The sequence below is a fragment of the Bradyrhizobium sp. IC4060 genome, from assembly GCF_020193715.1.
In the GTDB taxonomy this organism is placed as follows: Bacteria; Pseudomonadota; Alphaproteobacteria; order Rhizobiales; family Xanthobacteraceae; genus Bradyrhizobium; species Bradyrhizobium yuanmingense.
The window spans coordinates 56,271-112,256 of record NZ_JADYVJ010000011.1 but is presented as its reverse complement, the minus strand read 5'-3'; the positions used below and the strand labels follow the sequence as shown (position 1 = coordinate 112,256).

Genomic DNA, 55,986 nt, shown 5'->3' with positions numbered 1-55,986 from the left:
TTATCTGGCTTTCTCTCGGACTATAATTCCGACGAGAAAGGCTCATTGATGCCACCCCACCTCACCGTCTACTACAACACCCGCTGCCCCGTCTGCGACGCCGGCATTGACTGGCAGCGCAACAAGCTGCTGGCGCTGGTGCGCGCGGGCACCGTCGAGTTCAGGGACATCAACGAGCAGCCTGATGCACTGGCGCACTTTGGCGCTTCGCTCGACGACATCAGGCGGCGCCTACACGCGACGGATGAGGCCGGGCGGCTCGTCGTCGGCGCTGATGTCGCGATTGCGCTGTGGCGGTTGACGCCGGGGCAGGGGTGGCTTGCGGTGCTATCAGGCAATCGCGTGGCGCTGCCGATCACGCGGTTTGCCTATGACCGGTTTGCCGATCTGCTATTTGCCTGGAATAAATGGAGCGGGCGCTGGTGAACGCCCCGCTGTGCCCGCCTACTTCTTCTTCGCTCCCACCCGCTCGATCCGCTTGATCTCCAGCGCCGGGCGGCCGCTCTTTTCCGCGATCTCGCGGTCCTGTTCCATGATGAAGTTGCGGGCGGGTTCGTCGCCGTCGAGGCCGCCGAGCAGTTCGGAAGGGACGCGGCGGTTGGAGCGTTGGGAATCGTCTTCGTAGACGACGTTGAAGAAGGCGAATTCGCCTTTGGGGTTGGTTCCGGGTTTTTTGGCCATGGCGGCTTGTCCTCGATCAGGACGCCGCAGTCAAATGACTTTCGGGATTGTGACCTTCGCGATCGTCGCCACGCCCTTCAATAAACGGCGGGCCGAAGCCCGCCGTTTATCTTTTCAGCGTCGCCCGGGGCTGGCAGGGCGACAACCTAAAATAGAAGGCTATAGAAGGCGCGCCGCGATGGCAAGGTAAATCGTCGCGCGACGATGTCGCAGCAGGCGCGTCAGATATGCAGCTGATGGATATCGCGATTTCCCACAATTTCGAAAATCAGATGCTTTGGATCCTCGAAGTACTTTGTTCATCTTGCTGCGCTCTCGGAAGGCAACGAGAGCGCGCGGGCATCAGCGTATGGAGTCTTGCGATGTTGGCACCATACCACTGTTTTGCCCGACGGTCAACGTTGATTCGGAAAAATCGTAAAGATCACATCAAGACTTCTACTGTGCATGGGGTTGTTTTTGCGGTTTTGTTTCGGCGCCGACGCGCACGCTTCGCGCTGCGCGCCTCAATCTCGCCGGCGGTGCACCACCTCCTGCACGGCGAGCCGCGATCCCCGTCCGCCGCCTTTGTCGCCAGGCTCTTTGCGTCCCTGCGCCATGATCGCGCTGCCCATCGCGGCCGAGCCGAAGGTGATGAGGAAGGAAGCGAGCAGCAGCACGAGCGCAATGCCAGGTGCGCGGTCGGCGAAGATCAATTCGCGCAGACGCCCGGGATTGAGCCAGAGCAGGCCGCCACCAATAGCATTGCGGCGCAGGCGCCGATCGCGAGATTGATGGCGAGCAGGCGAAATAGCGGGATGCGGAGGAGCGAGCGGGTTGATGGAGGCTGCTGGCGATTGGGCATGGCGATGACGTTCCCCTCACGCCGCCGGCGCGGCGCGCGCGGCCTGCTGTCGCTCCATCATGGTCTGCCACAACGTCGCGATGCTCTGTTGCGTCTGCGGCGCGATCAGGCAATGGCCCTCATTGTCGAAGCCGCAGAACCGCACGGAAGCGTCCTTCTTCACCTCGGTTAGCGCCTGGTTGATCATCTCGAGACACGTCACGACCTCGCTGACGTCCGAGAGGCGCGTGTGATGCAGGAGGTCCATCAGGCGGAACGTCATCACCGCGGGGCGGCCGAAGCTGATGCCGGGGCGGCCGAGCTCGAACAGCACGTTCACGGCCGGAAGCACGCCGCGGATGTGCTCGAGCACGCCGGCCATGTCTTCCACGCTGCAGGCGACGAGGTGAGGGACTTGCGGCGGCGCGGCCGCCGGCGTCCGTGGCGCAAGGCCGAGCGCGGCGATCACCTCCTGCTCGATCCATTGCCGCACCGGGGCGGGCGCATTGCGGATCTGCTCGGCGGTCAAAGTAATTCCGGTCATGTGCGGTTCTCCTGCTCGGTCGAGTCTAGAAAGCATGGCGTGAGACGGTTTGATGCGGATCAAGCCTTGTGCTTTGACGCTCACGGCGTTCCCGGGCATGATCCGCGCGCTGCTTCGCACTGGAATTCTCTGGGGGATTGCTCCACATGCCGAGACTGCTTCTCGCTGCCGCCTTCGTCTTGTCTTTGGCCGGCGGATCGGCGCAGGCCGCCCGCTGCGGCGGCGACTTCAACGGCTTCATCGCCAGCATGGCGCAGGAGGCTCAGGCCGCCGGCGTCTCGGCGAGCGTGACCAATGCGGCGCTCGGCGGCGTTGCGCCCGACCCTGCGGTTCTCGCCTTCGACCGGCGCCAGCGCTACACCTTCAACAAGACCTTCGAGCAGTACGTCTCGACCCGGGTCGGCCCCGGCCGCATCAATGGCGGGCGCGCGATGCTGCAGCGGCATGCCGCGCTGCTCTCGCGCGTCGAGCAGAAGTTCGGCGTGCCCCGTTATATCCTGGTCGCGATCTGGGGGCTGGAGAGCGATTTCGGCAAGGGCGACACCGGCAAGCTGCCGGTGGTCCGCACGCTGGCGACGCTCGCGCATGATTGCCGCCGCACCGATCTGTTCCAGGGCGAGCTGCTGGCCGCGCTCAAGATCGTGCAGCGCGGTGACCTGCAGCTGCGCGACATGATCGGCGCCTATGCCGGCGAGATCGGCCAGACCCAGTTCCTGCCATCGTCCTACATCAAGTACGGCGTCGATTTCGACGGCGACGGCCATGTCGACCTCCGCCACAGCATCCCCGACGTGCTCGCCTCGACCGCGAACCTCTTGCACACGAGCGGCTTCAAGATGGGCCAGCCTTATGGCGAGGGAACGCCGAACTTCGAGGCGATGCGCGAGTGGAACAGGGCGGTGGTGTACCGCAAGACCATCGGCTATTTCGCCGATCGGCTGATGGGGCAGTGACCACATCATCGGTGTCATCACCCGCGAAGGCGGGTGATCCAGTATTCCAGAGACGGCGCGGCTAGAGCCGAGAAGCCACGGCGTACTGGATTCCCCGCCTTCGCGGGGAATGACAGCGGTGGGTGTGGAGGCCGTTGCGCTCCTGGCTACTTTTCTATCCCCTTCGCCATCTTCTCCAGCCGCCGCTGCAGCGGCGCCCAATAGGTTCCCGGACGGAAGCGCTGCAGCAGGTCCATGAAGCGGGCGTCGTTGCCGATCAGGATGCGCGGCTCGTTCCGCTCGATGCCCCTGATGATGCGCAGTGCCGCGTCCTTCGGCGAGGTCTTCGCCGCGTTCTCGAACCGCTCGATCGATTGCGCGCGGCGGGCATTGTCGGTGACGCCGACGCCGGTGCGGGCGTTGCGCGCGATCGCGGTGGCGATGCCGCCGGGATGCACGACCGACAGCTTCACCGGGCTGCCCGCGACGCTGAGCTCGTGCCGGACGCTCTCCGAGAAGCCGCGCACCGCGAACTTCGCCGCGGCATAGGCCGATTGGCCCGGCGGGGCGATGATGCCGAAGATCGAGGAGAGGTTGACGATGTGGGCCTCGCTCATCGTCTTCAGGTGCGGCAGGAAGGCGCGTGTGCCGTGCACCACGCCCCAAAAATTGATGTCGAACAGCCAGTCCATCTGGGCCTGGTCGATCTCTTCGAATGTGCCCATCAGCGCAACGCCGGCATTGTTGACGACGATGCCGAGGGAAGGATGCGCGGCGATGGCCTCGCTCGCGAACTGCGCGATGTCGCCGGCCTCGCCGACGTCGACGCGGTGCAGGCTGACCTTGCGCGTTGTTCCGATCTCCGCCGCGAGCGCCTTCAATCCACCCTCGTCGCGATCGGCCAGTGCGAGGTCGCAGCCGCGTTGCGCGAGCTCGATCGCCAGCGCCCGGCCGATGCCGCTCGCGGCTCCCGTGATGGCGGCGGCGCCCCGAATCGTCGTCATGAGTTCCCCCGTCAAGTCCCCGATGATGGAACTATGAATTACTTTTTTTTGAAATGAAACCGAACCCACGTCCGCCTGGGTTTTTAACATCCGTTATGAGGGCATGCATTGGGAGCCGCCGATGGGACAAGCGACGCCATTACGCGCGACAGCGCTGATCGTTGAAGACGACGCCATGCAGCGGGAGATGCTTTGCGTCCTCCTGGAGGAGAGCGGCTACCAGGTCATCCAGTGCGAAAGCGCCGAGGCCGCCGAGCGCGTGCTCGACAAGAACGCCGGCGCGCTCTGTCTGATGCTGACCGACGTCCAGCTGGCCGGCCGCATGAACGGCGTCGAGCTCGCGCATGTCGCCAAGGACCGCAATCCGAAGCTCGACGTCGTCGTCACCTCGTGCCGGCCCTTGAAGCAGGCCCTGCCCGACGGCGCCAAGTTCTGGGCCAAGCCCTGGGCGCCGCTCGACGTGCTGCGCGAGGCCGAGATCGCTCAGCTGTCCTGACGCGCCCGCTTTCTCGCAGCGCGCTGCGGTGATAAGGTCGGCCCATGACCTGGTCCTTCCTGCTCACCTCGCTCATCGTCGTCGCTTCCCCCGGCACCGGCGTGCTCTACACGCTCGCTGCGGCGCTGACCCGCGGTTCGCGCGCCAGCGTGGCGGCCGCCTTCGGCTGCACGCTCGGCATCGTGCCGCACATGGCGGCGGCGATGCTCGGTCTTGCCGCCGTGCTCCACACCAGCGCGCTCGCCTTCGCCGCGCTGAAATGGTGCGGCGTCGCCTATCTGCTCTACATGTCCTGGCAGGCGCTGCGCGAGACCGGGGCGCTGGCGGTTGGCGGCGAGATCAGGGAAAGATCGAGCAGCCGTGTCATCGTCACCGGCTTCCTGATCAACATCCTCAATCCAAAACTGTCGATCTTCTTCCTCGCCTTCCTGCCGCAATTCGTCGCGGCGGACGAGGCCCATGTGCTGGCGCGCATGCTGGAATTGAGCGGCGCCTTCATGGTGATGACCTTCGCGGTGTTCGTCCTCTACGGCTTCTGCGCCGCCGCGGTGCGCGAGCGCGTCATCTCCCGCCCGGCCGTCATGGCCTGGCTGCGCCGCTCCTTTGCCGCCGGCTTCGCCGCGCTCGGCGCCAAGCTGGCGTTGTCGGAAAGGTAGGTCTTCGTCACCTCTCGAAAGGTCTCGTCATGCCGGGACAAGCCCGGCCATGACGCTGTTAGAGCGGGTACACTTCGAACTCTCGCACAATAAAAAAGCGGGCCTTGCGCCCGCCACTTTCGATCGACCCGACGCCCGGGCGGAGCTCACTCCACCCGGGCAAAGAAACAGAAGCCTCGTTACTTCTTCTTCGCCTTCTTGGCCTTTTTTGCCTTCTTCTTCGCCGCCTTCTTCGCTTTCTTAGCCATAGTATCCTCTCAAGGGTTAATGGTGGAACGCGACACGAGGGTGCTCGGCGGAGGGCCAGCCTCGCAACATCCTCGACGACAAACTCAGCAGATTCGGAGCCGGCTGCCCCGCGTCGTCACATCCGTGTCATCCTGTTATCCACAGCTCAGATGCACTTTCGGGTGATTTTTGGCGCGAATCCGCTCCACGCGTCAGCACGGCCATCGGCCGCGACAGCCTTAACGATCCGGCAATAGCCGCATGCCGTTCATGAATCCAAAACCAAGGGCGCGTTTTCGCGAGCCGCAGTGAGACTCCATTAAGCGCAACCATCGCATTGTCTTCCGCAAGAAAACGGGGATGGGTCATGGACGGACGGCTGCCGGGATCGGGGGGCGGGACGCTGCGCGTGCTGTGCGCGTCATGCTGAACGTACCGACATTGTGGACGGTCTTCGTCGTCAACTTCCTGGCGCTCGGCGTGATCTGGGCCTACGTGACGCGTTCCTATCCGAATTTCGCGGCTGCGCGGTTCTGGATGGCATCGGCCTTCGTCGGTGCCGCCGGCGCGATGACGGCCTTGATCCGTCTGTTCGTCGCCTCTCCCCTGCCGCTGCTGCTCGGCGCCGGCGGTGTCATCGCTGCGAGCTGCCTTGCCGCCATGGGAATTCAGCGCTTCTACGACCGGCCGGTCTCGTGGCGCCTGATGACCGCGACGGGGTGCTTGAGCCTTGTCGGCGTCGTGCTCTTCATGGTCGGATTCGAGCACATGCAGCTGCGCATGCTCAGCTACACGTTCGGTCAGGCCCTGCCGCTGATGCTGGCGCTGCGTCTGTTGTTGTCGCCGGAAGGCCGCGTCAGTCCGGGCGCCAAGCTGTCCGGCATCGTCATCCTCAGCATCATCGCGATCCTGCTCGTGCGCACCGTGGGCAATCTGCTCGGCTACGATCTCTCGGCGCGCGCCGGCGGCCAGGCCCATGCGATCATGGTGCTCGGGCTGCTGTTCCTGTCGATGACGCTCAATTTCGGTTTCCTGCTGATGGCGATGGACCGGTTGCGGGGCGAGGTTGCCGACCTCGCGTTGCTCGACGATCTCACCGGCGTTGCCAACCGGCGGCATCTCTTGCAGCGCCTGACCGAGGAATGCGCCCGTTCGGGGCGCAGCGGTGAGCCGTTCTCGCTGCTGCTGATCGACCTCGACGGCTTCAAGACCATCAACGACACCCATGGCCATGCCGCCGGCGATGCCTGCCTCAAGCACTTCACCCTGATGGCGCAGACGCGCTTGCGGCCCGGTGACATGCTCGCCCGCACCGGTGGCGACGAGTTCTGCATCGTGCTGCCGTCCTCGTCGCTGCGCGAGGCTGCCGCGATCGCCCGCCGCGTGCTTGAGGTCTGCCGGCAGGATGCCGTCAGCTGCAGCGGCCGCGACATTCCGATCGCGATCTCGATCGGGGTTGCGGAGTGGGATCGCGGCATCGGGGAATTCCCGGACCGCCTGATGGCCAATGCCGACCATGCCCTCTATGCGGCCAAGAAGAACGGCAAGAACGATTTTGCGGTCTATGACCCCACCCCGCCGTTATCGCCCGAGTCTGTCGGGACGGTGAGGACATTCGCGTAAAGCCTGTTAGGCTTGGGTCGCATTGGACCCCGCATGATGATATTTCGCCTGCTCGCGGCCGCGTTGGCCGCTCTCCTTCCGATCGTCCCCGCCGCTGCTGCGGATGCCGAACTCGCCAGGCTCGCGCGCGCCTCCGGCACGCCCGACATCCCCGGCTTGAAGATCGTCTGGCTGGCGCCGTGGGGCGAGGTCCGCAACGCAAAACCCTGGCGCAACATCATCGTGCACCAGACCGAGGGACCGGCGGGCTCGGCCCGCGGCGGCGCGCAGGCGCAGGCGAAGAACCCGACGCGGCGCGGCGTCACGGTCTGGGTCGAGACCGACGGCACGGTCTATTGGGCGGTCGCCGAGAACCTCGTGCCGACCCACGGCGACGGCGCCAACCGCAACGACAACAAGTACATCGACAACCGTCCGACCTACCGCCAGGTGGTGCGCGACAATTCGATCGGCGTCGAGTTCGCCGGCAATTATCCCGACGTGACGGCGGGGCCGACCGAGGCACAGGTCGCGGCGTGGAGGATCCTCGTGAAAGTGCTGCGCGCGCGCTACGACATCCCGCTCGAGCGGGTCTACGCGCACAACTGGATCGACTACAAGGACGCCCGCTATTGCGAAGGCTGCACGCTCGCGACGATGGCAAGGCAATGGGGGGAGTAGGCGGTGTGCCCACACGCACCGCTATCGGGCGCAGTTCGCATCACACCAACAAAAAAGCCGGCGTTGCCGCCGGCTTTTCGTCTCTTTCGATCCGCCAATCTCTGGCGCTGAGCCGCCACGCTTAATGCGCGGCTTCCAGCGCGGCCTGTTCGGCCTTTGCGATCGTGCCCTTGACCGCGGACTGCACCTTCTCGAAGGCGCGGACCTCGATCTGGCGGACGCGCTCGCGCGACACGCCGAACTCGGCAGCAAGGTCTTCCAGCGTCATCGGCTCATCGGCGAGGCGGCGGGCCTCGAAGATGCGGCGTTCGCGCGGGTTGAGCACGCCCATGGCGCCGTTCAGCGCGTCACGGCGGTGATCATACTCCTCGTGCTCCGCCATCATGGCTTCCTGGTTGGGCGTGTTGTCGACCAGCCAGTCCTGCCATTCGCCGGCTTCGCCATCGTCGCGGATCGGTGCGTTGAGTGACGCATCGCCGCCGAGGCGGCGGTTCATGTCGATCACGTCCTGATCGGTGACGCCGAGGCGCTTGGCGATCAACTTGACTTGGTCGGGGCGGAGATCGCCTTCGTCCAGCGCGTTGATCTTGCTCTTCGCCTTGCGCAGGTTGAAGAACAGCTTCTTCTGGTTCGCGGTGGTGCCCATCTTCACGAGCGACCACGAACGGAGGATGTACTCTTGAATCGACGCCTTGATCCACCACATGGCGTAGGTGGCGAGACGGAACCCCTTCTCGGGTTCGAATCGCTTCACCGCCTGCATCAGGCCGACATTGCCTTCCGAGACGACCTCGGAGATCGGCAGGCCGTAGCCGCGATAGCCCATGGCGATCTTGGCCACGAGGCGGAGATGGCTGGTGACGAGTTGGTGTGCCGCGTCGCGATCGTCATGCTCACGCCAACGCTTGGCGAGCATGTACTCCTCCTGCGGTTCCAGCATCGGGAATTTGCGGATCTCGGCGAGGTAGCGAGAAAGGCCGGATTCTCCATTGAGGACCGGCAAAGCAGCGGTACGGGCCATAGTGCGCCCTCCAAAAGGTTCAGGCCCCCGATAGCGGCGGGCCAGGCAGACGACCGCTGTGTTAAAGCCGGCCGTAGCTGCGATGTTCCGCGTTGGTCATTTCAACGCAGACGCAATATACCCCATCGGGGGTCAAAAAGGGAAGGATTGCTGACGTCACGTCCCCGTGTGGCAGCTATAACTTTTTGTAATGTAAAGGCTTTCTGAAGCGGCCTGCGTCATAGCGCCGCCTTGAGCGCACGTTCCAGGAGAAGCAAATCCTCCGGCAAAGGCGCCTCCCAGTGCAGTAATTCTCCCGTCCTCGGGTGCTCCAATACCAGCAGGTAAGCATGTAAGGCCTGCCGCCCCAGCGCCGCCAAAGCTGCCTGCGACTCGGGGCCGAGCTGGTTGGCCTTGGTCTTGAAATGCGGGCCATAGACGGCATCGCCCATCAGCGGGTGGCCGATATGGGCGAGATGGACGCGGATCTGATGGGTGCGGCCGGTCTCGAGCTCGCAGGCGAGCAGGGCGGCGACGCCCTTGCCGTCGCGTCCATGAAAGCTCTCCAGGATTTCCCAATGCGTCACCGCCTCGCGGCCACCCTGGCGTACGGCCATCTTCTCGCGTGCATGCGGATGCCGGTCGATCGGCGCATCGACGGTGCCGCGGTGCCGGTTCGGCACGCCCCAGGCGAATGCCATGTAGCCGCGCCGCATCGCGCCGGTGCGGCCGTGATCGGCGAATTGCGCCGTCAATGAAGCGTGGGCGAGATCGTTCTTGGCAACCACCATCAGCCCCGTCGTGTCCTTGTCGAGCCGGTGCACGATCCCGGGCCGGCGCACTCCGCCGATGCCGGAGAGCGAGGCGCCGCAATGGGCGATCAGCGCATTCACCAAGGTGCCGGTCTCGTGGCCGGCCGCGGGGTGCACGACGAGGCCCTTGGGCTTGTTGAGGACGACGATGTCGTCGTCCTCGAACACGATATCGACGGCGATGTCCTCCCCCTTGGGCTCGGCGGGCGCCGCTTCCGGCACGTCGATTATGATCGTATCGCCGGATGCGACGTGATAAGCGGGGTCGCGGACCGCGGAGGCCTTCAGGTGCACTGCGCCCGCCAGGATCAGGGCTTTCAGCCTCGATCGCGACAGCTCCGGCAGGCGCGCCGCCAGCACGCGGTCGAGCCGGGCCGAGCCCTCGGAGCCTTCGACCACAACCTCCAACCTTTGCGCTGACCCAGGGCTTTCCATGACGACGTCTGATACCGCTGTTCCCGAACCGACCCCCGAGCAGGCCGCGCTGTTCGCGCGGGTGCGGCGGATGATGCTGATCGCGGGGTTGACCACGGCGCTGGCGTTCTGCGCCGTGCTGATCGCGGTGGGCTACCGCCTTTTCAAGTCTGAGGGAAGGGCGGTCGAAGCGGCAAGCGATGTCACTGCCACCCTGCCCAAGGGCGCCAGAATCGTCTCGACCGGGGTCGCCGGCGACCGCCTCGTAGTGACGCTGGATCTCGGCGGAATCATCGAGATCCGCACCTTCGATGCCCATACCCTGAAGTCGGCCGGACGGCTGAAATTCGCCAATGAGCCGTAAAACGCCCCTCGGGGTCCTTGCGGCGGACAAATTTCGAGGCTATTGGCTAGCCCTCACGCTCCCTTCGTCTAGCGGTTAGGACGCGGCCCTCTCAAGGCTGAAACAGGGGTTCGATTCCCCTAGGGAGCGCCAGCTGATCCTAAGCCATTGAAAACCTGCACACTCTAGGCGACCATGTCAGCCTGGAGAGACCGCCCTGTTGCACTTTGCCTCACAAGGTGGTCCGCAAATGGTGCTCGCGGTCGTGACATGGCTATCCTGATCCCGAGTCTCGGCTTCGCGCGCTTCGACAGCCGTGGTGAGCTACGACTGGCGGAACGATTGAAGGACTTCCTCGAGGAGAACGCCGTCGTTTGGCACAACCTGCCTGTCGGGCCTCGCAACCGGCATCCGGACTTCATCATCATTCATCCCGCGAACGGCCTGCTCGTGCTCGAGGTGAAGGACTGGCGCCTGGAGACGATCGTGTCGGCCGACAAGACGAAGGTCGAGCTGCTGACAAGTCGTGGTGTGGTGCGGGAAAGCAATCCGCTGGAGCAGGCTCGCAAATATACATTCGAGGTCGTGCGCACGCTTGAGCGCGACGGGCAATTGTTGTTTCCGCCGGGACATCGCCTCGCGGGCCGGTCCATCGTTCCGTTCGGCTTCGGGTCCGTGTTCACTAACATCACCCGCAAGCAGTTCGATCAGACCGATCTCAAGGAGGTGTTCTCCGGGCATCTCTGCCTGTTCAAGGACGAGATGACCGAGGGCGCGGACCCCGAGGAATTCCGGTCGAAATTGTGGCGCATGGTTCATCCGCGTCTCGAAGAGCCGCTGTCCATGCCGCAATTCGACCGCCTGCGCGCGCTGCTGTTTCCGGAGGTTCGGATACGACAGATTGCCCTGCCTTTGGACGATGCGCCTCGCGCCGATTCTTCGGATCGGACGCTCGCGGTCATGGACCTTCATCAGGAGCAGTTCGCGCGCAGCCTGGGCGAGGGGCATCGCATCATTCGCGGCGTCGCCGGATCGGGCAAGACCCTGATCCTCGCTTTTCGCGCCGAGTATCTGGCACGTGCGGCGGCAAAGCCGGTGCTGATCCTGTGTTACGCCAACGGCATCGCCGGCCGGCTTGAAGATGCCATGCAGAGCAGGGGTGTCGAGGACCGCGTTCAGGTTCTCACCTTCCACTCGTGGTGCTACCGGATGCTGCGGACGTACGGGATTACCGCCCCATCCGAGCGAGACTATCCGGACTACGCGGAGCGCCTGGCTGCGAGCGTTTCAGAGGTCGTGAAGGCGGTCGATCACGGCCATATCCCGGCGGAGCAGTACGACGCGGTCCTGATCGACGAGGCGCACGACTTCGAACCGCAATGGCTCGCGCTTGCGGCCAAGATGGTGAACCCGCGCACCAAGGCGCTGATGGTCGTCTACGACGATATCCAGGCTATCTATAAGGGGCGTGAACGGCCGGTCTGGAGCCAGCTCGGCATTGAAGCAAAGGGCAGAACGACCGTACTGAAGGTGAACTATCGCAACACCGCCCAAATCGTTGCCTTCGCGAGACGCTTCGCCGCGGACGTCATCGGCGCTCCCGGCATCACGGCCGACGACGAGCACGCCATCCTGCTGCCCGAAGATGCGGGTCGGCAGGGACTGGAGCCGGATGTGCGGCGGTGCGTGAGCATCGAGGCGGAAGCTCACTGCGTTGCCGAGTGGTTTCTCGACCGTAAGAAAGCCGGCTACGAGTGGTCGCAGATGGCGTGTCTCTACCCGGAGCACTGGATCGGCGGACGGGTTGCGCAGATTCTCGCCGGGCATGGTGCGCCGATCGACATCGCCAAGGACAATCGCAACCGGGTTTCGGTCAAGCGGGTCGCCGTGCGATTCCTGAGCATGCACAGCGCGAAAGGGCTGGAGTTTCCCTGCGTCGCCATCGCCGGCTTGGGCCTGCTCGGCCGCCACGGCGAGACCGTCGAGGAATGTGTCCGGCTGACCTATGTCGGGGTGACCCGGGCAACTCACGAGGCGCTCCTGACGTATTCGAGCGAGTCGGCATTGGTGCAGCGCTTGATCGCGTAGCCCGACGCCGCGCAGGCGCTCTTTCACGCGGTAGTGCAGTCGATCGAGCGGAGGATCGCCCGCTGCACGTCCGCATTCGAAAGAAACACATCGTGGTAGGTTGCGCGTCGCAGCGTCATCGATGATGACGTGATCGAGTGAACGGGCCTTGCATCCATTCCGGCGCAACTTGCATTCACTCCGGCGCAAAATGAGCCGCATCGCGTCGTCGCTTCTGCGCCGCGCGATAGTTGCACCACGAGCGCATGACTCGGGCTCCCACTCAACCCTATTCGGGGGGATCGCGAGAGGAGCCGTGGCCATACGTTTTGGCGGTAACTTCAGTGATGCGCCGAAACGCTTCTGACGGTCTCGGTGAGCATGTCACCCGATGAGGAATGGCTGACGTCACCCAGGCTGATGATGCCGACCATCCGCTTGCTCTTGTTGATCACCGGCAGCCTGCGGACCTGCAGCTTCTCCATATGATGCATCGCCTTGGCGAGGTCATCGTCCTCGCGGCAGCAATGGATGCCCTCGGTCATCACGTCACGTGCCGTCGCGCGGCCGGCATCGAAGCTGTGGCTCGCGAGTCCTTTGCAGACGATGTCGCGGTCGGTCACCATTCCGACCAGCTTGTCATCCTCGCCAATCGGAATGCAGCCGATGTCATGTGCCCGCATCAGTTTGGCAATCTCGGTGATTGGGGTGTCGGGGCTGACCCAGTCGACACCCTTGTGCATCACGTCTTTGACTTTCATGGCGAGCCTCCGTTCGTGGGTTTCAAGTGCGTTGATGCAATGCAGCGGCACCCCCTTCTTCCGAACTCCGACCAGACAAAGCGCAGACACTTTCGCCGCCACCCTGCGGAACGGTATGACGGCGAACTTGCGGCTAGAGTTCCCGCCCAGGGCCGCAAGGACAATGGGCGGCGCACAGGTCCTCAGTCATGCGCGCTGAAGCGGCCGTGCGGTGCGTTGGCCGTCAGGCGCGCAAACTGCGCGTGACCCATGTGAAGCAGCGTCTCATGATCGCCGGCTTCCATATAGATGTCCGGCTGTGCCTCGAGGCTGTCGTCGACGATGATGTCCAATCCGTAGCATTTGCCGACGGCAGGAACTGCACCGTGTGCACAGTCGCTGAACAGCCGATTGATCTCGGTTTCATTGGCCATGTGGACATTGTCGCCGAGGCTTGTCCTCAGGTCCGACAGGCGGAGGTGATGCGATGCGGGCAAGACGGCCAGCATGTATCCGCCGTCGCGCCGCAACACGATGCCCTTGGCGAGGCGATCGCCGGAGATATGGCATGCCTGCGCCGTTCGGGCGGACGTCATGCTGAGTTCGTGCGGGATCACCTCGTACTGGATGTTCTCAGCGGCGAGGTATTTCTGGAGGGTGGGAGCAATGGCCATGGCATCACCTCCGATGCGGAATGGAAACCATCCACCGTGAGGCGATCCTGCAGACTCTCGCCATTCGATGGGCGGCTGCCTGACTAGCTACCCAACATAGGTCTTCCATCCGCAAGCTGCAATGCAATTCCCCTCGGAGCCGCAACGGGTGTGGGCAGGAGCAGGCTTTTCGCGTGGCTCGGCGCTCTCCTACGCCGTCGTGCCGTCGATCGAGCGGCGGATCACCCGCTGCACTTCCGTATTCGACAGGAACAAATCGTGGTTGATGATGCCCCAGCCTTCCTGGGAGGCATCGACCACGCGCACACCGAGCCCTGCGATGGCGGCCTTCTCGGCCGCGCCGACGCGGGTCATGCCGCCGGCGAGCTGCCCCGACAGCGCCAGTGCACGATCGTTGGTCGAGGCGATCACCGTGATCTTGCCGGCGAGAGGGCCGATGCGCTGGATCGCCGACGAGAACACGTCCATGTCGATGTCGGGCGCGGCAAACACCACCGCGCCAATCTTGCTCGTCACCGTGTCGCCGTATCTCCCATGGAGCTGGCGCAGGCTTTCGAGGGTCAGCATGGTTCCCATGCTGTGGGCGACGATGTGCACGCGCCCCGCCCCCGGCGCCGACACCAGCGCAGAGAGCACGCGCTCGAAATTGTCGCGCGACCACATCGCGCTGTCGCGGTCATAGGCGTAGTCGAACAGTCCTGCCTTGGAAGGCCAGGAGAACGCCATGGTCCGGCCGCGGAACTTGATCCCATCGGAAAGGTGGGCTGCATCCAGCACCGCCGTCTCGAATGTCTGCTTGAAACCGTGCACATAGATCAGCACGTCCCCGCCGCCGGCCTGCGCAGCGAGATCGCCGGCGTCGGCCGGGACCGGCTCGATCCGGTCGAGACGCCAGTTCTCGAGTCCGACCGAGGCGAGGGAAAGTCGGCTCTCGTCCGGCGCCGTCAGCTTCGCCCGCGCGACCGTCATGCTTGCGGCACGCTCCGGCCCGAACCAGGGTTTCGCGCGAGCACCGTTCACGGGCTTGCGCGTGGTGACGACAAGCAATGTCGGGTCGACCGAGAGCGAGGAGGCGTCGTAGCGCGCGCCGGTCGCACCGAGGCCAGCGCATCCGCCAAGCGCCAGCGCGCTACCCGTCGACAGGAGCCCGCCAAGGAGAGCGCGGCGCGAAACGGAAGGACGGCAGTCGCGTTGCAGGAGACTTCGGACGATCACACGGAACCTCGGGAACTTTGCCCCCCGTAACGCCGCCCCGTCCAGCTCCCTGAAGGACAATGGGGGCGAGAAGACGGCAGAGTGGTGTCGCGGCCGGTTCAGTGCTGGACCCGGTCGATTGCCGGATCAGTCAATGATGTCGATCGAATGGAGCTTGCACCAGTCGCGCAATGCCCGCTTGGTCGCGTCATTCTCCGTCGGGCAAAACAACACAGGTCTCTGTCAACCTCTCTCGCCAAAAATATTCCGCTTTACCGAAATTCGGATTTGTCGTATGTGTCGGCCATTCCAGCCCACCAAGGGGCGGTCGTACGTCGTTTCGAGCGCGGGCTGGAAGTTGCGGTGGACGCGGGCGGCGTTGAAGGCGGAGCTTGCGCGTGCAGGGCGAGATGAACCTCGTGAGCATGCGGGACCCGCGAAGACGAACGGCGCCCCTGCGTACGGCGAAACCGTGTGGTCCTGGCCGTCGTTGCTACGGTCAAGCCTTGGCGAAGACGTCATCGCGTCAACCGGCGCGAGAGGCGTGACTTTCGCGGAGGCGAGGGAGGCCAGAAGGAACTCGGCTCCCGGGAGAGCGCGGCATAGGCCGTCAAACCATCGCGCAGGGAAGGCCTGGTTTCGGCTGCCCTGTGTCTCCCCTGTGCACTGCGTGTGCATTCGTTCAGCGCAGGGGTCTTATGGGTGCCAGCTGGCGCCCGGTCTTCCCTGCGCCCTTGCTTTCGAGGGGTGTAAAGCGGAGCATAGCTCCGGCAGATCCTGCCGCGAGAACGCAAGCGCGTGCCGATTGGACCTACGAAATGACGCAGGTGGTCCCGCGCTCCGGCCCTGATCCACTCCCAGCAAACACCGGCCTCCCAAGCAAGCATGCCGCATAGGCGTCGGTGGTGGTGGCCGTTCGCTCCGGAATCTGCACTATGCCCGCCGATGCCTCCGGAGCTGCCGGGCCTTTTGGAGGTTTTTGCAAAAGCTTTTCGGAGTGACGAGATGAGCGGTTTGGTGGTCTCTGGCGGCCGGGTGGTGGATCCCGCGAGCGGGATGGACGCCGTTGGGGATGTGGCGGTCGTGGACGGCAAGATCGCCGCCGTCGGCACGGGCCTCGGCGGCGCCGAGCGGGTGATCGACGCCACCGGCCTCGTGGTGGCGCCCGGCTTCATCGATCTGCATGCCCATGGCCAGTCGATCCCGGCCGATCGCATGCAGGCGTTCGACGGCGTCACGACCACCCTCGATCTCGAGGCCGGCGTGCTGCCGGTCGGGTCCTGGTATGAGCGCCAGGCGCGAAAGGGCCGCGTGCTGAATTATGGCGCGGCCACCAACTGGGCCTTTGCCCGCATCGGCGCGATGACGGGCTCCAACGCGGAGAGCTCGCTGGAAGCATTCGGCAACGCCATGCGCGACCGTCGCTGGATGGACAACGTCGCAACCGATGCGGAGGTGTCGGGCATTCTCGAGCGTCTGGCCCGCGGCCTCAACGAGGGCGGTATCGGCATCGGCATCCTCAACGCCTATGCGCCCGGCGCCGGCGTGCAGGAGCTGACCGCAGTGTGCCAGCTGGCCGCGAAGCAGGACGTCCCCACCTTCACCCATGTCGCCTTCATGTCGCGCATCGATCCCGAGAGCGCAGTGGAAGCCTATATCCGCCTGATCGGCTATGCCGGCGCCACCGGCGCGCACATGCACATCTGCCATTTCAACTCGTCGAGCAAGACCGACGTCGAGCGTTGCCGCGTGCTGATCGAGAAGGCGCAAGGACAGGGCCTGCCGATCACGGTCGAGGCTTATCCTTACGGCACCGGCTCGACCGTGCTGGCCGCGGCCTTCTTCAGTGATCCCCAGTTCGTCGAGCGCAACGGCACCGGTTACGATTCCGTGCAGCGCGTCACCGACGGCTACCGCTTCCACGACCGCGAGGAGCTCTTGAAGGCGCAGGCCGAGGAGCCGTCCTCGCTGGTGCTCTGGCACATTCTCGACACCGAGAACAATGCGCACCACCGCGACCTGCTCGATATGTCGGTGCTGTATCCCGGCGGCGCGATCGCCTCCGACGCGATGCCGTGGACGCTGTCGGACGGCTCAACCTACACCGGTGATGCCTGGCCGCTGCCGGATGATGCGACCTCGCATCCGCGCTCGGCCGGCTGCTTCACGAAGTTCATACGTGAATGGGTGCGCGAGCGCAAAGCCGTGTCGTTGCTGGAAGGCGTGCGCAAATGCGCGCTGATCCCGGCGGAGATCCTCTCGCAGAGCACGCCGGCGATGCGGAGCAAGGGCCGGCTGGCGAAGGACGCGGATGCCGATATCGTCGTGTTCGACTACGAGAAGCTTTCGGACCGAGCGACTTTCACGGCGATGAACCGGCCCTCTGAGGGTGTACGGCATCTGGTCGTCAGCGGTCAGGTGCTGATCAGCGACGGCATGCTCGATGTGACCGCGCGGCCGGGCAGGCCCGTGCGGCGGCCTGTGGTCGAGGGCTGACCCATGCCGGTCCCCATTCTCCTGGTGACGGGCTTTTTGGGGGCGGGCAAGACCACGGTCGTCAACCATCTGCTGGCGCATGCGGAGGGGCGGCGGATCGCTGCCGTCGTCAACGATTTCGGCGCCATCAACATCGATGCGGAGCTGATCGCGGGCGCGAGCGACGGCGTGGTCAGCCTTGCCAATGGCTGCATCTGCTGCTCGCTCGAGGGCGATCTGCTCCGCACGCTTTCGACGCTGCTGCGGCGTGATCCCAAGCCCGATTGTATCGTCATCGAGACCAGTGGCGTTGCCGATCCCGCCGACATCGTGCGCAACCTAATGGACCCCGTGATCCTGCGCGAGGCGCAGCTGGAGACGGTGCTTTGCGTGTTGGACGCAGGGACACCGCCTTCGGCTCTGGACGACGCGCTGATGCGGTCGCAGCTGCGCGTCGCCGATATCGTGGCATTGAGCAAGCTGGATCTGGCGGGCGCGGGCGCGGGGGTGCGGATGCGTGACGCCATCCGCGCCCAGCGCGTGCCCGCGGTGGTGGTCGAGGCACAGCACGGCGAGATTCCGCCCGCGCTGCTGTTTCCCGCCGGTGCCGACCGCGCTCCGGCGCCGCGCGAGGTGGGACCGAAACGGCCGGCGGAGGAGCGCTTCGAGGCACTGAGCTGGACCTCGGATAAGCCGGTCTCGCTGCCGCGCCTGCAGCAGGCCATCAGCCGCCTTGCGCCGAAGCTGGCGCGCGCCAAGGGCCTGTTCGAAACCATCGAGCAGCCCGGCCGCACGATGGTGTTTCAGTTCGCCGCCGGCCGCGCGACCCTGGCGCCTGGCGATGCGCCGACACCGGGCGCGGCGCGGACGCGCATCGTCTTCATTGCCGAGCTTGGCATGCTCTCGAAGGTGGAGCTCGATGAAGTCATGGAGGCGTGCGTTGCCGGCGGCTGAGGTGAGGGGGTAGGGTCAACCGCTTCCGCCATTAGCCACCACCTCTCCTCTTCCGAGGCCGAACTATGCCGCCAAATATGCCACCCGCCCCCGCTGATGCTGCCTCGCGCCGCGCTGCCAAGCCGGCCATCGTCTATCCGGCCGGGACGATGCCCGGGCCGGACATGGCCGCGCTCGAAGCAATCCGCCGTGCCGCGGTCAAGACGCACGAGCTTATCGTGCCGCCACGCGATGCCCGTGCCTTTCGCGTGGCGCGCGGCCAGTTCTTCCGCATCGTGAGCATCGAAGGCCCTCAGGTCGGTGACCTCAATCTCTGGAATGCAGACGATCTCTCCGAGCGCTTCTTCAGCGGCAAGACGCGGGCGCTCCATGGCACGCATGTCGGCATCGGTGACCGGCTGTGGAGCAATATGCCCTATCTTCGGCCGATGGCGACCATCAGCCACGATACGCTTGGCTGGTACGGCTTCGACGCCGACGGCGCCGGCATTCACGATGTGATCGGCACGCGCTGCGATCCCTACACAAATCTCCTGCTGAACGGCACGGCTTACGATTTTTGCTGTCACTCCAACCTGTCCCGCGCCCTCGCCACCGAATTGAAGGCGGATCCGGCCGCAGTGGAGCATCATGTCCACGACGTGCTCAACGTCTTCATGTGCACCGGCTTCACTGGGGATACGCACCAATATTTCATGAAGGCAAGTCCGGTCCGCCCCGGCGACTTCATCGAGCTCTTCGCGGAGATCGACCTGCTCGGCGCGCTGTCGGCCTGTCCGGGTGGAGACTGCAGCGCAACCCATTCCAGCGATGCCGCGGCATGCCATCCGCTCAAGATCGAAATCTTCGAGCCGGATCGAACGGCCCTGAAAGGCTGGACCTGGCCTACCCCGAGCGCGTATCACCGTCACCACGGTGCGCATGCGGGAAGCTGAATCTCAGTCCTCGACCGGCAATCCGTCGCCGTGCACCTCACGCGAACTGCGCGATGCCGTGACCGACGGACCAGTTCTCCTTGGGCGCGTCGAGCACGTTGACGAACACGTCCTCGGGCCTGATCCCCGGGTTCTCGCCGAGCAGGTCGGCGATCCGGCGATACAGCGCTTTCTTCTGCTCGGCCGTGCGCGAGGCGAACACGGTGATCTGGATCAGCAGGGCGTCTTCGCTGCGCTCGACGCCGTAAGCATTGCCGCAGCGGAAGTTGGCCGGCTCATGCTCGGTGATGGCCATGAACGCATCGCCTTCGGGCACGTTCAGGACCTCGCGCATCGCGCGGTAAAGTCCGTCCAGAATCGCCTGCCGGTAGCTTTGCGGCTTACCGGCGCGCATCGAAATGTGGAGGAGAGGCATCACGCGGCCCTTTGCATGCGGCCCCGTCCGACACGGCGATGTGAACGCCGCCGGCTCGGCCAATTGAGAAAAACGGACTATCAATCTCGATCAGTTTTTGACACGATGTCGAGAAAGCATGTTCTTGACGGCATGTCAAATACTTTGCGGAGCCAAGCTTGAGACCGCGCGAGTTCGATCATGACGAGGTTCTGCGCATCGCGTTCGACCAGTTCTGGCGCAAGGGCGTGCGCGGCACCTCGCTGTCCGACATTGCGCGCGATGCGGCGGTCCAGCGCGGAAGTCTCTACAATGCCTTCGGCAGCAAGGAGGCGCTATTCCTGCAGGCCTATGAACGCTACGCGGGGGATTATCTCGCCAAGCTGCAAAAGGCGCTCTGGGCAGGTTCCTTGCGCAAGCGCCTCACCGCCTTCTTCGATCTAACCATCACCAATCTCCGCTCGGGCACGCCGCCGCGCGGCTGTCCGACGACGCGCGGGCTGATGGAGCTCGGCGGCGCCGAAGGCGAGGGGCTCGACGACAACGCGCGCCAGGCTTTTGCGAACCTGATCTCGCGCATCACCACACTGCTTCAGGACACGTTGGCCGCTGGCGCGGCGCGGGGCGAGTTCGACGGCAATCCCGCGGCTGCGGCGCTGCACATCGTCACCGTGACGCGCGGCCTCGCCGTGCTCGAGCGTGCCTTCGGGGACGAGCCCCAATTGCGCAAGATCGCCGCGCACACGATCGATCTCGTGCTCGGCAGGAATGGCGGATAGGTGTCAGCACAGCGCGAGCGCGTTGACCGCGCGTGTCGCAGCATCCTCCTTGCCGGAGCCAACGAGCTGGCCAACGGTGGATTCGAGCTCGCCCGGGGGCTTGCGGCGCGCGACCGCCAGCAGTCGCATCAATTCCGCCTCGTCCTTGGAAAGCCGCCTGCAGGACGGCGGCATGAAGCACAGCTCGCAGGACCGCTCCCTGCGCAGAATCCTGACGAGCGCGGCCGCGCGCGCGACCAGCAGCGGGCTGTCGGCAATGCCGGGCGCTTCCTCGGCAAAGCGATAGGCCGCTTCCCAGCAATCCGATGCGCCGGTCGCATAGGCCGCTCCGATGAAGCGGAGCAGCGCCAGCGCGAGGCGGGAAAAATCATCGTAGCTGTCGATGTCCGGCCGGGTCGCAAGCGCGGCCTGGAGTGGACAGAGCAGCGGCTCACCAGCGTCCGACGTCGGCGCAGAATCGCAACTGGCCCGCATCGTGAACGATCTCGTCAATGCAACGTCGCGCTGCCCACGAACCAGCTCTTCATCGCCAAAATCCTGTCATGCTCGACAGGCTGCACGTGCCGGTCGGGCAGGACGAGGCCGGCCATGCGGAAGATCGTCGCAAGCCCCAGGACCGGCGCGAGCGCCCAATCGGCGCCGATCGGCGGCAGCCAGCGCTCGAACTGCTCGCGCGCGACATCGACGCGGTCCTGCTGGGCCGCGGCAATCGCGCGCAAGATTCCGCGCTCGCTGTCGGACATGCGCGGACAGGTGGGGCAGTGCACTTCGATCGCGGTATGCGCGGTGCAGGCAAAGATCTCGATGATGGAATCCAGCGACAGCACGGCATCGCCGACGCGAAAATGGTCGTACACCTGCTGGATATCGGCCGCCGTCGGGACGGCGCTTCCGCTACGCGCCTTCGCCCGAAATCCCCAGATGAAGAGACGCTCCGCTGCGCTCAGCGCAGGAAGGTCGACGGGCCTGGTGTATGTCGATCGATGCATTGTGCTTTCGGCCTCCGGCTGCGCTCACGCCAGCGCTGGCGCGGATGATCTGCGCCGATCGTTCTGCCAGAGAGCTCTCCAAGTCAACGCGCGGAGAGGCGATGTCGAGGTGTTCTAGATTGGAAGAATTCGTATCTCGGGTGAGGTCGGTCTTGCTTGTCTCGTGGCCATACGAGCGTGCCGGTAACCCGCAAAATTTCGGAGTGTCGGGAACCCGAATGCTTAAAGCTTTGCTAAGAGACGCGGGATAATCTGGCATATCAGCCCTTCCAATTCCTGTGAGCACCGATGATTTTCTCCCGCATCAGTTTCAAGCTGGTCCTGATTGTCGGCATCAGCCTCCTCGGCATGATCGCGTTGGCGCCGGTCGCCCTCTCGACCCTGCGCACGCAGATGGTCGCCGACCGTCAGGCCAAGACGCAGCAGATGGTCGATGTTGGCTACGGCATCCTGGCGCACTACCAGAAGCTCGAGGGCGAAGGAAAGCTCTCGCGCGAGCAGGCGCAGGGCGGCGCGATGGCCGAGATCAAGAGTCTGCGCTACGACAAGGTCGAGTATTTCTGGATCAACGACATGACCCCCAAGATGGTCATGCATCCGATCAGGCCCGAGCTTGACGGCAAGGATCTGTCCGGGATGAAGGATCCCGCCGGCAATGCGCTGTTCATGGGCTTCGTTGACGTCGTCAACAAGCAGGGTGCGGGCTTCTACGGCTACCTCTGGCCGAAGCCCGGCTTCGACCAGCCGGTCGGGAAAATCTCCTATGTGAAGGGCTTTGCGCCCTGGGGCTGGATCATCGGCACCGGCATCTATCTGGACGATGTCGATGCCGCCTTCCGCCAGAACGCGATGACCTTCGCCTATATTTGTCTCGCTGTGCTGGTCGTGGTGCTCGGCGCCTCCTTCCTGATCGGCCGCAGCGTCACCCGGCCGCTGGCCCGGATCACCGCGCTGACCGAGCGCCTTGCCGCCGGCGACAGCGCCTTCGACGTGCCCTACACCGACCGCCGCGACGAGGTCGGCGGCCTCGCCAAGGCGCTCGCCGTGTTCAAGGACAATGCATCGGCGGTGAGCCGGATGCATGCCGAGCAGCAGGAGCTGAAGCAGAAGGCCGACGAGGAGAAGCGCAAGACCATGACCGATCTCGCCGGCAAGTTCGAGGCGAGCGTCCAGGCCGTCGTTCGAGACGTCTTCGACGAGGCCCGCGCGATGCAGCAGGCCGCGCAGGGCATGTCGGAAACCGCGAACAAGGCGAGTGACCGTGCGAGCTTCGTCGCCACCGCGTGTCAACAGGCCTCGAGCAACGTGCAGACGGTGGCCTCGGCCGCGGGCGAATTATCGGCCTCGATCGCCGAGATCAGCCAGCGCGTCGCGCAGGCCGCGACAGTGGCCGACAAGGCCGCCGCCGACGGCCAGCGCACCAACGACACCGTGCAGGGCCTTGCCGCCGCCGCGCACAAGATCGGCGAGGTCATCGACCTCATCAACCAGATCGCCTCGCAGACCAATCTGCTCGCGCTCAACGCCACCATCGAGGCGGCGCGCGCGGGCGAGGCCGGCAAGGGCTTTGCGGTGGTCGCGAGCGAAGTGAAGTCGCTGGCGAGTCAGACCGCGAAGGCGACCGACGAGATCGGCGCGCAGATCACCGCGATCCAGGCCGAGACCAATCAGGTCGTCGGCAACATCGAGAGCATCCGCGCCACCATCATGGAGGTCAACGAGATCTCCTCGTCGATCGCCGCCGCGGTCGAGGAGCAGGGCGCCGCGACGAAGGCGATCGCGCACAGCGTGCAGGAGGCGGCCTCCGGCACCGACCAGGTCTCGCACAACATCTCCGGCGTCACCGACGCGACGGCCGAGACCGGACAGGCCGCCGGCCTCGTACTGCAATCGAGCGGCCGGCTGACGCACAAGCTGCAATCGCTGCAGGACGAGGTCAGCGCCTTCGTTGCGGGCGTGCGGGCGGCTTAGTATAACGGGAGGATGGGCCAAAACTCCGATCGACGCGCGCGCATCCTCCTGATCAATCCGAACAGCAACGAGGCGACCACCACGATGATGGTGGCGATCGCAAGGTCCGCTGCCACCGATGGTTTCGACATCGTCGGCGCCACGGCAACGCGTGCGCCCACGATGATCGTCTCGGCGGACGCGCTGGAGGCGGCTGCGCTGGAGGCCGAGGAGATCGCGCGTCTCCGTGACGGCGAGTGCGACGGCGTCATCGTGTCGGCTTTCGGTGATCCTGGCCTCGCCGGGATCAAGGCGGCGATGAAGCTGCCCGCCGTCGGCATCGGCGAATCCGCGATGCTGGAAGCCGCCGGGAACGGTCGCCGGTTCGGCGTGGCGACCACGACGCCGTTGCTGAAAGCGAAGATCGATGCATTGCCTGATACGCTGGGCTTGCGCGCGAGCTACACCGGCACGCGCTTCGCCGATGGTGATCCGCAACAGCTGATGCGCGATCCGGCGCAGCTGCGCGCAGCGCTCGCCGGCGCGGTTGAGGCCTGCATTGTGCGAGACAGAGCGGAAGCGGTCATCATCGGCGGCGGGCCGCTGGGTGAAGCGGCGCGCGAGCTTCAGCCGATGTTCGCGGCGCCAATCATCGCCCCGATCCCATCTGCCGTGCGACGGATCATTCGTCTCGTCGCGGCGTAACCTCTGGTTTTTCCGCGCCGCGGCATCGGCCGTGCTGCGGAAAACTGTTTTCCTTGACATCAACTCTGCGGTGCTCGACGTGTAACGAGGTCGAGCGATGCTGCCTTGCGTCCCTCGCGAAAAGAAAAGCAACACGGGAAGGACGTCATGAACACGGGCCTCGACGAGAATGACTACCTCGCCACCTTGCGCGGCCTGTGGGACAAGGCCTGGCCGAAGGGCCTGCCGCGCTCGCCGAACTATCTGCACGGCGAAGTTCCCCTGACGGAATATCTGCGCACCTGGGCAAAGCGGAGTCCGGAGCGGCCCGCGGTGATCTTCTACGGGCATGTGACCACCTATGCCGATCTCGATCAGAAGAGCGATCGCTTTGCGGCGCTGTTGCAGGCAAAGGGCGTGCGCAAGGGCGATCGCGTCGCCGTCTTCCTGCCGAACTGCCCGCAATTCCACGTCGTGTTCTTCGGCATCCTGAAGCTCGGCGCGATCCACGTTCCCATCAGCCCGCTGTCGCGCGCGTTCGAATTGTCCTACCAGCTCAACGACACCGAGGCCGAGGTGATCGTCGCGCTCGACCAGCTCATTCCTATCGTTGATCAGGTCCGCGGCGAGGTGCGCCTGCGCGAGATCATCGTCACCAGCTTCGCCGATGTCGTGCCGGCGGCGCCTGCGTTTCCCGCGCCGGACTCGATCCGCACGCCGCGCGTTGCGGTCTCCGGCGCAACTGATCTCCTGCCGGCGCTCGCGGCACTGCCCGCACCGACCCCGCTGCCGCCGCCCCACCTCGATGATGTCGCTGCGCTCAATTACACCGGCGGCACCACCGGCATGCCCAAGGGCTGCGTGCATACCCATCGCGATATGGTTTACACGGCCGCCGCCAATTACGGCATCTCGTTTCCCTCGGATGAGAGCAGCGTGTTCCTGTCGTTCTTTCCGGAGTTCTGGATTGCGGGCGAGAATTCCGGTCTGATCTTCCCGCTGTTCTCGGGCGGCACGCTGGTTCTGCTCGCGCGCTGGGACGCTGTCGGCGCGATGGCGGCGATCGACAAGTACAAGGTCACGATGACGGCGATGCCGGTCGACAGCGCGGTCGAGATGATGGACCATCCGCGCTGGAGCGAGTTCGACCTGTCGTCGCTGCAACAGGTGCGCGTGGTCTCCTTCGTCAAGAAGCTCAACGCCGGCTATCGCAGGCGCTGGAAGGACCTCACCGGCACGATCTTGATGGAGGCGGCCTGGGGCATGACCGAGACCCACACCTCCAATACTTTCACCGCTGGCTTTCAGGACGGGGATTTCGACCTCAACAGCCAGCCGATCTTCGTCGGCCTGCCGGTCCCCGGCGCCGAGTTCAAGATCACCGATTTCGAGACCGGTGCGCTGCTGCCGCTGGGAGCCGAAGGCGAGATCCGCGTGCGTACGCCGTCGCTGCTCAAGAGCTACTGGAACAAGCCCGAGGCGACGGCGGAATCGCTCGTCGACGGCTGGTTGCGCACCGGCGATATCGGCACCATCGACAAGGACGGCTTTCTGCACTTCCTCGGCCGGCGCAAGGAGATGCTGAAGGTCAAGGGCATGAGCGTGTTTCCGCCGGAGATCGAGGCGTTGCTGGGGCAGCATCCGAAGGTGCTGGGCTCGGGCGTGGTCGGCCGTGATGATCCGGACAAGGGCCAGGTGCCGGTTGCTTACATCCAGCTCAAGCCGGAAGCGATCGGTACGGTCTCAGAACAGGAACTGCGCGCCTGGTGCGCCGAGCGCATGGCCGTCTACAAGGTTCCGGAAGTCCGCATTATCGATGCGCTGCCATTGACGGCAACGGGCAAGGTCAGGAAGCAGGACCTCATTCCAAATCCTCCTGCCGTCCAGTGAGAGAGACGATGTCGTTCAAGAAGCTCCTGATCGCAAATCGCGGCGAGATCGCCATCCGCATCGCACGGGCGGCGGCCGATGCCGGCATTGCGACGGTCGCGATCCATCCCGCCGACGATGCGCTGTCGCTGCACGGGCGCGTTGCGGACGAGGCGATCGAGATCCCCGGCCGCGGCGCACGGGCCTATCTCGACATCGAGGCCGTGGTGATGGCGGCCAAGAGCGCAGCTTGCGATGCCGTGCATCCCGGCTATGGCTTCCTCAGCGAGAACGCGGCATTCGCGAAAGCCTGCGCCGACGCCGGAATCACCTTCGTCGGGCCGAAACCGGCTGCGCTCGAGCTGTTCGGCGACAAGGTTGCGGCACGTCAGCTGGCCAAACGCTGCGGCGTGCCGATCATTGCCGGCACCAGCGGGCCGTCCAGCCTCGAGGAGATCACGGCATTCTTCACCTCGCTCGGCAGCAATGCTGCGATCGTGATCAAAGCGATGGCGGGCGGTGGCGGCCGCGGCATGCGCGTGGTGGAGAACGCGTCCGATCTTTCGGAAGCCTATGCGCGCTGCCAATCCGAGGCCAAGGCGGCGTTCGGCTTCGAGGGCGTCTATGCCGAGCGGCTGATCCGGCAGGCGCGCCACATCGAGGTCCAGATCATCGGCGACCGCCATGGTGCGATCTCCCATCTCTGGGAACGCGAATGCACCATCCAGCGCCGGCACCAGAAGCTGATCGAGGTGGCGCCGAGCCCGTCATTGAGCGATGCCCTGCGCGGCCGCATCATCGAAGCGGCAAAGCAGCTGGCGGGCGCCGCGTCTTACGACAATCTCGGCACGTTCGAGTTTCTGGTCGACGGAACCGCCGAGGACAGCTTCGCCTTCATCGAGGCCAACCCGCGTCTCCAGGTCGAACACACCGTGACCGAAGAGGTGCTCGGCGTCGATCTCGTCCGCGCCCAGCTCGCGGTCGCCGCAGGCAGCACATTGAGCTCGCTCGGTCTTGCGCAGGCATCGATCCCGAAGCCGCGCGGCCATGCCATGCAGCTGCGCGTCAACATGGAGACGCTGGACGTGTCAGGCGCCACCCATCCGACCGGCGGTGTGCTCGCGGTATTCGAGCCGCCGTCGGGCCCCGGCGTGCGCGTCGATAGTTTCGGCTATGCCGGCTACAAGACCAGCGCCGCGTTCGACTCGCTGCTTGCCAAGGTGATCGTGCACACGCCGAGCGAGGCCTGGCATGACGTCGTCGCGAAAGCCTCGCGTGCGCTACGCGAGTTCCGGATCGATGGCGTCGTCACCAACATCGCGTTTCTTCAGGCGGTGCTCGCACATCCCGATTTCAGGACCAACGGCATCGCGACTGATTTCATCGACCGCAACATTGCCAGGCTCGTGGAAGCATCGGATGGTGCCGCCAAGCCGCTTTACTTCGCCGCGGCCGAGCGTGGCGCCGGTCACAGCGCGGAGGTGCATGTCGCGCCAGCCGTACCCGAAGGCACGGTGATGGTCGCGGCGCCCTTGCAGGGAACCATCGTCACCATCCAGGTGAAGAAAGGCGAGATCGTCCGCCCCGGCCAGCAACTCGCCGTGATCGAGTCCATGAAGATGGAGCACCTCGTCATGGCCGAGCAGGGCGGGCGGGTGACAAAACTCGTCGCAGGTGACGGCGTCACGCTGATGCATGGCGAGCCGATCCTCTATCTCGAGCCGCTCGATGTCGCCGCCGACAGCACAACGGCAGAAGCCGACATCGATCTCGACCATATCCGTCCCGATCTTGCCGAGCTGATCGCCCGCCAGGCCAACACGCTCGACGAGAACCGCCCCGCTGCGGTCGAGCGCCGCCGCAACACCAACCAGCGCACCGCGCGCGAGAACGTCGCCCAGCTCGTCGACGACGGCTCATTCATGGAGTACGGCAGTCTCGCGATCGCGGCGCAGCGCCGCCGTCGCAAGCTCGACGATCTCATCAAGAACACGCCGGCGGACGGCCTCGTCATGGGCGTCGCCACGGTCAATGCCGAGAAGTTCGGGCCCGAAGGCGCGCGCTGCATCGTCGTCGCCTATGACTACACCGTGCTCGCGGGCACGCAGGGCCACATGAACCACAAGAAGATCGATCGCATGCTGACGCTGGCGGAAGACTGGCGCGTGCCGCTGGTGTTCTATGCCGAAGGCGGCGGCGGCCGGCCCGGCGACACCGACCGGCTCGGCATGACCGGCCTCGACGGGCCGTCCTTCGTGCAGTTCGCGCGGCTCTCGGGCCTTGTGCCTGTCGTCGGCGTTGTTTCCGGCTATTGCTTCGCCGGCAACGCCGCGATGCTCGGTTGCTGCGATGTCATCATCGCCACCAAGAACGCTTCGATCGGCATGGGCGGTCCTGCCATGATCGAGGGCGGCGGCCTCGGTGTCTATCATCCGGCCGAGGTCGGCCCCGTATCATTCCAGTCGCCGAACGGCGTCATCGACATCCTGGTCGAGGACGAGGAGGAAGCGACCCGAGTCGCGCAAAAATATCTGTCCTATTTCCAGGGTGCGGTGGCGGATTGGGAGGCTGCTGACCAGCGCCTGCTCCGCCGCGCCATCCCCGAGAACCGCCTGCGCGTCTATGACATCCGCAGCGTGATCGACCTCGTCGCTGACAAGGATTCCGTGCTGGAGCTGCGCCGCGACTACGGCGTCGGCATGATCACCGCACTGATCCGAATCGAAGGCAAGCCGTTCGGCCTGATTGCCAACAATCCGCGCCATCTCGGCGGCGCAATCGATGCCGATGCCGGCGACAAGGCTGCGCGTTTCCTCCAGCTCTGCGACGCCTTCGATCTGCCTGTTGTCTCGCTGTGCGACACGCCCGGCTTCATGGTCGGCCCCGAGGCGGAGAAGACCGCGATCGTGCGCCACGTCTCACGCATGTTCGTGACCGGCGCCAGCCTCACCGTGCCGCTGTTCGGCATCGTGCTGCGCAAGGGCTATGGTCTCGGCGCACAATCGATGATCGGCGGCGGCTTCCACGCCTCGTTCTTCACCGCGGCCTGGCCGACCGGGGAGTTCGGCGGCATGGGCCTGGAGGGCTACGTCCGCCTCGGCTTCCGCAAGGAGATGGAGGCGATCGCCGATCCCGAGGAGCGCGAGACCTATTACCGCAACAAGGTCGCCGAGCTCTATGCCAACGGCAAGGCGGTCTCGATCGCCTCCGTGTTCGAGATCGACAACGTCATCGACCCGGCCGAGACGCGGCGCTGGATCATGGCCGGTCTGCGCACGGTGCCGAAGCCCGAGCCGAGGACGGCGAAGAAGCGGCCGTGCATCGACACGTGGTGAGGGCGGTGCAGCAATAGCTGCTTTCCCGGTTCCCGATTGACATCCCCGCCTTTGCTGCCAGACTTTGCACAATAATACAGGGTGGAGACGTCCGCGATGGCCAGCCTCTCGGCCTCGAACCATGTCGCCCGTGTCTTGTCCGTCGCCAATCATGTGGCCGACGTCGATGCCTCCTCGCGGATTGCGAGTTCCTGGCGGCGCTGCCTCGTCAACCACAAGCTCGATCCCGCCCGCCAGGGCCCACCGCAGACGCTCACCGAAGCCGAAATCCGCCATGTCGCCGAGCCGATGGAGGAGACGATCCGGCTCGTCACGCCCGAGCTCGACGATCTCGCCCGTGTGCTGCACGACGCCGGCTACTGCGTCAATCTCGCCGATGTCAACGCGACCATGCTGTTCAGCCGTCTGCCGGGCGAAGCCGATGCAAGGATGTTTCTGGATTGGAAGATCTACACCGGCTCGAACTTCGCCGAGGCTTGCGAGGGCACCAATGGGCTCGGCACCGCGCTGGCCGAGCAGAAGCCGATCCTGGTGCATCGCGACGAGCATTTTCGGGCGCAATGGCACATGTTCTCCTGCGCGGTGGCGCCGCTGTTCGATCCGGTCGGCCGGCTCGCCGGCGCCGTCAACATCACCTCCTGCCGTGAGGATCTGGAGCGCGCCGCGCATCAGCTTGCACTCGCGGTGACGATGGAGGCGACGCGGCGGATGGAGGGTGCGATCTTCCGCGGGCATTTCCGCAATGCCTGGATCGCCACCGTGCCCGGTGACGGCGGCAGCGGCCTCGTCGCCTATGATGACGACCGCCGTATCGTCGGGGCCTGCCGCTCGGCGCGTGCGCTGCTCGGCCTCACCGACGGCATGATCGCCTCCGGCATCGACCTGTCGCGCTATCTCAAGTTCGACCATCACGCTGCGCGTGGCAGCGGCGAGATCGTCGAGCTGCGCCATGGCGACGGCCGTCCGTTGGGGCAGGGGCATGTTGCTCCGCCCCTGCGTGCGAGATCGCATGCGCCGCGCCGCGATGCGCAAGTCGATCGCTTTGATGCGTTGCACCGGCTCGCCGGCCGCGACCCCGGCCTGATCCGAAGCGTCAAACGGCTGCGGAGCATCGGCGACCACAATCTGCCGGTGCTGCTGCATGGCGAGACCGGCGTCGGCAAGGACGTGTTCGCGCGGGCCATTCACGGTGCGAGCAACCGCGCGCGCAACGCTTATGTCGCGCTCAATTGCGCGGCGATGCCGGAAAGCCTGATCGACGCCGAGCTGTTCGGCTACGAGGCGGGCGCCTTCACCGGCGCGCGGCGCGAGGGCTCGAAGGGCCTGATCGTGCAGGCCGACGGCGGCACGCTGTTCCTCGACGAGATCGGCGACATGCCGATCGGCTTGCAGACGCGCCTGTTGCGCGTTCTGGAAAACCGCGAGGTCTGGCCGCTCGGCGCGCTAAAGCCCGTCACCGTCGATATTCGCCTGATCAGCGCCACGCATCGCGATCTCGGCCGCATGGCGGAAGCGGGGGCCTTCCGCGCCGACCTCTATTTTCGCCTGCGCGGCATCGAAGTGCGCCTGCCCGCCTTGCGCGAGCGCGCCGACCGCGACGACATCATCCGCCAGATCGCGCGCGAGGAGGCGCCGAGCTGCCGGCTCTCGGAGGAGGCATGGTCGCAGCTCGCGGCCTACCCGTTTCCCGGCAACATGCGCCAGCTCCGCCACGTGCTGCGGCTCGCCGGCTGCACGGCGGAAGATGGCGTCATCACCGATGCCGATCTCGATCTGCCGCCGTTTGGCGGACGGACGGAGCCTGATCTCGAAGCAGCCGAGCGTGCGACGATTGTCGCGGCGCTACGTAAGCACGATGGCCGCGTGACGGAAGCCGCGCGCGCACTGAAGCTCAGCCGCGCGACGCTCTATCGCAAGATCAAGCAGCTGAAGATCGAGACGACGCAGTAGCTCTTTCTTCCCCTCTCCCCTGGTGGGAGAGGGTGGCTCGCCGCGCCGCGGCGAGACGGGTGAGGGGTCTCTCTCCGCGTATGACTCTGGTGAGTTTGCAGAGAGATACCCCTCATCCGGCGCTTCGCGCCACCTTCTCCCACAAGGGGAGAAGGAAGAAAGCGAGCACTCGTCCTACGAAAAATCCGTCCAGCTCAGATGTCGTGCGTCGAGATCGCCGATCGTCACGTTCTCGCGGAGTTCTCGTGGCGTGTGGAAATTGCTGCGCAGGTACACCAGCGGCGTGGCCGCAGCGGAATGCGAAGCGCTGCGGACCTCGCCGACGAAGATCGAATGCGTCGTCGTCTCGAACTCCTGCGCCAGCACGCAGTCGAACGCGGCCACCGCGTCCGCCAGCACCGGTGCGCCGGTCACGCCACGCGTCCATTGCCCGAAGGCGAAGCGATCGTCGCCGTCGACGCCCTTCTGGCCGCTGAAGGTGAGGGCGAGCAGCGCGTGATCCTCGTGCAGGAAGTTGATGGCGAAGGCACCTTCCTCCCGGATGCGGGCATGGGCGCTGGCGTTGCGGTTGACGCAGACGATCAGCGAGGGCGGCTTGTCCGACAACGAGCAGGCCGAGGTCACCGTCAGCCCCGTGCGCTTGCCGTGCTCGGCGCCCACCGTGACCAGCGCTACCGCACCGGCACATTGGCGCATCGCCTGCTTGAAGTCCTTCGCGTCCACCGTCACGCGGAAATCTCCCAGAATAGAAGCGGGTGCGGCACGATCGCGCCGCACCCGGCGCCAAGAGTCTAGCATGATCTCTTCGGAAAACCGCTATGCACTTTTCCGGATCATGCTTGTGTCAAGCCGCCTTCTTCGCGGAGCCGAGATGCCCAAGGCGCGGCATCACCTCGTTCTTCAGCAGCGCGAGCGAGTGGTGCCAGGCCTCGGCCTTGTGCTTGTAGTCGAAGCCGAACACGAGCAGCACGCCGAAGCCGCCGACCTCGTCGTAGATCTTCTCGATCTTCTCGGCGACCGTCGCGGGCGAGCCGACGATCCAGTTCCGCTTGGCGCAATATTCGACCGTGACGTCGCTGTCGGGCACGTCAGGGGCGTGCTTCAGATAATCCTTGAAGCCGAAATGGCCGAGCAGCGGCAGGAAGTACTCGCTCATCATCCGGCCCATCATGTCGCCAGTCGAGAGCTTCCACGCTTCCTCGTCGGTGTCGGCGACGAACACCTCGCGCACCAGACGCCAGTCCTGCCGGTTCGGCTTGCGGCCGGTCTTGGCGGCCCCGATCTCGACCGAGTCCCAATGGCTCGAGACATAGGCCGGGTTGAGGTTGAGGCTCATCGGGATGAAGCCGCGCTCGCCGGCAAGCTTCAGCGTATCCGAGTTCTTGGAAAGGCCCGCAACGCCGATCGGCGGATGCGGCGCCTGCAGCGGCTTGATATGGGGCTTGAGGAAGTCGAACATCGTGTCCGGCTTGGTCACCGTCCAGTACTTGCCCTTGTGGGTGAAGGGCGCCGGCTCGGTCCACAGTTTCAGGATGATCTCGAGCGCCTCGCGCGTCATGTCGCGGTTCTGTCCGCTCATGCCGTCGACGTTGAACATCGCCCAGTCGCTCGGCAGCCCGCTCGCCGCCACGCCGAAATTGAGCCGGCCTTCGGAGAGATGGTCGAGCATGGCGACGCGGTTGGCGAGCTCGGCCGGGTGGTGATAGGGCAACAGGAAGCCGCCCGGTCCGATGCGAAGCTTCTTGGTTTGCATCAAGGCCTGCGCGATCAAGAGGTCCGGCGTGGGATTGGGTTCCCAAGGCGCGGTGTGGTGCTCGCCGACCCAGGCCTCCTGGTAGCCAAGCTCGTCGAGCCAGCGCATGACCTGCAGGTCCCAGTCGTTGCCTTCCTTGAGGCCGCACTCCGGCGGATGCGAGGGCATCGTGAAATAGCCGATCTCCATGGGTTTCCTCATCTGATGTTGACGCGTCTTGTCGCGCGTTGACGGAGTTGAGTGACGAAGTGTCAGCAAGCGGTGTGCCAGCGCGGCGAAGCCTCAAATTCAAGAGAAAGGGCTGGTTTGCCCGCGCATTAGCCGGTATCTCGACGGGAGCCTGCCGGACATCGTCTCATATGTCGCGAGACGGCGTCTTGGCCATGAGACGAGGACGAGACTTGAAATGACCGAACCCGCCTATGTCGCGGTGGACTGGGGCACCAGCAGCTTCCGGCTCTGGCTGGTCGATCGCGCCGGTCAGGTGCTGGCCGAGCGCCGCAGCGGCGAAGGCATGCTGGCGGCGGCGAAGACCGGCTTTCCCGCGGTGCTGCAAGCGCATCTGGCCGCGGTCGAAGCGCCCGCGCATCTGCCGGTTCTGGTCTGCGGCATGGCCGGTGCCAAGACCGGCTGGGTCGAGGCCGGCTATGTCGACACGCCGGCACGGCTCTCCGCCGTCCTGCAACAGGCCGTGCGTGTCCCTGGCGAAGCGTGCGACATCCGCATCCTGCCGGGTATCGCCCAGCGCGATGCCAAGGCACCGGACGTCATGCGCGGCGAGGAGACGCAATTGCTCGGCGCGCTCGGCCTCGATGCCGCGGCCGAGGCGCTGGTCTGCATGCCCGGCACGCATTCGAAATGGGTGCGGGTGAAAGACGGCACGGTCGAGCGCTTCTCCACCTTCATGACCGGCGAGCTGTTCAGCGCCGTCTCGCGCGAGACGATCCTGTCGCTCGCGGTCGCCGGCGCTGATGACGCCGAAGATTTCGCGAGCTTCAAGGCAGCCGTAAAGGCCGCATTCGATGCTCCGGCCTTCGCCGCCAACCTGCTGTTCACTGCACGGTCGCGACAGCTCTTGTTCGGCGGCACGCCGGCAGCGGCGCGTGAGACGCTGTCGGGCACGTTGATCGGTGTGGAGCTCGCGGCAGGGCTCTCCGGCACCGTGCCGCAAGCGGGCGTCCAGCTGATTGCCGCGGGGCGGCTTGCGGTGCTGTATCGGCTGGCATTCGAGGCGCTCTCGGTAACAGCAAATCCGGTCGATGCGGATGAAGCCGTCCGCCGCGGCCTTTCGATGGCGGCAGCCGCGATCTGGACGAAGTAGAAGGACTGCGAGAGATGAGCGTTCCCTTTCCGCCGATGCAGCGGCCGCTGGTCGCGATCCTGCGCGGCATCAAGCCTGAGGAGACCGAAGCGATCGTCGGCGTCTTGGTCGAGGCCGGCATGACCGCGATCGAGATCCCCCTGAATTCACCCGATCCGTTCCGCTCGATCGCGCTTGCCGTGAAGCTCGCGCCATCAGGCGTGTTGATCGGCGCCGGCACGGTGCTGACGACGGCAGATGTCGATCGTCTCAACGATGTCGGCGGCAGGCTGATGGTCTCGCCCAATGTCGACACCGAAGTGCTGGCGCGCGCGCACCAGCATCGCATGGTGACCATGCCCGGCGTGTTCTCGCCGACCGAGGCGCTGCTGGCGGCGCGCGCGGGCGCGTCGAGCCTGAAATTCTTTCCGGCGAGCGTGCTCGGCGCTGCCGGCATCGCCGCGATCCGTGCCGTGCTGCCGGCAGGCGTGATGATCGCCGCCGTCGGCGGCGTCTCCGACCAGAATTTTGTTGAGTACATCAAGGGCGGGGTGACCGCCTTCGGGCTCGGCTCCAGCCTCTACAAGCCAGGCATGACGGCAACAGATGTCGCAGCCCGCGCAGAGGTGACAATTGCCGCTTACGATCGGGCAATTGAGAAAGATTGAGCCGACAATAAACTAGCCGTAATCCTGACTTGGTCTATTCTGCCATATGGTGGCGCGATGCCGACATGCGCGCATCGTGTTATGCGACTGGCTGAATCAGGAGACCGACATGGCGATCAACAACGTGGCCGATCTGTTCGTGGCAACGCTCGAACAGGCCGGGGTCAAGCGCATCTACGGCATCGTCGGCGACAGCCTGAACGCGCTCACCGAGGCGCTGCGTCGCCGCGGCACGATCGAATGGATCCATGTCCGCCACGAGGAGGTCGCGGCCTTCGCAGCGGCCGGCGAAGCCGAGATGACCGGGAGCCTCGCGGTCTGCGCGGGCTCCTGCGGCCCCGGCAATCTGCATCTGATCAACGGCCTGTTCGATGCGCATCGCAGCCGCGTTCCCGTGCTGGCGATCGCGGCGCAGATCCCGACCGCCGAGATCGGCGGCGGCTATTTCCAGGAGACGCATCCGCAAAACCTGTTCCGCGAATGCAGCCATTATTGCGAGCTGGTGTCGGACCCGAGCCAGCTGCCTTTCGTGCTGGAGAATGCAATTCGCGCGGCGGTCGGCTTGCGCGGCGTTGCCGTCGTCGCGATGCCCGGCGATGTCGCGTTCCGGAGTCCTCCGAAGCGCGCGCTGTCGACGACGCGTGGCCTTGCACTGGCTCCGCCGAAGGTCGTGCCGCAAGCGGATGAGCTGAAGGCGCTCGCGGATCTCCTCAACGGCGCCGAACGCATCACGCTGTTCTGCGGCCGCGGCTGCGCCGGCGCACACGCGCCTTTGATGCAGCTCGCCGAGACCTTGAAAAGCCCGATCGTGCACGCGCTCGGCGGCAAGGAGCATGTCGAATACGACAACCCCTACGACGTCGGCATGACCGGCTTCATCGGCTTCTCCTCAGGCTACGCCGCGATGCACGCCTGCGATGCGCTGGTGATGCTCGGCACCGACTTCCCCTACAAGCAGTTCTTTCCTGATGATGCGAAGATCGCGCAGATCGACATCCGTCCGGAAAATCTGGGACGGCGCTGCAGGATCGACCTCGGTCTCGTCGGCGACGTCAAGCTCACCATCGAGGCGCTGCTGCCGCTGCTCAAGACGAAGACGCAGCGCAAGCATCTCGACGACGCCGTCGCGCATTACAAGAGAGCCCGCGAGGGCCTCGATTCGCTCGCCAAGGGCACGCCCGGAGCCAAGCCGATCCATCCGCAATATCTCGCCAAGGTCATCAGCGACCATGCCTCCGACGATGCCGTCTTCACCGCCGATGTCGGCACCCCGACGGTGTGGGCGGCGCGCTATCTCGACATGAACGGCCGCCGCCGGCTGATCGGCTCCTTCGTTCACGGCTCGATGGCCAATGCCATGCCGCAGGCGATCGGGGCGCAAGCGGCGCAGCCCGGACGCCAGGTCATCTCGCTCTCCGGCGACGGCGGCTTCACCATGCTGATGGGCGACCTGATCACGCTGACGCAGGAGAAGCTGCCGGTGAAGGTGGTCGTCTTCAACAACGGCGTGCTCGGCTTCGTCGCGCTGGAGATGAAGGCGGCGGGCTTCGTCGACACAAATGTCGACCTGGAGAACCCGGATTTCGCCGCGATGGCGCGCGCGATGGGCATCTCTGCCAAGCGCGTCGAGGATCCCGGCGAGCTTCCGGGCGCGATGAAAGAGATGCTGGCGCACAATGGGCCGGCGCTGCTCGATGTTGTCACCGCCAAGCAGGAGCTGTCGATGCCCCCGACCATCACGGCCGAGCAGGTGAAGGGCTTCAGCCTCTGGGTGTTGCGTGCGGTGATGAACGGCCGCGGCGACGAGGTGCTGGACCTCGCGAAGACGAATCTCTTGCCGCGGTGATATCAGCCGGCGCGGTGGTTCACCTCTCCCCGCCGAGGAGAGGTGAACGTCTGCCAGTGCAGCACGATGCCGATCAGCATCGCCGGCAGAAAGCCGAGCGCGATCAGGAAATGCGGCAGCTGCTTCGGCGAGATGAGGGCGATGGCGATATCGGAGATCAGCCACAGCGCTGCGAACATCACCGCAAAATCCGTTCGCGGGCACCGCAGGTAATAGAACACGGCGGTGATGACGATGGCCGGGCCGATCGCGATGCCGATCATGATCGCGGTCAGCTCCTTCGGCGTCAGCGTGTCGAGCACCATCGATGCCAGCAGCCAGAGTGCGGCGAACATGGCAACGATGTCGAGCGGATGCCGCAATCCAATTCCTCTGGCGAAAGGCGCGCTATCGTTGGGGCCGGAGCTGCGGCCGTCAAGTCAAAATGGGCTTATTCCTCGTCACTTCCAGGCGTCGGACGCAGCATGAAGTGACCGAAAGCGGTGGCGATCGGCCTCGTCGCATCGTCCTGCCAGGCCCGCGCCTCGAAGGCGACGATACGTCGGCCCTGCTTCACGATCGAGACGTCGGCAAACGTGTCGAGCGCGCGTCCGGAGCGCAAGTAGTTGACGGTGAGGCCGATCGGCTTGGGCGGTGCGCTAGCGCCGAGCTCCCGCGCCACGCCGATGATGGCGGTGGTCTCGAGGAAGGCGCCCGTCATGCCGCCATGGATCGCCGGCAGGATCGGATTGCCGATGATCTGCGGCGAGAACGGCATCGTCAGCGTGCCGTCATCGTTGACGCGGATGCCGAGCGCGCGCGCGAACGGGCTGCGCGCAAAGGGCCCGTCCGGATCCTCCGGCGCCTCCAGCGTCGGGATGCTGCGCGCATCCATCCGGCGGTCGGCGAGCATGTTGGTGCGGTTGGCGCCGATCATGAAGCAGGCGGTCGCGGTCGCGACCGGATCGTCCTCGGACTCCTGATAGGCGGTGGAGCGCACGAAGGCGATCGAGCGCGTGGTGCGGTAGCAGACCGAATGCGCTTTGATGTCGAGGCCGGGCGTTGCCGGCTTCTGGTAGTCGATGCGCAGATCCAGGGTCGCGATCGCGCGGGTGCCGTCGAGCGCAAGTTGCACCGCCATGCCGCAGCTCTCGTCCAGCATCGCGGTGACGACGCCGCCATGCAGCACGCCGGTCGCGGTGTCGCCGACGAAGACCGGTCGATAGGGCAGGCTGGACCAAGCCTCGCCAGGTGCGAACCGGTCGAGCTGGAGCCCGCTGATATGGCCGTAATCGGAGCGGCGGCCCTTGATGGCCTCGGCGAGTTCCTCGAAGGCAAGCGTGGTCGGCGTGGTGCTCATGGGGACCTTCTAGACCAGTGTCGGGCCTCGCGCAAAATCCCGAATGAGCCCCGCATGGGACGGTTTGGTCTCGACAGGGCGCGCCGAAGCGTCGATGGTGGGCGCTTCGTTCGTCGATGAACTGCAAGGAGCGCCCATGGCCGACCCCGAAACGCCCTCGACCGCCCAGGGGCCCGTCACCATTTCCACCTCCAGCGCCGAGCGGGCGCCGATCATCTATTTCGACGGCGCATCCTGCTTCGGTCACCACAACGGCGCGATCCAGATCGAGCTTGCCGCAAACCTGTTGATGCCGGTCGGCGCTGCCGTCAGGGTCGACGTGGTCCAGACCGCGCATCTGCGTTGCAGTGTCGCCGCAGCACTGGCACTGCGCGAAGCCCTCGAAAAGGCGCTCGCGATGTATCAGCAGGGTCAGAAGCAGCCGGTGGCGGAGGAGATACCGGCGGTCAAGAACTGAGGCTGTTGCGATCGCGTATCGATGCGATCGCACACTTGCTAAAGCGAGATCCATGCCACGGGCTCGCTGCAACCTCTCCCGCTTGCGGGAGAGGTTGCGCCGAAGGCGCGGGTGAGGGCTTTCTCCTCTAGGGGATTGTCCCATCGCGGAAACACCCTCTCCCCAGCCCTCTCCCGCAAGCGGGAGAGGGAGTGCACCTCCGCCGTAGCGATCGAACTGATCTCATCACGCTCTAGTTAGCCTACATGCACCTTCGGTTTCTTGCCGCCGTTCCACTTGCCGTCGAGCGCGCGCTCGATCTGGGCGGCGAGCTGCAGCAGGAGGCCGTCATTGGCCTGCTTGGCGATCGCCTGGATGCCGAGCGGCAGGCCGTGGTCTTGCGCCGCCATCGGCATCGAGATCGCCGGCATGCCGCAGAGATTGGCGAGCGGCGTGAAGGCGAAGAAGCGCCAGAGATTCTCGAACCAGTCGCGCACATCAGGATTGTCCGAGATGGTGAGATATTCCCTGGTGCCGACCTTCGGCGTCGGCAGCGCCGTGATCGGCGTCAGGATCACGTCCCATTGCTCGAAGAAGCTGCCGAAGCCGCGCGAGGTCGTGTTGAACACGGCCTGCATCTTCGCCCGCTCGGCAAAGCTGGTGTGGCGCCCGGCTTCCCAGATGCGGATGTTCATGGGCTCGATCAGATCCTCCGGCGGCTTTTCCAGTCCGCGCGCGGCGAGCATGTTGGAGATCACCACCGCAAAGTTCGAGATGTAGCAGGTGGTCTGCGCCTCGAAGGCGGCCGGGAGGTCGATCTCCGGCAGCGCATAGTCGACGTGGTGGCCGAGGCCTTCGAGGAAGCGTCCGGCCTTCTCCAGCTCGGCAGCGAGCTCGGGCGCCGCGGTGTAATTGCCCCATGTGTGCGACAGCGCGATGCGAAGCTTGCCGGGATCGCGCTTGATCATCTCGCAATAAGGCTGCGCCGTGGTCCAGAACGGCATGAACTCGCCGGGCGCAGGCCCGCGCGCATGATCGACGAAGGCGGCAGTGTCGCGCACCGAGCGCGACTGGCAGCCCTGGATCGAGACGAGGCCGGTCAGGTCCGACATGTGCGGCGCGAGCGAGAACACGCCGCGCGAGACCTTCAGGCCGATATTGCCGTTGACGCCGGCGGGAATGCGGATCGAGCCGCCGCCGTCGGTCGCATGCGCGATCGGCACCACGCCCGCGGCCACCATCGCCGCGCTGCCTGCCGATGAGCCGCAGGTGGTGTAGTCGGTATTCCAGGGATTGCGCGTGACGTAGACGGCAGGATTGTCGGCCGACGAGCACACGCCGAATTCTGGCGTCGTGGTGCGACCGATCAGGTTGAGCCCCGCCTGGCGGAATTTGCCGGTGAGGAACGTATCGGCGCTCGCGCGATTGCCGCGCATCAGCAGCGATCCCATCTCCTGCAGCCGGCCCTTCATGGTCGGTCCGAGGTCCTTCATCAGGAAGGGCAGGCCGGCGAACGGACCTGCGAGATTGGCGCCGTCCTTGGCGGGATCGGCGATCACGTCCTCGAACAGCTCGACCACGCCGGACAGCGCTGGATTGACCTTGGCAACGCCCGCGGCGGCCTGGCGCGCCAGCTCCTTCGCCGTCAGCTCGCCCTTGCGAACGCGTCCCGCCAGCGCGACGCCGTCGTGCTGTGCCCATTCATTCCAGCTCATCGGCAAAGTCATGAAGTCAAATCCCCTTAAGGTCGCGGCGTCACCTTTTTCGCAACGGCCCGCGTGAATCAACCGAGGCGCCACGAGGGGCAGGGTTGCGCCCGGCGGAGAGGTCGGGCTGCCGGCTATCAATCCGACAGTCGTGCGATCGCTGCAACCGGGCCGCCGCCGGCCGGCCCCTGATGCTCGGCGCCGCCGGACACGTAGATTGCGCCGGTGCCGGCAAGGCCCGCGATCAGGCCGCCGACCGCTGCGCGGGCGTGGCGTGTCGCGCTGATGTCGGTGTCTTCAAGCATGGTGTGGCGGAAGCCGCGCACGGTGCCGTTAGGCGAGGCCTCAGCCTTGGCGAAGATGTTGACGAGCGTGCGGCCCGCGGTGGTTTGCGGCGCAGCGCCGAGCCCGACACTGTTCAACGCCGATAGCACCGCCGCGGCGTCGATCGCATCCTCCATCACGGCATGGCCGATCTCGAACTCACTCGCTGAAGATGCCGAGTTGCCGAGCACGATGACGACGTTATGCATCAGCTCGATCCCCGACGAGGTCGAGGCCACCTTGGAGAACAGATCATAGCGCCGCAGCACGTCCTCATCGTCGAGGTCGGAGCCGATCTCGCCGAGCGCGACCGCAACGCCGAGCGCGGACGCGCCGCGCGAATAGGCCATTGAGCTGTAGGCGCTTGTCGTTGCCGTTGTGTTGCCGCGGGCGTTCGCCGCCGCAGCGCGCTCGCTGGTCAGCAGCGGGCACTTGATCTGAACGAAATGAACGTCCGCGGGATCGTTGATGCCGGCATCGGCCATTGCGGACTGCACGGCCTTGGCCGTCTCGGCGATTTGCGCGGCGCGGCCGAGTTCCTCGGGCAAGAAGTCCCGCGTGTGCGCCATGCCGATGCTGAGGCGCTTGCCGGAAAGGCCTGCCGGGCGCTCGGCCTCGCTGCGCGTGAACACCGTGATGTGCGGGCTCAGCACGCCCTCGGTGCCGCCGGACATCACGAAGGCGATACGCTGCTCGACTGCCTCCGCCGACAGGCCGAGCTTGGGTGCCAGCGCCGTACATAGCGCGGCCACCGCGTATTCCCGGGTAAAATCGTTGACGCCGCCATTGCCCTCGGTCTTGCCGAGAACGGCGAGGATCGAGGTGGGATCGATCGCGCCTGAAACGATCAAGTCCATCAGGCCGGAGACGTCGCCGGGTCCTGCGGTGGCGATCCTGAAGACGCCGACCGATGTGGTACGCATGATTGGTCCTCGTGCGGAGTGTTCGTTGGCCCGGCGGGAGCAAGCAGGCGCGGAACGCGGGGCCGATGTCAAGTCGCCGCGCCCCCACGAATGTGGCGAGATCGCATCGGTCGGGCAAAAAATCCTCTGTCGACGGTTGCGCACCGCACCTTGATGAATCAACCTTGGTTGGTCCATAAGCGGCGTCCCGCGGCCGGTGGTTCGCCCCTGCGCCCGCGTGCTTGGATTAGAGGGAATCTCGCGTGGCAAACATCAACCAGAAAATTGCGCAGGAGCTTGGGGTTCGCGCCGAGCAGGTCGAGGCGGCGGTGACGCTGCTCGACGGCGGCGCCACGGTTCCCTTCATCGCCCGCTACCGCAAGGAAGCGACCGGTGCGCTCGACGACGCGCAATTGCGCACTCTGGAGGAGCGCCTGGTTTACCTGCGCGAGCTCGAGGATCGCCGCAAGGCCATTCTCGAATCGGTCCGCGAGCAGGGCAAGCTCGATGCGGCCCTCGAGGCCTCGATCATGGCCGCTGACAGCAAGGCTCGCCTCGAGGACATCTATCTGCCGTTCAAGCCGAAGCGCCGCACCAAGGCGGAGATAGCCAAGGAAGCCGGCCTCGAGCCGCTCGCCAACCAGCTTATGGCTGAGCCCGGCAATGATCCGAAGGTCGTGGCGGAAGGCTTCATCAACGCCGAGAAGGGCGTCGCTGACGCCGCTGCCGCGCTCGACGGCGCCCGCGCCATCCTGGTCGAGCGCTTCGACGAGGATGCCGATCTGATCGGCGCCTTGCGCGAGGAGATGTGGACCAATGCGCGCATGGCCTCCAAGGTGCGCGACGGCAAGAAGACCGAGGGCGAAAAATTCGCCGACTATTTCGATTTCTCCGAGCCGCTGACAAAACTGCCCTCGCACCGCATCCTCGCGATGTTCCGCGGCGAGAAAGAAGAAATTCTCGACCTGCAAATTCAGCCCGAGGCCGAGGCGCCGCCGCCGGGCGTGCCGAGCGCCTATGAATTGAAGATCATGAAGCGGTTCGGCATTGCCGATCTCAAGCGTCCCGGCGACCGCTGGCTGATCGATACCGTGCGCTGGGCCTGGCGCACCAAGATCCAGGTGCATCTCAATATCGATCTGCGCATGCGGCTGTGGAATTCGGCCGAGACCGAGGCCGTGCGCGTGTTCGCCTCGAACCTGCGTGACCTCCTGCTGGCCGCGCCCGCCGGCACCCGCGTCACCATGGGGCTCGATCCCGGCTACCGCACCGGCGTGAAGGTCGCCGTCGTCGATGCCACCGGCAAGGTGGTCGACACCACCGCGATCTATCCGCACGAGCCGCAGCGGCAATGGAACGAGTCGCTGGCGACGCTCGGCCGGCTCGCAATCAAGCACCGCGTCGAGCTGATCGCGATCGGCAACGGCACCGCCTCGCGCGAGACCGACAAGCTCGCCACCGAGCTGGTCAAGGGTCTGCCTGAGCTGAAGATGAACAAGATCGTGGTGTCGGAAGCCGGCGCGTCCGTCTATTCAGCCTCGGCCTTCGCCTCGGAGGAGCTGCCCGGCCTCGATGTCACCCTGCGCGGCGCGGTGTCGATCGCGCGGCGCCTGCAGGATCCGCTCGCCGAGCTCGTCAAGATCGAGCCGAAGGCGATCGGCGTCGGCCAGTATCAACACGACCTCGGCCAGGCCAAGCTCGCCAAATCGCTCGACGCCGTGGTTGAGGATTGCGTGAACGCGGTCGGCGTCGATGTCAACACCGCCTCCGCGCCGCTGCTGGCGCGCGTGTCGGGTGTCGGCTCCGGCCTTGCCCAGAGCATCGTGGCGCATCGCGACGCCAACGGCCCGTTCAAGTCGCGCAAGGCGCTCAAGGATGTGCCGCGGCTCGGGCCGAAGGCGTTCGAGCAGTGCGCGGGCTTCCTGCGCATCGTCGGCGGCGAGGATCCGCTCGATGCCTCCGGCGTCCATCCCGAAGCCTATCCCGTGGTGCGCCGGATTCTCGAGGCGACCAAGAGCGACATCAAGGCGCTGATCGGCAACAGCGATGTCGTACGCACGCTGAAGCCGAAGGATTTCGTCGACGAGACCTTCGGTCTGCCGACGATCACCGACATCCTGCGCGAGCTCGAGAAGCCCGGCCGCGACCCGCGCCCTGCGTTCAAGGCGGCGGTGTTCAAGGAAGGCGTCGAGGAGATCAAGGATCTCAAGAAGGGCATGATCCTCGAGGGCACCGTGACAAACGTCGCCGCCTTCGGCGCCTTCGTCGACATCGGCGTGCACCAGGATGGCCTCGTGCACATCTCGGCGATGTCGAAGACCTACATCAAGGACCCGCGCGAGGTGGTGAAGCCCGGCGACATCGTCAAGGTGAAGGTGCTGGACTTCGAGGTGGCCCGCAAGCGCATCTCGCTGACGCTACGCCTCGACGACGAGGTCGGGCCTAAGAAGGACGCCCCCGGCATGCAGCGCGACAACAATCAGCGCAACGCAAGCCGCATGACCTCGTCCGCGCCGCGCAAGCAGGAGTCCTCGGGCGGCGGCGCGCTCGCCGAAGCGCTGCGCCGCGCGGCGGAGAAGAACGGCGGCAAGCGGGCGTAGCGGCTGAGCGGCGCCGTTAGGACTGTCAAAGCTCGATCACGCCGCGCCGTGCCGCATGCGCCACTGCATCCGTGCGCCCGGTCGCATCCAGCTTGTCGAGCAGCGAGCCGACATGGAATTTCACGGTGTGCACGGAGATCCCGAGCTGACGCGCGATCATCTTGTTGGAGGCGCCTTCGGCCATCAGCGCCAGCACGTCGAGCTCGCGCTGCGTCAGCGCGATGTCCGCAGGGCTGACACGTGGATCGCGGGCGATGATTGTCGCGGCGGCCTGCTCGCCGGGCGCGGCGAGGCGAAGCCCGGCGACATTGCCGAGCAGGGCCGCGAGGCGATCGGCGAGTGTGGGGTCGTCGATCTCCAGCGACAATACGATCTCGGCCGTCTTGTCCTCGCTCACGCCTCCGGCCTTTCGCCGACCGTGACCTTGAAGCTGACCGGCTCGCCGCTACGGTGCACGGCGACGTCCACCACCGCGCCGACGCTCGCAGGTCCCAGTGTCCGCGATAGCGCGCGCACGCCCGACAGCTTCTGGCCGTCGACTGCAACGATCACGTCGCCCTGGCGAATGCCGGCCGCGGCCGAAGGCCCAGCCTTGTCGACATTCATGACCATGGCGCCGATGCCGTCGTCGAGCTGCACCGGCTGCAGCCCGAGGCCGAGATAGCCACGCGCGATGCGGCCGCGCGCCTCGAGCTGGGGCGCGACACGCTCGATCGTCGCGGTCGGGATCACCAGCACGCGCCGCGGCCCGAGCACGGCCATGCCGAAGGCTTCGCCCGATGCATCGAGCGCGAGCCCACCCTGCTGGCTGCCGCGCAGGCGGACGTCGAGCTCGATCCGCGCGTCGATGTCGCCGCCGCGCAAGGAACGCCAGCTCTTTCCGGACGCCGACACCATCCCGAGCGCCGCGCTTGGTGTCTCCCGGCTGGTCGCGACCACGACCGACAATGCGCCCAGCGGCGGGACGGTTGCGGCGAGCTTGACCGGCGCGACCGCGGCCTCAGTGCGCAGCAGCGCGATGTCGGTGGTGTGGTCGCGGCCGGCGATCGTGGCAGCGACCCGACGACCGTCGGCGAGGCTGATCTCGACCTCGCCCTCGTCGGCGAGGGCCTCATCGGCGGTGAGGATCAGGCCGCTCCTCCAGACGAAGCCGGTCGCGCGAGCGCGATGCGAATGCACGGAGACGACGGACGGCGCGGTGCGCGCCACAATGTCCGCGAGCGCGGAGGACAGTGAGGACAGGGGACTAAGATCAGTCATGGCGGGCTCCCGTAAGTTGTCCTCAATCTGGGATGCCGCGGGCGATTGCGAAACTGGCCGGGTGGCCAGGACCAGGACGGCCTCCGCAAGACCGCGACCGACGAACATGTGATTTTGAGCGCCTCACGGGAACGTGTAGCAATCCCAAAATTGGGCCATTTGGCCTCGAGGATTTCCAGCGAGCCCGACCGATGACCATCGACTTGACCCGCCGCACCCTGCTGCAGCTCGCCGGCGCCACCTCGCTCGCCATGGCCGCCGCAGCCGCGGCCCGTGCCGAGGGCACAGCGCAGGGCGGCGGCCCCACCTTTGCCAGCCGTACGCCGATGCGGGTCGGCATGGTGACGCTGCGGGTGAAGAGCCTCGACAAAATCGCAGATTATTACCGCGATGTGATCGGGCTCACCGTGATGGAGCGCTCGGCGGCCACAGCCAAGCTCGGCACATCAGGCCTCACGCTGCTGGTGCTGGAGGCCCGTCCCGAAGCCGCGATTGAATCGCGCAGCGCCGCAGGCCTCTACCACACCGCCTTCCTGATGCCGACCCGCAAGGATCTGGCGCGCTGGCTGGTTCATGCCGCCTCGCACCGCGTGCCGTTGTCGGGCTTTGCCGATCATCTCGTCTCCGAATCCGTCTATCTCGACGACCCCGAAGGCAACGGCATCGAGGTCTATGCCGACCGCGACCCCTCGCAATGGCAATGGAGCGAGGGCAGCGTGAAGATGGCGACCGACGAGCTCAACATTCCCGACCTGTTGTCGCTCACCAATACGCGCGTTCCCGATTATGCCAAGGCGCCGGACGGAATGCGCATCGGCCACATGCATCTGCGCGTCGGCGATCTCGCCCAGGCCGAGAGCTTCTATCACGGCACGGTCGGCCTCGACCCGACTCGTCGCCGCAGCGGCGCCGCGTTCCTGGCGTCGGGCCGCTATCACCATCACCTCGGCATGAATGTCTGGCAGAGCCAGGGCGCCGGCCAGCGCGACGAGTCCACGACCGGTCTTGCCTGGTTCTCGCTGGTGATGGCGAAGCCGGAGCTGCTCGCCGCGCAGGAAGAACGGCTGCGCAAAGGCGGTGTGAAGGTCACGGCGCTTGCGGATGGGGTGGAGGCGATCGATCCCTGGGGCACGCGGGTGCGTCTGCTCAGGGTTTGATCGCCGGCGCCGGCATTGGTAATAGCCGTCAGCCGCAAACCAATCGACCGGGATCCGCGCCGCATGTCCGAATTCCACGGTGTCTTTCCGTATCTCGTCTCGCCCATCGATGCCGACGGCACGGTGCGAACCAACGTGCTGGCAAAACTCTGCGACGACCTGATCGGCGCCGGCGTGCACGGGCTGACGCCGTTGGGCTCGACCGGCGAATTCGCTTACCTAAACGCCGCGCAACGTACGGCGGTCGTGCAGACCACGATTGAGGCCGCGCAGGGCCGCGTGCCTGTTATCGCCGGCGTCGCCTCGACCGCGACGGCGGATGCGGTGGCGCAGGCGAAAGCCTGCCAGAAGTGTGGGGCCGACGGCATCCTTGCGATTTTGGAGGCGTATTTCCCGCTGGCCGATGCGCAGGTCGAATCCTATTTCCGCGCCATTGCCGATGCCGTCGACATTCCCGTCGTCATCTACACCAATCCGCAATTCCAGCGCTCCGATCTCACGCTCGACGTCATCGCGCGCCTCGCCGAGCATCCGCGCATCGGCTACATCAAGGATGCCTCGACCAACACCGGTCGGCTGCTATCGATCATGAACCGCTGCGGGGACTCCTTGCGCGTGTTCTCCGCCTCCGCCCACATTCCGGCGGCGGTGATGCTGATCGGCGGCCGCGGCTGGATGGCGGGACCTGCCTGCATCATCCCGCGCCAGAGCGTGATGCTCTACGATCTATGCACGGCCGGCCGCTGGGACGAGGCCATGGCGCTGCAGCGGCGGCTGTGGCGGATCAACGAAGCCTTCGCCCGTTTCAATCTCGCGGCGTGCATCAAGGCCGGCCTTGCGATCCAGGGCTATGACGTCGGCGGCCCCGTCCCGCCGCAGGCGCCACTGACGGCGGATGCGCGCAAAATCGTGGAAACGGCGCTGCGCGAGCTGGAATAGCTCGCCACGCGGCAATATGCCCCGGCATCCGTGCCGGGCGCAAAATGGTCCATACCTGACCGAGAAACTTCCGCGCGTTTGCGACGTTGCTGCGTAAGCGAGATCCTGCCAGTTCATGCATGTGCATCTCACAGCCCGCATTCAGCACAAGACACGGTGATCACCCAATGAATCGTCGCTATGCGATTGCCGCGGCAGCCTTCGCCGCCCTGCTGGTCGCGGTCACGGCCGCGAAGATCCTGCATGTCCCCGTCTCGTATGTCCCATGGGCCGCGCCCTCCGCACGTGCCGTCGAGCAGCGCGGGCCGCTGTGGGACGGCGAGAAGGCGACCATCGACATCTTCGAGCGCGTATCGCCGTCGGTCGTTCAGGTTGCGGCCAAGTCGGCGGCAAGTCCCCTCATGGGCGAGGAGAGCCAGGCCGGCGGCGGTGCTTCCGGCACGGGATTTGTCTGGGACCGCGACGGCCACCTGGTGACGAACAATCATGTTGTCGCCAATGGCGGCGAGATCGCCGTGCGCTTTGCCTCGGGTGAGGTGGCCCAGGTCGACCTGGTCGGCACGGCGCCCAATTACGATCTCGCGGTGTTGCGCATCCGCAGCGTGCGCCAGCTTCCAGCGCCGATCGCTCTCGGCAGTTCGAGCGACCTGAAAGTCGGACAATCCGCCTTCGCGATCGGCAATCCCTTCGGGCTGGATCAGTCGATGACCTCTGGCATCATCAGCGCGCTCAAGCGCCGGCTCCCGACCCATGGCGGCCGGGAGATCGCCAACGTCATCCAGACCGATGCTGCGATCAACCCCGGCAATTCGGGCGGGCCGCTGCTGGATTCCGCCGGCCGGCTGATCGGCGTCACCACAGCCATCATCTCGCCGTCCGGCTCGAACGCCGGCATCGGCTTCGCGGTCCCGGTCGACGTCGTGAACCGGATCGTCCCTGAGCTGATCCGCAACGGCCGCGTGCCGACGCCGGGCATCGGCATCGTGGCCGCCGGCGAGGATGTTTCGACCCGGCTTGCTGTCGAAGGGGTGATCGTGGTGCGGACGGCCCCCGGCAGTCCTGCCGAGCGGGCGGGGATTCGCGGTGTCAACTTTTCCACGGGAGCGGTCGGAGACATCATCACCGCGGTGGAAGGCAAGCCGGTGCGGCGCCTTGCCGACCTGACCGATGCGCTCGAGCAGGCCGGGGCCGGAAAGACCGTTCGGCTCACGGTCAAGCGCGGCTCGGACACCCGTGACGTGAATGTGAGCATTGTCGATATCGACAGGTCCTAGCCGCCCAATCCGCCCCTGCAAGGGGCTCTGACGCGCATCGCAGATGTGCCGGGGCTCGGTTGTCTGGCGCGCAAAATCGGTTAAAACCGCCGCCGTCGTTTTTCCCGATCTCGAGGATACAGCGGAATGAACATTCTTCCCGGCAATTTGCGTTTCGGAGCGGGGCAGCCCGTCAAGCGTTTGGAAGACCAGAGGCTGCTCACCGGGAAGGGACAGTTCATCGACGATAAGCCGGCCGACGGCGCGCTGTGGTTGCACGTGCTGCGCTCGCCGCACGCCCACGCCAAGATCGTCTCGATCGACACCAGCGCCGCGGCTTCGATGCCGGGCGTTGCCGCGATCTACACCGGCGCGGACTTGGTCAAGGACGACATCGGCACCATCCCGACGCTGAACATCTTCAAGCGCCCGGACGGCAAGCCGATGACCGTGCCGCCGCGCCGGCTGCTCGCCCATGAGGTCGTCCGCTATGCCGGCGAGGCCGTGGCCGCGGTGGTGGCCTCCTCGCGCGTGGAGGCGCAGAGCGCGGCCGAGGCGATCGCGGTCGAATACGATGTGCAGCCCGCGGTGGTCGATCCCGTCGAGGCGGTGAAATCAGGCGCGCCCGTGGTGTGGCCGGAGGCGCCCGACAACATCGTCGGCGCCATGAGCTACGGCGATGCCGCCAAGGTCGACGAGGCCTTTGCCAAGGCGGCGCACACCGTCGAGCTCGATATCGTCAGCCAGCGTCTCGTTCCGTCCGCGATGGAGCCGCGCTCGACCATTGCCGAGATCGACAAGAAGTCCGGCCGTCTCCTGCTGCACGTGCAGTCGCAGACGCCGGCCTCGACCCGCGACGTGCTGGCGGAAGCCGTGCTGAAGCGTCCCAAGGACAGTGTCCGCGTGCTGGTCGGCGACATCGGCGGCGGCTTCGGCCAGAAGACCAATCTCTATCCCGAGGACGGCATCGTCGCCTATGCCGCGACCAAGCTGAACAAGAAGATCCGCTGGCGCGGCGACCGCACCGACGAGTTCGTCGGCGGTACCCACGGCCGTGATCTCACGTCCACGGCGTCCTTCGCGCTGGATGACAAGGGCAAGGTGCTGGCCTATCGCGTCAAGTCGATCGGCTGCACCGGGGCCTATTCCTCGGGCGCGGCCAACATCATCCCGCTGGTGCTCGGGCCATTCGTGCAGACCGGCGTCTACGATCTGCCGCTGGTGCATTTCGAGGTGAAGTCGGTGATGACCCACACCGCGCCGGTCGGGGCCTATCGTGGCGCCGGCCGCCCCGAGGCGGTGTTCATCGTCGAGCGCCTGTTCGACGCCGCTGCGCGAAAAATCGGCATGGACCCGCGCGCGATCCGCAAGGCCAATTACATCAAGCCGGCGCAGCTGCCCTACACCAATGCGGCCGGCCAGGTCTACGATTCCGGCGCCTTCGCGCACATGCTCGACCGCGCCGTGAAGCTCGCCGACTGGGACGGCTTTGCAGCGCGCAAGAAGGCGGCGAAGAAGAAGGGCCTGCTCTACGGCCGCGGACTCACCTCCTACATCGAGTGGACCGGCGGCCGCGCTCACACCGAGAAGGTCAGCCTGCACGCGACCTCGCAAGGGCGCGTCGTGCTGCATTCCGGCACCATGGCGATGGGGCAGGGGCTGCAGACCACCTACACCCAGATGATCTCCGACACGCTTGGCATTGCCATGGACAAGATCGACGTGGTCCAGGGCGACACCGATCTCGCCATGGGCTTCGGCAGCGTCGGCTCGCGCTCGCTGTTCGTCGGCGGCACCGCGGTTGCGGTCTCCTCGAATGACTTGATCCAGAAGGCGCGCGAGAAGGCCGCGAACGTGCTGGAGACTTCGGTCGAGGATATCGAATATCAGGGCGGCATGCTCACCGTGGTCGGCACCGACCGCCGCATCAGCCTGTTCGATCTCGCCGAGAAGGAGAGCGGCGCCAGGCTCAGCGTCGATTCCGAAGGCGAGGTCGATGGTCCCAGCTGGCCGAACGGCACGCATATCTGCGAGGTCGAGATCGACCCCGAGACCGGCGTCTCCAAGGTCGTGCGCTACACCACGGTCGACGACGTCGGCGTCGCCGTGAACCCGATGCTGGTCACCGGCCAGATCCATGGCGGCGTCGCGCAAGGCATCGGCCAGGCGCTGTATGAAGGCGTGTCGTATGATGCCGACGGCCAGCTGCTGACGGCGAGCTACCAGGATTACTGCATCCCGCGCGCGGACGACGTGCCGCCGATCGTAGTGACGCTGGATGATTCCGCGCCCTGCCGCACCAATCCGCTCGGCGCCAAGGGCTGCGGCGAATCCGGCGCCATCGGCGGCCCGCCCTGCGTCACCAACGGCGTGATGGACGCGCTCGCCGAGCTCGGCATCACCCAGCTGAACACGCCCCTGACGCCGCAGAAGATCTGGCAGGCGATCCGGGACGCGAAGGCGGCGGGATAGGTGCGCTAGCTGTTGCGCAGGCTATTGCACCAAACTCAGCTCGTCGTCCCGGGGCGCGCAAAGCGCGAGCCCGGGACCCATAACCACAGGAAGTGGTTGTCGTGCGAAGCTGGCAACTCCGAGTCCCCATAACCACATCTTCCTGTGGTTATGGGTCCCCGCCTTCGCGGGGACGACACCGAGCGAGTGGCTCTATCCACGCCAGCCCGCCCGTCAAATCCCCAGCATCATCTTCGCGATGATGTCGCGCTGGATCTCCGAGGTGCCGCCGAAGATGGTGTAGGCGCGGCCGTTGAGATATTCCGGCATCACCGTCAGCATCTCCTCAGGGGTCGCCGGCTCGTGGTTGAGCTTGTAGAGCGGGCGCATCGGCTCGACGGCGAGGGCGTCATGGCCGATCACGTCGGCCCCTAACCGCGTCACGGCCTGGCGGATCTCGCTGTTGCGCAGCTTCAGGATCGACGACACCGCGCCGGGATTCTGGCCGGTCTGGAGTGCCGAGAGCACGCGCAGCTCCGTCATCTCGAGCGCGTCGATGTCGACCTCGACCTCGGCAATCCGCGTCGCGATGTCGGGGCTGTCGATGGCGCGGCCCGTGAGGTCGGACTCGGCAAGATCGGCAACCGCCTTCAATCCTTCGCGCAGCTTGGCCGAGGCGATGCCCGCGCCGCGCTCGAACTCGAGCAGATATTTGCCGTAGGTCCAGCCCTTGCCTTCCTCGCCGACGCGGTTGGCGACGGGCACGCGGACGTCGTCGAAGAACACCTGGTTGACCTCGTGGTCGCCGCCGATGGTGAGGATGGGACGGATGGTGATGCCCGGCGTCTTCATGTCGATCAGGATGAAGCTGATGCCGTCCTGCTGCCGCGGCCCATCGCTGGTGCGCACCAGCGCGAACATGCGGTTGGCGTGATGGGCGTGCGTGGTCCAGATCTTGGTGCCGTTGATGATGTAGTCGTCGCCGTCGCGCACCGCGCGCGTCTTGAGGGACGACAGATCTGAGCCGGAGCCCGGCTCGGAATAGCCCTGGCACCAATAATCCTCGCCGGAGAGAATCCGCGGCAGGTAGAAATTCTTCTGCTCGGGGCTGCCGAAGCCGATGATGACGGGCCCGACCATCTTCACGCCCATCACGTTGACGTTGGGCACGCCGGCGCGGGCGCATTCAGTCTCGAAGATCCAGCGCTGCGCCGGCGTCCAGTCGGGGCCGCCATATTCGACCGGCCAGCCCGGCGCGCCCCAGCCTTGGGCGTGCAGCGCGCGCTGCCAGGCCATGCCGATGTCGGGATCGGAGAACACCGATGGCGTCAGCGCGGTCGCGCGCTTCATTTCCTCGGTGAGATTCTTGGCGATGAAGCCGCGCACCTCGCTCTGGAAGGCGCGCTCCTCGGCATTGAACGACAGGTCCATGATGCGCTCCTTGTTAAGCAGAGATGGCCCTGCGGCTCAGCTCGGCGTGGCGGGCATAGTGATGCGCGCTGCCGCCGAACAGCGTGTCGAACGCGACGAGGCGCTTGAAATAGGCGCCGACCTCAAGCTCCTCGGTGACGCCCATGCCGCCATGGAGCTGGATCGACTGCTCGCCGACGAAGCGCGCGCATTTGCCGATCTTCGCCTTCGCGCCCGAAGCTGCCCGGGCACGCTCGATCGGCGCGCTATCGGCCTTCAACGCCGCGCGCAGCGCCATCGAGCGGGCCTCGTCCACCTGCATCGCCATGTCGGCGAGGCGGTGGCGGATCACCTGGTTGGCGGAGAGCGGCCGGCCGAATTGTTTTCGGATCTTGGTGTAGTCGAGCGTGGTGTCGAGCAGCGTCTGCATGATGCCGACAGCTTCCGCACCGAGCGCGGCCATGGCGCGATCGATCGCCCATTCGATCGCGGGCACGGCGTCGCTGCCGTCGCCGAGCAGGGCGTCTTCCGGCAGATGCGCGTCGAACAGCTCGATGTTGCAGGCGCGTCCGCCGCCGAGACGAGGATAATCACTGATGACGAGGCCTGACGTCGTCGCCTGCACGAGGAACAGGCCGATCCGGCCCGAGGGGCCCCGATGATCGTGGATATGGGCGGAGACGATGATCTCGTCGGCGGCATGTCCGTCGAGCACGGCGATCTTGCTGCCGGAAAGGCGCCAGCCTTGTCCGGTCTTGTTGGCGCTGGTCGTGACCTTGGCAAGATCGAACCGGGCGGCGCGCTCCGAATGCGCCAGCGCAAGCTTCAGTGATCCGTCCGCCACCTTGGGCAGGCTCGCCTGCTTCTGCTCGCTGGTGCCGCATCTGGCGATCAGCGCGGCCCCGAGCACGATTGTTGCGACATAAGGCTCAGAAACCAGGCCCCGGCCGAAGGCCTCCATCAAGATGCCGATATCGACCGCGCCGCCGCCGAGCCCGCCGAACTCTTCCGGAAGCGGCAGCGCTAGCCACCCGAGCTCGGCGAATTGCTTCCAAACGGCCGGGCTGAAGCCGAGCGGATCGTTCGCCATCTTGCGGCGGTGCTCGGCATCGTAGCTCTCGGCCACAAAACGTTCCGCGCTTTCGCGCAGCAACTTTTGCTCGTCACTGAGATTGAGATCCATCGCGTCTACTCCGTGGCGGCCGGCGGCTTGCGCACGGAGGGATGCAGGCCGGATGGATCGACGATCATGCCGAACTCCTGGAGATTGTGCGCGTGGCAGAGCTGATGCAGCGCGAAGGCCTGGTCGATCGCGGCCGGCTGGCCCATGACGTCGACCGAGCGGTTGACCGCCTCCTTGGTCAGCTTCAGCGCGAAGGACGGTTTTGTCGCGATCCTTCGCGCCAGCTCCAGCACGCGCGACGACAGCTCGGCGCGCGGCACGATTTGGTTGACCATGCCGAGCTGGTGCGCCTCCTGCGCGCTCCAGCTGTCGGCGGTGAACAGGAACTCCTTGGCCTTGCGTGGCCCCAGCTCCCAGGGATGCACGAACCATTCGACGCCGCACACCCCCATGGTGACGACGGGATCGCAGAACTGCGCATCGTCGCTGGCGACGATGAGGTCGCAGGCCCAGGCCAGCATCAAGCCGCCGGCGATGCACTTGCCATGCACCTCGGCAATGGTGGGCTTTGCCAGATTGCGCCAGCGCCGGGTGATCTGGAGATAAATTTCCTGCTCGCGGGCGAACCGGCCATGGGCGTTCGGCTCGGCGAAACCGCCCCAATTTCCAATCGGCGGGAAATCGACCCCTGCGGTATTCTTGTCTCCGGGGCGCAGGTCGTGGCCGGAGGAGAAGTGCGGGCCGTTCCCGGCGAGAATGATCACCTTGACCGCATCGTCCTGCACCGCCGCGTCGAAGGCGGCGTTGAGGTCGTAGGTCATTTGCAGGTTCTGCGCGTTGCGCGCCTCGGGCCGGTTCATCACGACACGGACGATCGCCGGCTCAGGCCGTTCCACGAGGATGGTCTCGAACGAGGACATCGCGTTCCCCCTGGTGTTTCCGCTCTTGTTTTGCCGGAGTTGACTATGTCGGCCGGTGCGAGGCAAGAGGCTTGCGTCAGCCTGCTGCTTTTCTCAGGCGCGCAATCTGATAGTTTGCGCCGGATTCCACCGGGAGAAATTTAATGCGCAAGATCCTGACCGTGCTGGCCGCCCTGGCCTCGCTGAGCCTGACCAATTGCGGCTACAACGCGATCCAGAGCGAGGACGAGCAGATCAAGGGCAATTGGTCCGAGGTCGTGAACCAGTATCAGCGCCGCGCCGATCTCGTGCCCAATCTCGTCAACTCGGTGAAGGGCTTTGCCCAGCAGGAGAAGGACGTGCTGCTCGGCGTGACCAATGCACGCGCCAAGGTCGGCAGCATCCAGGCGACGCCGGAGGTGCTGAACGATCCCGCCGCGTTCCAGAAATTCCAGGCCGCCCAGGGCGAGCTCTCCAGCGCGCTGTCGCGCCTCCTGGTTGTGACCGAGAACTATCCGCAGCTGAAGTCCGATGCCCTGTTCAAGGATTTGATGTCGCAGCTCGAGGGCACCGAGAACCGCATCACGGTGGCGCGCAACCGCTACATCAAGGCGGTGCAGGACTATAACGTCACCGTCCGCTCGTTCCCGACCAATCTCACCGCGATGGCGTTCGGCTACAAGGAGAAGCCGAACTTCACGGTCGAGAACGAGAAGGCGATCTCTACCGCGCCGAAGGTGGACTTTAACGCGGCGCCGGCGCCGTCGAAGTAAGCGCGTCGTTTCGAATGCGCGCCCCACACTCCGCTGTCATTCCCCGCGAAGGCGGGGAATCCAGTACGCCGCAGCCTCTCCGCATCCCACGGGCGTCTCTGGAATACTGGATCGCCCGGTCAAGCCGGGCGATGACAGCGAGGATTTGGTGGGCGCATCGAGCGATCGCCTCTTTTGTGTTCGCCATCGCCCTCCTCCTCACCTTTGCCTTCCCCTCCCATGCCGACGTCGCCGTCCCCCAGCTTACCGGCCGTGTCGTCGATCAGACCGGCACGCTCTCCAGCGGCGACATCGCCACGCTCACGCAAAAGCTGCGCGACTTCGAAAACCGCAAGGGCAGCCAGATCGCTGTCCTGATCGTCGCGACCACGCAGCCGGAGACGATCGAGCAATTCTCGATTCGCGTCGCGGAGGCCTGGAAGATCGGTCGCAAGAAGGTCGACGACGGCGCGATTCTCGTCGTCGCCAAGAACGACCGGCATTTGCGCATCGAGGTCGGCTACGGTCTCGAAGGCGTGCTCACCGACGTCACCTCTCGGCGCATCATCGACGAGGCGATCACCCCCAAGTTCAGGAGTGGCGATTTCGCCGCGGGCATCAGCGCAGGCGTGGACCGCATGTTGCGGGTGATCGACGGCGAGC

At 65.6% G+C, this 55,986-nt stretch carries 50 protein-coding genes, 1 tRNA gene and 1 pseudogene (1 of these 52 cut by a window edge); 29 read left to right on the top strand and 23 right to left on the bottom strand.

All coding sequences use genetic code 11. The annotated features are described in order from the left end of the window. Positions 1–48 precede the first annotated feature (48 nt). Positions 49–426 (top strand): DCC1-like thiol-disulfide oxidoreductase family protein, encoded by a 378-nt coding sequence (locus I6F16_RS28895; protein WP_225114064.1) that lies wholly within the window; start codon positions 49–51, stop codon positions 424–426. A gap of 18 nt (positions 427–444) precedes the next feature. Here I6F16_RS28895 and I6F16_RS28890 read toward each other — a convergent pair whose 3' ends face one another. The 3 genes and pseudogenes from I6F16_RS28890 to I6F16_RS28880 form a co-directional block, all read right to left on the bottom strand. Beyond that, positions 445–681, bottom strand: coding sequence for a hypothetical protein (locus tag I6F16_RS28890; RefSeq protein WP_036009587.1), 237 nt, complete (start codon positions 679–681; stop codon positions 445–447). 506 nt (positions 682–1,187) lie between these two features. Continuing rightward, positions 1,188–1,525: pseudogene (locus tag I6F16_RS28885) on the bottom strand (hypothetical protein). A 16-nt stretch (positions 1,526–1,541) separates the two neighbouring features. Beyond that, on the bottom strand, positions 1,542–2,048 hold the full coding sequence (locus tag I6F16_RS28880) for a hypothetical protein (protein ID WP_225114063.1): 507 nt from the start codon (positions 2,046–2,048) through the stop codon (positions 1,542–1,544). A gap of 146 nt (positions 2,049–2,194) precedes the next feature. On the opposite strand from I6F16_RS28880, the gene I6F16_RS28875 reads away from it, so the two are divergent. Then, positions 2,195–3,001 (top strand): lytic murein transglycosylase, encoded by an 807-nt coding sequence (locus I6F16_RS28875; protein WP_225114062.1) that lies wholly within the window; start codon positions 2,195–2,197, stop codon positions 2,999–3,001. 146 nt (positions 3,002–3,147) lie between these two features. Here the strand turns inward: I6F16_RS28875 and I6F16_RS28870 are convergent, their stop codons facing one another. Beyond that, positions 3,148–3,984, bottom strand: a complete 837-nt coding sequence (locus tag I6F16_RS28870; protein WP_225114061.1) for an SDR family NAD(P)-dependent oxidoreductase — start codon at positions 3,982–3,984, stop codon at positions 3,148–3,150. Between the two features lie 121 nt (positions 3,985–4,105). On the opposite strand from I6F16_RS28870, the gene I6F16_RS28865 reads away from it, so the two are divergent. The 4 genes from I6F16_RS28865 to I6F16_RS28850 all read left to right on the top strand — a co-directional run bounded on the left by I6F16_RS28865 (position 4,106) and on the right by I6F16_RS28850 (position 7,647). Next, positions 4,106–4,480 (top strand): response regulator, encoded by a 375-nt coding sequence (locus I6F16_RS28865; RefSeq protein ID WP_225174192.1) that lies wholly within the window; start codon positions 4,106–4,108, stop codon positions 4,478–4,480. Positions 4,481–4,524: 44 nt separating this feature from the next. After that, positions 4,525–5,136 carry a LysE family translocator gene (locus I6F16_RS28860; protein WP_109145265.1) on the top strand — a complete coding sequence of 204 codons (612 nt, stop codon included), beginning with the start codon at positions 4,525–4,527 and terminating at the stop codon, positions 5,134–5,136. Positions 5,137–5,787: 651 nt separating this feature from the next. Beyond that, complete coding sequence (locus I6F16_RS28855) at positions 5,788–6,987, top strand: GGDEF domain-containing protein (protein WP_036030394.1); 1,200 nt, start codon at positions 5,788–5,790, stop codon at positions 6,985–6,987. A gap of 33 nt (positions 6,988–7,020) precedes the next feature. Next, on the top strand, positions 7,021–7,647 hold the full coding sequence (locus tag I6F16_RS28850) for an N-acetylmuramoyl-L-alanine amidase (protein ID WP_225114060.1): 627 nt from the start codon (positions 7,021–7,023) through the stop codon (positions 7,645–7,647). Between the two features lie 121 nt (positions 7,648–7,768). Here the strand turns inward: I6F16_RS28850 and rpoH are convergent, their stop codons facing one another. Together rpoH and I6F16_RS28840 are read right to left on the bottom strand one after the other, a co-directional pair. Next, positions 7,769–8,668: an RNA polymerase sigma factor RpoH gene (gene rpoH, locus I6F16_RS28845; RefSeq protein ID WP_036009602.1), complete on the bottom strand. Its 900-nt coding sequence runs from the start codon at positions 8,666–8,668 to the stop codon at positions 7,769–7,771. 218 nt (positions 8,669–8,886) lie between these two features. Then, positions 8,887–9,894: an RluA family pseudouridine synthase gene (locus I6F16_RS28840; RefSeq protein WP_109145262.1), complete on the bottom strand. Its 1,008-nt coding sequence runs from the start codon at positions 9,892–9,894 to the stop codon at positions 8,887–8,889. Between I6F16_RS28840 and I6F16_RS28835 the strand changes: the two genes are divergently transcribed. The 3 genes from I6F16_RS28835 (at position 9,893) to I6F16_RS28825 (ending at position 12,304) form a co-directional block, all read left to right on the top strand. Continuing rightward, positions 9,893–10,237: a hypothetical protein gene (locus tag I6F16_RS28835; RefSeq protein ID WP_036009606.1), complete on the top strand. Its 345-nt coding sequence runs from the start codon at positions 9,893–9,895 to the stop codon at positions 10,235–10,237. The genes I6F16_RS28840 and I6F16_RS28835 overlap by 2 nt on opposite strands. Positions 10,238–10,294: 57 nt before the next feature. Then, positions 10,295–10,369: transfer RNA gene (locus I6F16_RS28830), tRNA-Glu, on the top strand. A 117-nt stretch (positions 10,370–10,486) separates the two neighbouring features. Beyond that, positions 10,487–12,304, top strand: a complete 1,818-nt coding sequence (locus I6F16_RS28825; protein ID WP_225113880.1) for an NERD domain-containing protein/DEAD/DEAH box helicase — start codon at positions 10,487–10,489, stop codon at positions 12,302–12,304. A 320-nt stretch (positions 12,305–12,624) separates the two neighbouring features. On the opposite strand, the gene I6F16_RS28820 is transcribed toward I6F16_RS28825, so the two are convergent. The 3 genes from I6F16_RS28820 to I6F16_RS28810 form a co-directional block, all read right to left on the bottom strand. Continuing rightward, positions 12,625–13,044, bottom strand: a complete 420-nt coding sequence (locus I6F16_RS28820) for a CBS domain-containing protein (RefSeq protein ID WP_036009620.1) — start codon at positions 13,042–13,044, stop codon at positions 12,625–12,627. A 182-nt stretch (positions 13,045–13,226) separates the two neighbouring features. Continuing rightward, positions 13,227–13,697 (bottom strand): YbaK/EbsC family protein, encoded by a 471-nt coding sequence (locus I6F16_RS28815; protein ID WP_036009608.1) that lies wholly within the window; start codon positions 13,695–13,697, stop codon positions 13,227–13,229. 189 nt (positions 13,698–13,886) lie between these two features. Next, positions 13,887–14,912 (bottom strand): alpha/beta fold hydrolase, encoded by a 1,026-nt coding sequence (locus tag I6F16_RS28810; RefSeq protein ID WP_225113881.1) that lies wholly within the window; start codon positions 14,910–14,912, stop codon positions 13,887–13,889. A gap of 984 nt (positions 14,913–15,896) precedes the next feature. Here I6F16_RS28810 and I6F16_RS28805 point away from each other — a divergent pair. The 3 genes from I6F16_RS28805 (at position 15,897) to I6F16_RS28795 (ending at position 19,255) form a co-directional block, all read left to right on the top strand. After that, positions 15,897–17,387 (top strand): amidohydrolase family protein, encoded by a 1,491-nt coding sequence (locus I6F16_RS28805; RefSeq protein WP_249785643.1) that lies wholly within the window; start codon positions 15,897–15,899, stop codon positions 17,385–17,387. 3 nt (positions 17,388–17,390) lie between these two features. Further along, entirely contained in the window at positions 17,391–18,320 is a 930-nt protein-coding gene (locus I6F16_RS28800) for a GTP-binding protein (protein ID WP_225113883.1), read from the top strand. 65 nt (positions 18,321–18,385) lie between these two features. After that, the gene (locus I6F16_RS28795) at positions 18,386–19,255 is read left to right on the top strand and encodes a DUF1989 domain-containing protein (protein WP_225174191.1); all 870 of its coding nucleotides are present in this window, start codon (positions 18,386–18,388) and stop codon (positions 19,253–19,255) included. 37 nt (positions 19,256–19,292) lie between these two features. Here the strand turns inward: I6F16_RS28795 and I6F16_RS28790 are convergent, their stop codons facing one another. Further along, positions 19,293–19,670, bottom strand: coding sequence for a tautomerase family protein (locus tag I6F16_RS28790; RefSeq protein WP_036028785.1), 378 nt, complete (start codon positions 19,668–19,670; stop codon positions 19,293–19,295). Positions 19,671–19,828: 158 nt separating this feature from the next. Between I6F16_RS28790 and I6F16_RS28785 the strand changes: the two genes are divergently transcribed. After that, positions 19,829–20,428 carry a TetR/AcrR family transcriptional regulator gene (locus I6F16_RS28785; protein WP_225113885.1) on the top strand — a complete coding sequence of 200 codons (600 nt, stop codon included), beginning with the start codon at positions 19,829–19,831 and terminating at the stop codon, positions 20,426–20,428. A gap of 3 nt (positions 20,429–20,431) precedes the next feature. Here the strand turns inward: I6F16_RS28785 and I6F16_RS28780 are convergent, their stop codons facing one another. Further along, entirely contained in the window at positions 20,432–20,902 is a 471-nt protein-coding gene (locus I6F16_RS28780; protein WP_225113886.1) for a hypothetical protein, read from the bottom strand. A 14-nt stretch (positions 20,903–20,916) separates the two neighbouring features. Continuing rightward, positions 20,917–21,417: a hypothetical protein gene (locus I6F16_RS28775; RefSeq protein ID WP_225113887.1), complete on the bottom strand. Its 501-nt coding sequence runs from the start codon at positions 21,415–21,417 to the stop codon at positions 20,917–20,919. 288 nt (positions 21,418–21,705) lie between these two features. Here I6F16_RS28775 and I6F16_RS28770 point away from each other — a divergent pair, with 288 nt between their 5' ends. The 5 genes from I6F16_RS28770 to I6F16_RS28750 all read left to right on the top strand — a co-directional run bounded on the left by I6F16_RS28770 (position 21,706) and on the right by I6F16_RS28750 (position 31,205). Further along, entirely contained in the window at positions 21,706–23,388 is a 1,683-nt protein-coding gene (locus tag I6F16_RS28770) for a cache domain-containing protein (protein ID WP_225113888.1), read from the top strand. Between the two features lie 12 nt (positions 23,389–23,400). Continuing rightward, a complete protein-coding gene (locus I6F16_RS28765) occupies positions 23,401–24,072 on the top strand; it encodes an aspartate/glutamate racemase family protein (RefSeq protein ID WP_225113889.1) in 672 nt (223 codons plus the stop codon). 147 nt (positions 24,073–24,219) lie between these two features. Next, on the top strand, positions 24,220–25,941 hold the full coding sequence (locus I6F16_RS28760; protein ID WP_225113890.1) for an AMP-binding protein: 1,722 nt from the start codon (positions 24,220–24,222) through the stop codon (positions 25,939–25,941). 8 nt (positions 25,942–25,949) lie between these two features. Further along, positions 25,950–29,255: a carboxyl transferase domain-containing protein gene (locus tag I6F16_RS28755; RefSeq protein WP_225113891.1), complete on the top strand. Its 3,306-nt coding sequence runs from the start codon at positions 25,950–25,952 to the stop codon at positions 29,253–29,255. Positions 29,256–29,351: 96 nt separating this feature from the next. Beyond that, positions 29,352–31,205, top strand: coding sequence for a sigma-54-dependent Fis family transcriptional regulator (locus tag I6F16_RS28750; protein WP_225113892.1), 1,854 nt, complete (start codon positions 29,352–29,354; stop codon positions 31,203–31,205). Positions 31,206–31,379: 174 nt separating this feature from the next. Here the strand turns inward: I6F16_RS28750 and I6F16_RS28745 are convergent, their stop codons facing one another. Together I6F16_RS28745 and I6F16_RS28740 are read right to left on the bottom strand one after the other, a co-directional pair. After that, complete coding sequence (locus I6F16_RS28745; protein ID WP_225113893.1) at positions 31,380–31,934, bottom strand: flavin reductase family protein; 555 nt, start codon at positions 31,932–31,934, stop codon at positions 31,380–31,382. A gap of 115 nt (positions 31,935–32,049) precedes the next feature. Next, positions 32,050–33,147 (bottom strand): LLM class flavin-dependent oxidoreductase, encoded by a 1,098-nt coding sequence (locus I6F16_RS28740; RefSeq protein WP_225113937.1) that lies wholly within the window; start codon positions 33,145–33,147, stop codon positions 32,050–32,052. Positions 33,148–33,364: 217 nt separating this feature from the next. On the opposite strand from I6F16_RS28740, the gene I6F16_RS28735 reads away from it, so the two are divergent. From I6F16_RS28735 to poxB, 3 genes are all read left to right on the top strand, one after another. Beyond that, a complete protein-coding gene (locus tag I6F16_RS28735) occupies positions 33,365–34,279 on the top strand; it encodes a 2-dehydro-3-deoxygalactonokinase (RefSeq protein ID WP_225174190.1) in 915 nt (304 codons plus the stop codon). Positions 34,280–34,293: 14 nt separating this feature from the next. Next, entirely contained in the window at positions 34,294–34,926 is a 633-nt protein-coding gene (locus I6F16_RS28730) for a 2-dehydro-3-deoxy-6-phosphogalactonate aldolase (RefSeq protein ID WP_225151795.1), read from the top strand. 109 nt (positions 34,927–35,035) lie between these two features. Continuing rightward, positions 35,036–36,772 (top strand): ubiquinone-dependent pyruvate dehydrogenase, encoded by a 1,737-nt coding sequence (gene poxB, locus I6F16_RS28725; protein WP_225151793.1) that lies wholly within the window; start codon positions 35,036–35,038, stop codon positions 36,770–36,772. A gap of 2 nt (positions 36,773–36,774) precedes the next feature. Here the strand turns inward: poxB and I6F16_RS28720 are convergent, their stop codons facing one another. Beyond that, entirely contained in the window at positions 36,775–37,134 is a 360-nt protein-coding gene (locus I6F16_RS28720; RefSeq protein WP_036009657.1) for a hypothetical protein, read from the bottom strand. 68 nt (positions 37,135–37,202) lie between these two features. Further along, positions 37,203–38,111, bottom strand: coding sequence for a PaaI family thioesterase (locus tag I6F16_RS28715; RefSeq protein ID WP_225126717.1), 909 nt, complete (start codon positions 38,109–38,111; stop codon positions 37,203–37,205). A 136-nt stretch (positions 38,112–38,247) separates the two neighbouring features. Here I6F16_RS28715 and I6F16_RS28710 point away from each other — a divergent pair, with 136 nt between their 5' ends. Next, complete coding sequence (locus tag I6F16_RS28710; RefSeq protein WP_036009675.1) at positions 38,248–38,568, top strand: hypothetical protein; 321 nt, start codon at positions 38,248–38,250, stop codon at positions 38,566–38,568. Between the two features lie 236 nt (positions 38,569–38,804). Here I6F16_RS28710 and I6F16_RS28705 read toward each other — a convergent pair whose 3' ends face one another. Then, positions 38,805–40,274, bottom strand: a complete 1,470-nt coding sequence (locus I6F16_RS28705; protein ID WP_225148032.1) for an amidase — start codon at positions 40,272–40,274, stop codon at positions 38,805–38,807. Positions 40,275–40,390: 116 nt separating this feature from the next. Continuing rightward, positions 40,391–41,500 (bottom strand): ring-opening amidohydrolase, encoded by a 1,110-nt coding sequence (locus tag I6F16_RS28700; RefSeq protein WP_225174189.1) that lies wholly within the window; start codon positions 41,498–41,500, stop codon positions 40,391–40,393. Between the two features lie 242 nt (positions 41,501–41,742). On the opposite strand from I6F16_RS28700, the gene I6F16_RS28695 reads away from it, so the two are divergent. Further along, on the top strand, positions 41,743–44,079 hold the full coding sequence (locus I6F16_RS28695; protein ID WP_225174188.1) for a Tex family protein: 2,337 nt from the start codon (positions 41,743–41,745) through the stop codon (positions 44,077–44,079). 25 nt (positions 44,080–44,104) lie between these two features. Here I6F16_RS28695 and I6F16_RS28690 read toward each other — a convergent pair whose 3' ends face one another. Further along, positions 44,105–44,476, bottom strand: a complete 372-nt coding sequence (locus I6F16_RS28690; RefSeq protein WP_109145239.1) for a helix-turn-helix transcriptional regulator — start codon at positions 44,474–44,476, stop codon at positions 44,105–44,107. Then, positions 44,473–45,339, bottom strand: a complete 867-nt coding sequence (locus tag I6F16_RS28685) for a S1C family serine protease (protein WP_225174187.1) — start codon at positions 45,337–45,339, stop codon at positions 44,473–44,475. The genes I6F16_RS28690 and I6F16_RS28685 overlap by 4 nt, the downstream gene beginning before the upstream one ends. 191 nt (positions 45,340–45,530) lie before the next feature. On the opposite strand from I6F16_RS28685, the gene I6F16_RS28680 reads away from it, so the two are divergent. From I6F16_RS28680 to I6F16_RS28665, 4 genes are all read left to right on the top strand, one after another. Further along, positions 45,531–46,496, top strand: a complete 966-nt coding sequence (locus I6F16_RS28680; protein ID WP_225174186.1) for a VOC family protein — start codon at positions 45,531–45,533, stop codon at positions 46,494–46,496. A gap of 63 nt (positions 46,497–46,559) precedes the next feature. Then, positions 46,560–47,435, top strand: coding sequence for a dihydrodipicolinate synthase family protein (locus I6F16_RS28675; RefSeq protein WP_225113904.1), 876 nt, complete (start codon positions 46,560–46,562; stop codon positions 47,433–47,435). A 167-nt stretch (positions 47,436–47,602) separates the two neighbouring features. After that, a complete protein-coding gene (locus I6F16_RS28670; protein WP_036009668.1) occupies positions 47,603–48,709 on the top strand; it encodes a trypsin-like peptidase domain-containing protein in 1,107 nt (368 codons plus the stop codon). Positions 48,710–48,835: 126 nt separating this feature from the next. Then, positions 48,836–51,160, top strand: a complete 2,325-nt coding sequence (locus I6F16_RS28665; protein WP_225142137.1) for a xanthine dehydrogenase family protein molybdopterin-binding subunit — start codon at positions 48,836–48,838, stop codon at positions 51,158–51,160. A gap of 213 nt (positions 51,161–51,373) precedes the next feature. Here the strand turns inward: I6F16_RS28665 and I6F16_RS28660 are convergent, their stop codons facing one another. From I6F16_RS28660 to I6F16_RS28650, 3 genes are read right to left on the bottom strand one after another with little or no spacing between them, the layout of a single operon-like run. Further along, a complete protein-coding gene (locus I6F16_RS28660; protein WP_225142135.1) occupies positions 51,374–52,570 on the bottom strand; it encodes an acyl-CoA dehydrogenase family protein in 1,197 nt (398 codons plus the stop codon). Positions 52,571–52,583: 13 nt separating this feature from the next. Then, the gene (locus I6F16_RS28655; RefSeq protein WP_225174185.1) at positions 52,584–53,732 is read right to left on the bottom strand and encodes an acyl-CoA dehydrogenase; all 1,149 of its coding nucleotides are present in this window, start codon (positions 53,730–53,732) and stop codon (positions 52,584–52,586) included. A 5-nt stretch (positions 53,733–53,737) separates the two neighbouring features. Continuing rightward, on the bottom strand, positions 53,738–54,592 hold the full coding sequence (locus I6F16_RS28650) for an enoyl-CoA hydratase (RefSeq protein WP_225174184.1): 855 nt from the start codon (positions 54,590–54,592) through the stop codon (positions 53,738–53,740). Between the two features lie 143 nt (positions 54,593–54,735). Between I6F16_RS28650 and I6F16_RS28645 the strand changes: the two genes are divergently transcribed. Both I6F16_RS28645 and I6F16_RS28640 read left to right on the top strand, forming a co-directional pair. Then, positions 54,736–55,344: a LemA family protein gene (locus I6F16_RS28645; RefSeq protein ID WP_109145235.1), complete on the top strand. Its 609-nt coding sequence runs from the start codon at positions 54,736–54,738 to the stop codon at positions 55,342–55,344. A gap of 131 nt (positions 55,345–55,475) precedes the next feature. Then, positions 55,476–55,986: the 5' portion of a YgcG family protein gene (locus tag I6F16_RS28640; RefSeq protein WP_225113909.1), read on the top strand. It continues 404 nt past the right edge of the window; the window shows 511 of its 915 coding nt (coding positions 1–511); its start codon is at positions 55,476–55,478; its stop codon lies beyond the right edge, outside the window.

Excerpts from the sequence above, each read along its gene's own strand:
- I6F16_RS28770 (WP_225113888.1), top strand. The coding sequence starts at position 21,706 with ATGATTTTCTCCCGCATCAGTTTCAAGCTGGTCCTGATTGTCGGCATC.
- I6F16_RS28880 (WP_225114063.1), bottom strand. The coding sequence starts at position 2,048 with ATGACCGGAATTACTTTGACCGCCGAGCAGATCCGCAATGCGCCCGCC.
- I6F16_RS28875 (WP_225114062.1), top strand. The coding sequence starts at position 2,195 with ATGCCGAGACTGCTTCTCGCTGCCGCCTTCGTCTTGTCTTTGGCCGGC.
- I6F16_RS28840 (WP_109145262.1), bottom strand. The coding sequence starts at position 9,894 with ATGGAAAGCCCTGGGTCAGCGCAAAGGTTGGAGGTTGTGGTCGAAGGC.
- I6F16_RS28865 (WP_225174192.1), top strand. The coding sequence starts at position 4,106 with ATGGGACAAGCGACGCCATTACGCGCGACAGCGCTGATCGTTGAAGAC.
- I6F16_RS28665 (WP_225142137.1), top strand. The coding sequence starts at position 48,836 with ATGAACATTCTTCCCGGCAATTTGCGTTTCGGAGCGGGGCAGCCCGTC.
- I6F16_RS28715 (WP_225126717.1), bottom strand. The coding sequence starts at position 38,111 with ATGAGCACCACGCCGACCACGCTTGCCTTCGAGGAACTCGCCGAGGCC.
- I6F16_RS28780 (WP_225113886.1), bottom strand. The coding sequence starts at position 20,902 with ATGCGGGCCAGTTGCGATTCTGCGCCGACGTCGGACGCTGGTGAGCCG.
- I6F16_RS28835 (WP_036009606.1), top strand. The coding sequence starts at position 9,893 with ATGACGACGTCTGATACCGCTGTTCCCGAACCGACCCCCGAGCAGGCC.
- I6F16_RS28680 (WP_225174186.1), top strand. The coding sequence starts at position 45,531 with ATGACCATCGACTTGACCCGCCGCACCCTGCTGCAGCTCGCCGGCGCC.
- I6F16_RS28850 (WP_225114060.1), top strand. The coding sequence starts at position 7,021 with ATGATGATATTTCGCCTGCTCGCGGCCGCGTTGGCCGCTCTCCTTCCG.
- poxB (WP_225151793.1), top strand. The coding sequence starts at position 35,036 with ATGGCGATCAACAACGTGGCCGATCTGTTCGTGGCAACGCTCGAACAG.
- I6F16_RS28705 (WP_225148032.1), bottom strand. The coding sequence starts at position 40,274 with ATGACTTTGCCGATGAGCTGGAATGAATGGGCACAGCACGACGGCGTC.
- I6F16_RS28655 (WP_225174185.1), bottom strand. The coding sequence starts at position 53,732 with ATGGATCTCAATCTCAGTGACGAGCAAAAGTTGCTGCGCGAAAGCGCG.
- I6F16_RS28700 (WP_225174189.1), bottom strand. The coding sequence starts at position 41,500 with ATGCGTACCACATCGGTCGGCGTCTTCAGGATCGCCACCGCAGGACCC.
- I6F16_RS28675 (WP_225113904.1), top strand. The coding sequence starts at position 46,560 with ATGTCCGAATTCCACGGTGTCTTTCCGTATCTCGTCTCGCCCATCGAT.
- I6F16_RS28710 (WP_036009675.1), top strand. The coding sequence starts at position 38,248 with ATGGCCGACCCCGAAACGCCCTCGACCGCCCAGGGGCCCGTCACCATT.
- I6F16_RS28650 (WP_225174184.1), bottom strand. The coding sequence starts at position 54,592 with ATGTCCTCGTTCGAGACCATCCTCGTGGAACGGCCTGAGCCGGCGATC.
- I6F16_RS28740 (WP_225113937.1), bottom strand. The coding sequence starts at position 33,147 with ATGGAGATCGGCTATTTCACGATGCCCTCGCATCCGCCGGAGTGCGGC.
- I6F16_RS28870 (WP_225114061.1), bottom strand. The coding sequence starts at position 3,984 with ATGACGACGATTCGGGGCGCCGCCGCCATCACGGGAGCCGCGAGCGGC.
- I6F16_RS28815 (WP_036009608.1), bottom strand. The coding sequence starts at position 13,697 with ATGGCCATTGCTCCCACCCTCCAGAAATACCTCGCCGCTGAGAACATC.
- I6F16_RS28800 (WP_225113883.1), top strand. The coding sequence starts at position 17,391 with ATGCCGGTCCCCATTCTCCTGGTGACGGGCTTTTTGGGGGCGGGCAAG.
- I6F16_RS28765 (WP_225113889.1), top strand. The coding sequence starts at position 23,401 with ATGGGCCAAAACTCCGATCGACGCGCGCGCATCCTCCTGATCAATCCG.
- I6F16_RS28755 (WP_225113891.1), top strand. The coding sequence starts at position 25,950 with ATGTCGTTCAAGAAGCTCCTGATCGCAAATCGCGGCGAGATCGCCATC.
- I6F16_RS28685 (WP_225174187.1), bottom strand. The coding sequence starts at position 45,339 with ATGACTGATCTTAGTCCCCTGTCCTCACTGTCCTCCGCGCTCGCGGAC.
- I6F16_RS28855 (WP_036030394.1), top strand. The coding sequence starts at position 5,788 with ATGCTGAACGTACCGACATTGTGGACGGTCTTCGTCGTCAACTTCCTG.
- I6F16_RS28825 (WP_225113880.1), top strand. The coding sequence starts at position 10,487 with ATGGCTATCCTGATCCCGAGTCTCGGCTTCGCGCGCTTCGACAGCCGT.
- I6F16_RS28790 (WP_036028785.1), bottom strand. The coding sequence starts at position 19,670 with ATGCCTCTCCTCCACATTTCGATGCGCGCCGGTAAGCCGCAAAGCTAC.
- I6F16_RS28860 (WP_109145265.1), top strand. The coding sequence starts at position 4,525 with ATGACCTGGTCCTTCCTGCTCACCTCGCTCATCGTCGTCGCTTCCCCC.
- I6F16_RS28895 (WP_225114064.1), top strand. The coding sequence starts at position 49 with ATGCCACCCCACCTCACCGTCTACTACAACACCCGCTGCCCCGTCTGC.
- rpoH (WP_036009602.1), bottom strand. The coding sequence starts at position 8,668 with ATGGCCCGTACCGCTGCTTTGCCGGTCCTCAATGGAGAATCCGGCCTT.
- I6F16_RS28760 (WP_225113890.1), top strand. The coding sequence starts at position 24,220 with ATGAACACGGGCCTCGACGAGAATGACTACCTCGCCACCTTGCGCGGC.
- I6F16_RS28890 (WP_036009587.1), bottom strand. The coding sequence starts at position 681 with ATGGCCAAAAAACCCGGAACCAACCCCAAAGGCGAATTCGCCTTCTTC.
- I6F16_RS28645 (WP_109145235.1), top strand. The coding sequence starts at position 54,736 with ATGCGCAAGATCCTGACCGTGCTGGCCGCCCTGGCCTCGCTGAGCCTG.
- I6F16_RS28660 (WP_225142135.1), bottom strand. The coding sequence starts at position 52,570 with ATGGACCTGTCGTTCAATGCCGAGGAGCGCGCCTTCCAGAGCGAGGTG.
- I6F16_RS28805 (WP_249785643.1), top strand. The coding sequence starts at position 15,897 with ATGAGCGGTTTGGTGGTCTCTGGCGGCCGGGTGGTGGATCCCGCGAGC.
- I6F16_RS28795 (WP_225174191.1), top strand. The coding sequence starts at position 18,386 with ATGCCGCCAAATATGCCACCCGCCCCCGCTGATGCTGCCTCGCGCCGC.
- I6F16_RS28820 (WP_036009620.1), bottom strand. The coding sequence starts at position 13,044 with ATGAAAGTCAAAGACGTGATGCACAAGGGTGTCGACTGGGTCAGCCCC.
- I6F16_RS28730 (WP_225151795.1), top strand. The coding sequence starts at position 34,294 with ATGAGCGTTCCCTTTCCGCCGATGCAGCGGCCGCTGGTCGCGATCCTG.
- I6F16_RS28735 (WP_225174190.1), top strand. The coding sequence starts at position 33,365 with ATGACCGAACCCGCCTATGTCGCGGTGGACTGGGGCACCAGCAGCTTC.
- I6F16_RS28775 (WP_225113887.1), bottom strand. The coding sequence starts at position 21,417 with ATGCATCGATCGACATACACCAGGCCCGTCGACCTTCCTGCGCTGAGC.
- I6F16_RS28670 (WP_036009668.1), top strand. The coding sequence starts at position 47,603 with ATGAATCGTCGCTATGCGATTGCCGCGGCAGCCTTCGCCGCCCTGCTG.
- I6F16_RS28750 (WP_225113892.1), top strand. The coding sequence starts at position 29,352 with ATGGCCAGCCTCTCGGCCTCGAACCATGTCGCCCGTGTCTTGTCCGTC.